Raw genomic sequence first — 57,671 nt, 5'->3', positions numbered from 1 at the left:
TTTTAAGAATGATGCTAACTTTATCTGAGGGTGATTTGGAATTGCTGACAAGATCAGTTCATGAATTGAGAAATATCTGGTTGCTTTCACGAGATAGAGATTTAGATTTAGGTCAAGAGAGCTTAGATTGTTATCTTGAAGAGCAGGTTAATATTATTGACCTTAGAGAGGACTTATCTACTTTGGATTTATCAAAAATTACCATGAAAGTCTTAAATTTATTTACATCTCTTAGTGATGTTAAAGAAGATAATAACTACTATTCTTACTTTAAGGATACTCAAGATGTTTTGTCTTAGTTGTATAAATTACTAAAGAGCGGTCACGGTGTTAATAGCTATACTTAATCACTTGGCGCTTCCCATTCTTATGGTATTTTAGCATTGAACTTAGGATCACAACCATTTTTATACTACAAGCAATGATAGTAAATTTTTAGGTTTGTCAGCAGATATCAAAAGCTGATAAGTTGAATTAAAAGCAGGGTTTTATCGAATGACTGACATAATGCCACTTTCGTTAATAACCAGAAAAGTTGTTCTAACTTGATTTTGTCTATCTTTAAATTATCCAAGAATTTTATATAGTTCACTTTTACGATTTATTGATATGACTCACATTATCAATGTTAAACTCACTGACCCAACTTATCAAACCATAAATTTTACACTTTAATCAAAGCCAATCAGTACATAGGAATAAGATATGTTCTATTGCCAAAAATAGAGTAGACCTTATGTTGTTATGGCATCAAAAAGTACTGTAGTCTCCACTACTACTACCCAAGCAGCGGAAATTGATAAATATTGGCATACACAAAGATAGCGATAAAAATACTCACAACACTAAACCATAGCATATACACCGACCCTTTCGACCACGACACACGCCAATCGATTTTACCTCGGGCGGTCAGCCATTCCATCATACTAATGGCAATCGTCAGCCATAACGTCCCCACCAAAAACCCACCCATCACATCGCTCAGGTAATGCTCATTGAGTACGATTCGGCTTAACCCTATGAACAGGCATAATAAAACCGCGAGCGATAATATCCGCACTTGTCGAATAAAGCTTTGGCTAAAACGAATCGCCATATAAGCAAGAAATCCATACAGCGCAATACTAATAGTCGCATGACCACTTGGGAACGAGTAAGTATGTTCCATCAGCAAAATATCAATCGGTCGCGACCGCTGAAAAGCCATCTTGCTCAAAAACGTAAAAGTAGTACTACCGATGGTTGAGATTAGGAGACCGACCAAAATATAAGGCTGGCGCACGACCGCGCAGAGGATTGCCGTCAACAGAATAATTAAGCAAGTAATCGGTGTAGAGCCCAAACTGGTGATAAAAACAAAGGCAGGCACGATGCTCGAATCTTGTAACACGCTCATATGCTGCGACACAAACAGATCGGTGGTCACAATAGAGTCCGCGTTCACCACATCCTCGACCAAGCCTGCAAACAGCGCCAAAATATATATATTTAAAAGTGTCAAAATGGTGAGAATCAGACCAGAAAAATGACCACGAGCAAAACGCTTGGTAATAAATCCAAACATTGCTGGGTATTTTTGCTGTAGACCTACCATCAGTGGTAGGCGTGCGATATGTCTGCGCAGCCAAAAATCGACACGAGAAATCAATCCCAATATTCGCTTACCATAGCGAATCATGAGGTGCTGTATCAGCCATAACAGCGCTATCGTCAAAATAAGCACCATGCCTAAGCTGATGAGCTGAGGGTGTTGTTCAATGAGCGCAATCATGGATAGCTTATTCCTTTATCGTGGCTGATATGGCATTGAATAATGCGCTTATCATCTTGTCTACTATGTCGGTTGGTTGGATACAGGGATTGAGACTATAGATGACGTGGTTGATAACGCCTAGTCTGAATAATCGGCTGATACTGTAACAGACCACGCGCTCATTGCTGTCTGATTTTCTTTACGGTGTGTCGTTATTTGAGCGTTGTGCGCCATTTATTACTGTTTTTGCGTAAGTGCTAATAAGTACTAACGTAAGTACTAACGTAAGTACTAAGAGGACATTGGCGCTAAAAACATAAAGTGTAAAAAACAACGTGATAAATGACCGTAAAAGCTGCTACCTTTAGTAGCCAACCCTTTCACAATTAAATAGACGGCATTAATAAATTACTTATGAACGTATTTACATCAACACTGACTGCTCAAAAACCATCTATGCAAAAACCGCTCCTTGGCCTAACGCTGAGCGTATTGCTATCGACATTACTGATATCTGAAACGGCGCAAGCCGCCAGTGCTAATGCTCGCTTAGAGAAAGAAGTGGATAAGCAGGCCAAACAGTTGATGAGCCAATATCAGATCCCCGGTATGGCATTTGGAATCATCATCGATGGTAAATCACATTTTTATAACTATGGTTTGTCTGACAAGCAGCGCAACCAGCCTGTGTCAGAGCACACAATTTTTGAGCTGGGTTCTGTGAGCAAGACCTTTGCGGCCACTTTAGCCAGTTATTCAGAATTAAATGGCACCTTGTCACTCGATGATACCGCAGACAAGTACATTCCCTACCTAAAAAACAGTGCTATTGGTAATACAAAGCTCATCAGCTTGGGTACGTATAGCGCAGGCGGATTGCCATTACAGGTGCCTGAAAACATTGAGAATAATAAGGAGCTGCTGCAATATTACAAATCTTGGCAACCTAAGTTTCCTATCGACTCAACCCGTCTGTATTCCAATGCCAGTATCGGACTGTTCGGCCATCTATCTGCCCTTAGTATGAATGATGACTACACCAAACTCATAGAAAACACCGTGTTGCCATCGCTTAAGATGACCAATACCTTTGTCAATGTCCCTGCGGATAAAATGGAGGATTATGCCTTTGGTTATAACAAGGCAGGCGAGCCAATCAGAGTCAACCCCGGTATGCTAGATGCAGAAGCGTACGGTATCAAATCAACCAGTGCCGATATGACACGCTTCATGGCGGCGAATATGGGGCTGGTAACGGTAGATAGTCAAATGCAGCAAGCACTTGAGAACAATAGAAAAGGCTACTATCAAACAAAATACTTTACGCAAGGGCTGGCTTGGGAGATGTATTCGTTACCGACGACGTTGCAGATGTTGTTAGATGGCAATTCAACAGAGGTTATTTTAAACCCTCAAGCTATCCAAGTGAATGAGCCACCAACGCCTGTGCTGAATGATATGTGGGTCAATAAAACAGGGTCGACGAATGGATTTGGGGCTTATATTGCGTATGTACCTGCGAAAAAAACAGGTATTGTCATTTTGGCAAACAAGAACTATCCGAATACAGAACGAGTCAAAGCCGCGTATACGATATTAGACCGTGCGCTGAACGGTGAAGCATTGAATGAGTGATTTATAGTTATTACATTAGGTAGCGTTATAGTAGACAAAGAACCCGATAAGCAGGAGTGCTTATCGGGTTCTTTATGCTTAGGGCGTAATATTTAGTTCTGGGTTTAAAGCCCAGTTTTTAGGAGCAGCCTTCGACCAGATAAATCGCTTCTGGAATGCCGATATCAATACTTTCTACGTCACCTTGTAATGCGCGTTTATTTTCTACCGTCCATTCAGTCTCGCTAATAGTGTTATTACTGAGCTTTTGACCACCTTTGATATGATATTCAACTTGAATCGGTAAGGTGTCATTAGCGTTATTAAGCTTAATATCTTCTTCTTTTAAGAGTGTGCCCGCATCTGCGTCGCCAGTCACAATAAAGTTGACGTTTGCAATCAGATTATAAAAGTCACCATCCACCGCATATTTATCAACCTCATAAGTAAGACTGTCACCATGCGCGCTCATCACCGCTGTTACCGCATCACCGACATGAACGCCCGTATAAAACGGCGTTTCTGAATCTCGAATCGTAATCAGTACTACTTTGCCATCTATCACTTGATATAGGACAGATGCACGTTTGCCATAAGCTTGATCCATGTAATACTGTTTTGGATCGCTCACATAGTAGCATTGCTCATTGTCACTCTCTTGTTTGGTTAGGCCTAACTCCGCCAAAAGCGCGGGAGTAACTACTTGCCCAAAGCTCAGTTTTTGATAGCCTGATGGAATCACCATTTGGTCATCAGGCGGGCTTGTTTCGGCAGTGATAGGCTCTTTATCTATTGCAGTTTCATTATTATTAGCAGTAACGGGCACGGATGTATCCGTCTGTGAGGCTGCTGTATTCTTATCCATTTGCGCTGCATTGTCATCAGTGGTTGAGGATTGTGAGTCACAGCTGGTGAGTAGTGATACGCCACCTACCAGACAGGCAGAAAACAATAGCGATTTCATTTTTGTAGATAACAAGGGCTTATGAGAATCAAACATGGTCATGCTCCTAAAGGTCGCCGATATATATGAGATGGCTTTCATATAACGGCTCTCATATATCGCACGCTGTCATTATTAAGCGGTCACTAATATTGTAGTGGTTAACGCATGACTCAGCACGATATAAAGCATGGTGTTTTTTGTAACAGTTTGAAGCCAAATCAATCACATCAATTTATATTTGTTAGGATGCTTTTATTAGACAATAGCTTACTATTTTTTAGTATGACGCATAAAAAGGAACAACCATGCCAGACATAGGGAACTTGTCACCACAAGAAGTCAGGGCGCTGATCAGAAATAACAAAATAGACAAACCTACCTCTGGCATGTGCAAAGGTCACGTCCAAGCCAACTTGGTCATCGTGCCCAAAGAGTTGGCTTATGACTTTTTATTGTTTGCACAAAGAAATCCCAAGCCTTGCCCTGTGTTAGACGTCACCGATATTGGCAGTGCTGAGCCAAAGCTAATGGCAAAAGGGGCTGATCTCAGATCTGACCTATCGAGATATAGAATATACCAACATGGTGAGTTGGTCGATGAAGTATCAGACTTAACAGACTATTGGCGCGATGATTTGGTCTGCTTTCTTTTAGGCTGTAGTTTCTCTTTTGAGACGGCGATGTTGAGTGCCTCCATCCCCATCAGACACATTGAAGACAACCACAATGTACCGATGTACATCACTAATATAGAAACAGAGCCTGCTGGAAAATTTCACGGAAAAATGGTGGTCAGTATGAGACCGATACCTTATCCGTTAATCACAAAAGCAGTGCAAGCCACTTCACGTTTTCCGCAAGTGCATGGCGCACCCATTCATATCGGCGATCCCAGCCTAATCGGTATTAAAGACATCAGTTCTCCAGACTTTGGCGATCCATCAACCATAAAAGCAGGCGAAGTGCCCGTATTTTGGGCGTGCGGTGTCACGCCGCAGAGCATCGCCATGACCAGTCGTCCTGAGCTGATGATTACTCATGCACCGGGGTATATGTTTATTTGCGATCCTAAGGATGAAGACTTAGCAGTCTTATAAACCATCATATTTGTTTTGATTTTACGCCAGTTGTTTCAAGCCAACTTTTTATAAAAACTAAAGGAATAGTGTCCAATATGAATATCAATTTTGATGATTTAGAGAAGCTGATAAAAATCGCAGAAAACGCCGATATACAATCGTTAGAGGTGACCGACGGTGACGCACGCATCGCTATTGTGTGTCATTCTGCTGAGCAACATACAAGCCAACCGTCTGCCAGCACTACCAGCAACGCACCCAATAAGCAACAGGCCACGCTTGCATCTAGTGATAATGATAATAACAAACACGAAAATGATATAAGTGATGAGGAGCGTGTCGATGCGCCGCAAAAAAATGACATATCAGCGCCGATGTTGGGCACGTTTTATCGGCGTTCTGAGCCTGACGCCGATGAGTTTGTCAGCATAGGCGATCAGGTCGAAGTCGGGCAGACGCTTTGTATCATTGAAGCCATGAAAATGATGCATGAGGTCAAAGCAGAGACGGCGTGCATTATCAAAGATATTCTGATTGAGGAAGGGGATATCGTCGAATACGGTCAGGCTTTGTTCGTCACTGAACCTGCAAGCTAGCCTAGAAACTAACTAGCAGTGGTTTAATAAACATCTGATTTCTCTTTTTTAGGAAAATATATGCTCTCTAAAATCTTAATCGCTAACCGTGGCGAGATTGCATTACGTATCATTCGGGCTTGCAAACAGTTAGGTATTGGGTCAGTCATCGTGTATTCAGAAGCAGATAAAGATTCCTTGCCGGTACGTTTGGCGGATGAAAAGGTCTGTATTGGCCCTGCTAATGCGGCAAAAAGCTATCTGAACCAAAGGGCGATTGTCTCTGCGGCCAAAATGACACAGGCGCAAGCCATTCACCCCGGTTATGGGTTTCTGTCAGAAAATGCAGATTTTGCAGCATTGGTAGAAGCATCAGGCATTCAGTTTATAGGCCCAACCGCTGACAACATACGCACCATGGGCGACAAGGTGGCGGCCAAGGCACAAATGGTTGCGGCTGGCGTGCCTTGTGTGCCTGGTTCTGAGGGCGCGCTGCCAACCGACTCTAATGCTGTCATACAGATTGCCAATGATGTGGGCTATCCTGTCATTATCAAAGCCGCAAGCGGTGGCGGTGGTCGCGGCATGCGTGTCGTTGAAAAACAAGCCGATCTGCTATCTGCCATCTCCTTGACCCAAACCGAAGCCAAAGCCAACTTTGGCAGCGCCGTGGTTTATCTTGAAAAATACCTGCAGCTGCCGCGCCATATCGAAATACAAGTGCTGTCTGATACCCATGGTCATGCCATCTATCTGGGTGAGCGCGATTGCTCGATGCAGCGCCGCCATCAAAAGGTCATTGAAGAAGCACCTGCACCTGGGATTACCGACGAGCAACGGCAGCAGATAGGCGAGGCGTGTGCCACGGCTTGCCAGCAGATGGGTTATAGAGGGGCGGGGACGTTTGAGTTTTTGTACGAAAACGGCGAATTTTTCTTTATTGAGATGAATACGCGGGTGCAAGTGGAGCATACCATCACTGAGATGGTGACAGGCGTTGATATCGTGCGTGAGCAAATACGCATTGCCGCAGGGCTGCCGCTCGCGTACCAGCAGCAAGACATCACCATCAGTGGTCATGCTTTTGAGTGTCGCATCAATGCTGAAAACCCAAAGACCTTTTTACCCAATGCAGGACATATCAGCTATTGCCACCTGCCTGCAGGCTTTGGCGTCAGAGTGGACAGTCATATCGAGTCGAACTACACCGTGCCACCCACTTACGACAGTTTGATTGCCAAAATATGTGTACAAGATGAGTCGAGAGCGCAAGCAATCACCAAGATGCAAGGGACATTGTCAGAAGCGCAGATCACGGGTATTGATACCAATATTGGGTTGCATCAGCGTTTGTTTACCGATAAAGGGTTCTGTGAGGATCAAATGAGCATTCATTATTTAGAGCAATGGATCAAAGAAAATATATAAAACAGCTGTTCATAACACGTTATCAAGATGACGATAACGAGTACATTTAATAAAAATAATGGAGCGTACAAGGATGACCCTACAATGGCAAATCGGCAGTGAAACCAACCTTTTGTTGTTTTTCCCCAAGCCTATCAGCCTAGACAAACAGAAAAAGTGCTGGGCGCTGGCAGATATTATTGAAACCATGCCCGAAGTTATCGAAGTCATTATCGGTATGAACACACTCAGTGTGTTTAGTCATCCGCTGGCATGGGATGAGTTTAAAGCGCTACAAAACAAACTGACCGCGCTGCTTGAGGAGATACCTGAAAAAACTATCGACGGTAAGCATATCGAGATACCCGTGCATTATGGTGGCAAATACGGTCCTGATTTAGCAGCAATGGCAGCGTCGCTTGAGATGCCTATTGACGCTGTGGTCGATCTGCACACCAGCGCTATTTACACCGTTTATTTTATTGGTTTTCAGCCCGGTTTTCCTTACCTTGGCGGTCTCTCTGAGTCGCTACATTTCCCAAGGCATACTACCCCAAGGACGCACGTGCCTGCAGGGTCGGTCGGTATTGGTGGCGAGCAAACAGGCATTTATCCTTTTGCCTCTCCAGGCGGTTGGCAGTTATTGGGTCAGACAGACACCGATTTATTTGACTTGACCAAAGATTCGCCAACGTTGCTGAGTGCAGGTGATACTTTGTGCTTTACCGCAATAGATATTCATGAATAAAACAAGACCCTGTAAAAAATGAGTCAATAGGTGGCAGCAATGAAGATTTTAACGACCAATGGTATGGCCAGTATTCAGGACCTAGGGCGTTTTGGTTATCGCAGTATGGGCGTGGGTAGAAGTGGCGCAATGGATCATTGGGCGCTGCAAGCAGGTAATGCTTTACTAAAAAATGAGCGTGACGAGCCAGCAATTGAGCTGGCGATGGGTGAGTTGGCCATACAGTTTGAAGAAGACGTCAGCTTTTGTCTGACAGGCGCGCTTTATGAGGCATATTTGGATAACAAGCGTATACCCAGTTATTGGCGCATCAACGCAAAAACTGGGCAAACCCTCAAGCTACTACGTCCGATAGAAGGCATGTATGCGTATCTTTGCGTGCATAGTGGATTTGATATTGCGTCTATATTGCAATCGGGTAGTACCAATTTAAAAGCTGGTTTCGGCGGCTTTAACGGTAGGTACTTACAAGCGGATGACAGGTTAAAGGTAAAAGCACCGTCAAGCTTGCCGATCATCGGTGTGGCTCCTCTTGCACCAGCCAATACTATTCGTGTGATTAAAAGTAGCGAGTATGATTGCTTTACACCAGCTGCGCAGGCAGATTTTGTCTCCCAGTCGTGGCAGCTACAGACCAGCAGTAACCGTATGGGTTATCGCTTGGCAGGTGAGTTATCCCTTGAGTTAACAGAGCCCAAAGAGATGAGTTCGCACGGTGTCGATATGGGTATGATTCAAGTGCCGCCGCAAGGTCAGCCAATCGTGTTGATGGCAGATGGGCAAACTACCGGTGGTTATCCTAAAATTGCTACCGTTATCGATGCCGATATCGGATTAATGGCACAAATAAGATTTGGTAAAACTTGTCAATTTACCCTCGTAGATCGCAGGCAGGCGCACCGCGCACGCCAAAATCGACAACATTATATTGATCAGATACAGGAGTATGGTTATGAACATTGATTTGAATGCAGACGTTGCCGAAGGCTGCGGGCAAGACGATAAACTGCTTACCATCGTCAGCTCTGCCAATGTTTGCTGCGGGCTGCATGCAGGCTCTTATGCGGAGATGGTCGCGACCTTGCAATTGGCAAAACAAAACAATGTTAGAGTCGGGGCACACCCAGGGCTTGATGATAGAGAAAACTTTGGTCGCACCAATCAGTCTCTGGGCGAAGAGAAATATCGGGCATTGATGGCCTATCAGCTTGGTGCAACCAAAGCACTGTGTGATCTGGTCGGTGTGTCATTAGATTATGTCAAACCGCATGGTGCTTTATATAATCAAGCGGCTGTTGATGAGTCGCTCGCTGATATTTTGGTCAGTGAGATCAAACGCTTTGATCCCAATTTAAAAGTCATGGGGCTGTCAGGTGGTCATCTGGTTGCTGCCGCCAAACGTCAGGGTCTGGTATCGATATCCGAGGTATTTGCCGATAGAAACTACGAAAAAGATGGCTCGCTGGTCTCGCGCAGCAAAGACAACGCACTGATCACCGATACCCAAGCGGCTATTGACCATGTATTGCAGATGATTACCCAAGGGACGGTGACCAGTGTCTGCGGTGAGGTCGTGCCTGTTGAGGCAGAGAGTATCTGTCTACATGGCGATGGCGCGCACGCCATTTTATTTGCGCGGGAGATCAAAGAACAATTAGAACGAAAGGGTATTACGATATCCGCATAATAATCATTTGACGGATAACTGTTTGAACGTTAATGACTCAAATTTGTTGTCTCGTTTTATACAAGGATGTTTATGAGTACCTTAAAAAAGCACAATACCGCCATTTTGGGCGCGGCATTTTTGATGGCCACTTCAGCGGTTGGGCCGGGTTTTTTAACTCAAACCGCTACCTTTACCGAAAGTTTAATGGCCAGCTTTGGCTTTGTTATTTTAATATCAATCATCATGGATATTGGCGTCCAGCTCAATGTCTGGCGCGTGGTTGCCGTATCCAAAAAACGGGCGCAGGAAATCGCCAATTTGGTGTTTCCCGGTGTAGGCTATTTGCTGGCGTTTTTGATTATTGCAGGCGGGCTTGCCTTTAATATTGGTAATATCGGCGGCGCAGGTCTCGGCATGCAGTCGATGTTTAATATCTCACCCATCACGGGCGCTCTGATCAGTGGTGTGATTGCCGTCGCGATATTTTTGGGTCGAGAGACAGGGCCTTTAATGGATAAGTTTGCTCAGCTCATGGGCTTTATCTTAATTGTCTTAATCATTTATGTGGTGTTCAAATCAGACCCGCCTTTGGCAGAAGCCGCCACGCGCACCATTATGCCAGATAAAATTGACGCCGTGGCCATCGTAACCTTAGTAGGTGGTACGGTTGGTGGATATATCACTTTCTCCGGCGCGCACCGCTTGCTAGAGGCGGGCGTGACAGGTGAGGAAAATCTAAGCTCAGTGACCAAAAGCTCAGTCACGGGCATTTTGGTCGCCTCAGTGATTCGGGTATTTTTATTCCTTGCCGTGTTGGGCGTGGTGTCACAAGGCTTGACGCTGGACCCCTCAAACCCTGCGATGTCACCTTTTGAGCATATCTTAGGTAACGTGGGTAAAGTGATCTTTGGCATCGTCATTTGGGCAGCATCTGTGACCTCGGTGATTGGCGCGGCTTACACCTCAGTGTCTTTTATGACCAATTTTCATCCCTTTATCGAAACCTATAAGCGCTATTTTATTATCGGTTTTATCGTCATCTCAACGCTTGTTTTTGCCACTATTGGTAAGCCCGCTCAGGTGCTCGTACTGGTCGGTACACTTAATGGTTTGGTGTTACCCATCGCAATGGTGATTATTCTGATTGCCGCGTATCGCAAAAACATCGTTGGAGATTATAAACATCCTGTCTGGATTGCGGCCTTTGGTTGGCTGATTGCTATTGCGATGAGTGTGCTGAGCGTCATGACGATTGCCAAATATCTTGGGTTAAGTTAAATATTAGAGCCAAAATAAATAGTAAATAAAAAATATAATATAAGGAGGGTATGATGGATATCGAACAAATCGAACGCGCGGTGCAGCTCATTGAGCGCAGTCAATTGCATGAGGTGACGATCGTAGAGGGTGGTCAGTCAATCAAAGTGGTCAATTCTACCAACAATTCGCAGCGCCATCGTCTACCATTCGAAGCAGACAACGATGGGAACCTCGCTAAAGATGACAGCAATGAGTCTGCGCAGGTATATGCCACGCATGTCGGTATCGTGCATCTAAGCGCAGACGCTGTGACGGACAATCTTGTTAAAAAAGGCGATCGTATTGAAAAAGGTCAAACGGTTTGCTTTATTGAAGAGCTAACGCGCCTGCTCCCTGTCGTGAGCGAGCATGACGGTATTGTTAGCGATATAGTGGTTGAGGATGGTGGAGGTGTGGAATATGGCCAACCTATTTTGGATGTAATAATACATTAATGAGTCATGCGGCAATGGCATTTTGTCTGTGTCTTTTGCACACTTATTAAGGCTTATATCAAATCAATTAACAACAATACGTTGATAATTATTCAATATAACTTGGCTTACTCTTCCGTAACGATGATAGTAAAGTATGTTTATACCAATATCTAAACACTTTATCTTACTACTACGTTATGGAGTACTCATCAATGCAATCCTCATTATTAAATAGAGTTTTAACATCGAAAGCTGGCGTTGCTGCCTTAATCCTTCGTGTGCCTGTGGGCCTGATTTTGATGGCACATGGTGCGCAGAAGTTATTCGGCTGGTTTGGCGGTAATGGGCTGGCAGGTACGGCTGGGTGGATGAGTAGTATGGGTATGGAACCCGGCTACCTGATGGCTCTCTTAGCAGGCGGTGCTGAGTTCTTTGGTGGTATTGCCTTAGTATTAGGATTACTGACTCGACCTGCCGCATTGGTCGCCGCCTTTACAATGCTAGTCGCTATTTTCTCTGTCCATATCAGCAATGGCCTATTTGCTGCTGATGGCGGCTACGAATACGCATTGACCTTGATGGTGGCTTTGCTTGCTTTAGCGGTACAAGGTGGCGGTGCTGTAAGTATGGATAAGGCGCTATCAGAAAAGCTAGGGCGCGCGGCATAGCTCCCTCTAATGGCTGTCAGTAACGCTAAAGAGGCGTCACCCTAATAATATAACGACTCACGTTGATAACGTCATATCAATTAATAACATCATTTCATAGAAGTGACGAGGAGCAAGTGATGAGCGTACATGCATCTAACGAGTCAGTTACTCAGCCCGTACTTTTTATACCGCATGGCGGCGGGCCTTGTTTTTTTATGGATTGGCAACCTGCAGATATGTGGGATGGGATGGCAGTGTTTTTAGCGAGCATTACGACTCGATTGCCTGAGCGACCAAAGGCTATCTTGATCATTAGCGGCCATTGGCAGACGGCTGAGTTTGGTATTACCGCTGGCGCAAAACCTGATCTGATTTACGATTACTATGGGTTTCCCAAGCATACCTATGATTTGACTTATCCAGCATCTGGTGCGCCAGTATTGTCTGAGCGAGTCAGTAAAATGCTAACTGAGGCGGGTATAGCGAATACGCAAGATGCGGCGCGTGGATTTGACCATGGGGTATTTATACCGTTAAAGGTGATGCTCCCTGAGGCAGATATTCCTGTAGTACAGATGTCACTGCGTAATGATCTAGACCCGAAAGCGCATCTAGCAGCGGGCCAAGCCCTGCAGGCATTACGTCAAGAAGGGGTGTTAATCATCGGAAGCGGTATGAGCTTTCATAATATGCGTGGCTATGGTGATACAAACTTTACCGCACCGTCTGAAGTTTTTGACGACTGGCTGACCGATACTGTTGCAACGGATGCGGAGACGCGGTGGTCAGCGCTGGCTAACTGGTCAGAAGCGCCATATGCAACAGCCTCACATCCATTAGGTGCAGAGGAGCATTTGCTACCGCTTATGGTGGCAGTAGGCGCAGCAGGTAATGATAAAGGCTATAAGGTTTACTCTGAGCAAGTGCTAAAAACGCAGTTATCTGCTTTTCAGTTTGGATAAATGCTGATACAGCAGTTCTACTTTTTGTTAGTGATTTATAGTAGTGGTCTCTTAAAAAGTTGCGAGTACGACTCTTATCGTCTTACCAGAACGTGTTAGTAGACGATAAAACCCTTACGTTTGTCTCATAAAAACCTGTACAAGAAAGCAGTATTATTCCAGATGACAGTCGCTGTTTTGACGGTTATTAAGAAGATAGCAGGTAGACAATAGACGCAAAATAAAAAAGGAGTAGGAGTGATGATGATTAACAAGGTAAGTAAAGTGTGTCAAAAGGTGGCCATTGTCTTGTTGAGTGTCAGTATGATTTCTGCATTTGCTGCGAATAATGAAGGGGAAAAGATGACCATTACCGTTTCTCAAGGTAAGTTAAAAGGCAAAGTAGATAATGAGGTTGCTACCTTTTACGGTATTCCTTATGCACATAATCCTTTCACAAAATCGCTTAGATTTAAGGCACCGCAGCCTTACGAGAAGTGGGAAGGCGTATTAGATGCTACCGCCAAAACGGTACCAGTACCGCAGCCAGGACGAGAGAAAAAAGTTCAACTTGTAGGCGCTGCAGGTGACTTGACATTAAATATATGGGCGCCCACAAATGCCCTAAAATCAGATAAGCAATTACCTGTGATGGTTTGGCTACCTGGTGGTGCTTTTATAAGGGCAGATGCAGGCGAGGAAGCCTATAACGGCACTAGCTTTGCAAAAAATGACACGATTGTCGTCACTGTAAACTACCGGGTTGGTGTTGATGGATTTATGCATCTAGATGGCGTCCCAGATAATAGAGGTATTTTAGATCAAATCGCTGCATTAAAATGGGTGCAGCAAAACATTGCTGACTTTGGTGGTGATCCAAACAAAGTTACCTTATTTGGTCAATCAGCTGGTGCTGAAAGCGTCGCGGTACTTTTGGGTACTGATAAAGCAAAAGGTCTGTTTCAACAGGCAATTATGCAAAGTCCCCCTATGCAGTTTGTGACCACAGAGCAGGCAGGTCGAGTCAGTACGCTCTTTGCTGAAGCGCTTGGAGTGGCACCTACGACGACCGATATCTCTCAAGTACCACTTGACGATTTGGTCTCTGAAGTGATTAATATCGGCAATACGGTAAAAGATAGAGACGAGTGGGGCATGATGTCTTGGGGTGGCACAGCATTTTTGCCTGTGACCGATGGCGATATCATCAAAGAATCACCAATGAAAGACCTAATAAAATATGCAGATGCGTCTATTCCAGTGATTGTCGGTAGTACCGATCAAGAGGCAAGGCTTTATTATGTACCAGGAGGTGCTATTAATAAGATTACCTCAACACAAAGATCTCAGTTGCTAAGTGACTTATCGTTGAATGGCAAGCCACTTAGGGTATATTCACCTACTAATAGCGACAAGTCTGTTGGCGATAGCTTTGCTGATATACAATCAGATTATACTTTTCGGATGCCAGCGGTACACATCGCTGAGCATTTAATCAAAAACGGTAATAAAGTATGGCATTATAACTTTTCGTGGTTTTCACCAGCATTCGATGGACAGCTAGGCGCAGCACACTTTGTGGATGTACCTTTTGCCTTTAATGCGCTCGGTAGCGAGCAAGCCAAAAATTTCGTCGGAGATGAGCCACCGCAAAAACTTGCCAATACTATGCACCAACATTGGATTGAGTTTGCGCGTACTGGGCAAGTGAGCTGGGACAACTATAAGCTTACAGATCGAACAACCATGAGATTCGATGTAGACTCTGAAGCGGTTGTTGATCCTGAGCGCGATGTTAGAATGTTATGGTCTGACTATTCTTTCTAAATGGATTCTATATCTGATGACGGCTTTGCTAATGTAAGGCCGTTATTTTATTTTAGGGATACAACTTTTTGATGGCATGAGAAGCAATCTGATTGGGCGATAATGGGTGTAATGCCCTAGTACTATTTAGAAATAAGACGCTAGTAACGTCAGCTTAGTAAGCTAATGACTTGAAAAAGAGTGTGTGATGACCAATAAAGTATAACGCTACCGTGTTAGATTAAAGACTATCTAGAATAAAAAATCTGTCACCTTCCTTTGTATCCCGCACATAGCCGATTAGACCCAATCATAAAAAACCAATCAAGGAGCGATCATGCGTATCACTGCCAATTTTGACGCAGGTAATATTGACGTACTTAACATAGAAGATAAAAATAATATTCAACTGGCTATTCGTCCAGACGTTGGCGAAGAGTTTTTTCAGTGGTTCAACTTCCGTCTCTCTGGCGAGGTTGGAGAGAAGTACGTTCTTAATATTATGAATGCAGGGGAGGCTTCCTATCTAGAAGGGTGGGAGGATTATCAAGCAGTCGCTTCCTACGATCGTCAGCATTGGTTCCGTTTGCCTACTTCTTATCAAGATGGCAAATTAACCATCGTGGCAGAGTTGGCGTGTGAAACCATCCAAATTGCTTATTTTGCCCCTTATAGTTATGAGCGTCATCAGGATTTATTAGCCGCCGTCCAGACGCATCCGCTAGTGAGGCTAGAGCATCTAGGTGACACCCTCGACAAGCGTGATTTGACTCTGGTAAAAATCGGTGACGGTGATGCTAATAAACGCAACATCTGGATAACGGCGCGTCAACATCCGGGTGAAACGATGGCTGAATGGTTGGTTGAGGGATTGCTATATAGCTTGTTAGATAGCGATAATGCAACAGGCAGACAGTTATTGGACAAAGCCAATTTCTATATCGTACCCAATATGAATCCCGATGGTAGTGTACGCGGACATCTGCGCACCAATGCAGCAGGTACGAACCTAAACCGTGAATGGGCAAGTCCAAGTTTGGAAAAAAGCCCTGAAGTGTTCTATGTGATTAAGAAGATGGAAGAGACGGGCGTTGATCTGTTTTATGATGTGCATGGCGATGAAGCATTGCCTTATGCGTTTCTTGCTGGCTCTCAAGGCACGCCGAGTTATAACGAGCGCCTTGCACATCTACGTGATCGGTTCTCAGACGTATTGAAATTAGCCAGTGCTGACTTTCAGACGGAAGTGGGTTATGAGATTGATGCGCCAGGTGAGGCCAACATGACACTGGCAACCCATTGGGTGGCTGAACGTTTTGACTGTCTTGCCAATACGCTAGAGATGCCATTTAAAGATAATAATAATCTGCCTGATGCAGAGATGGGCTGGTCACCAGAGCGTTCTATTCAGTTAGGGGAAGCATCGCTTATCGCCATGCTAGCCGTCGTTGATGATTTACGTTAATTGACGCTAACTGAAGATTTAGATAGACAGTCGTTGTTCAAACGCTAGTAAGTACTCACTTGCTAGCGTTTTTTTATCAATTGTATTTTCATTTAATTTACATAGACAGCCGCAACTATATAGCCGTAATTGGCTACTTTTATACAATAAATAATTATTCAAAAAATCAGCCAGTTTCAGAAACTTTAAGTGTTTCCGTCGATGATGATTGCTGTTTCGAATCACAACACTTTGATAACAATGGATACCATGACGACGGATAAAATGTAGCGTGTACCTAATAATATAACCATAAGTTAAATAATCAAATAATAAGGATGGTTGCAATCATGAGTAAAACTAAAACAATTTTAATTACCGGTAGCACCGACGGTATTGGCAAATTGGCGGCTTTAAAGCTAGCAGAGGCTGGGCATCAAGTGTGCCTGCATGGCCGCGATGCTGACAAACTTGCTAGTGTCATTGCAGAAGTAAAAGCCGTGGCGACAGGCGACGCGGTAGATCATATTGATGGGTTTGTCGCGGATTTCTCTGATTTAACGGCTGTGCTCAAGATGGCCGCAGACGTCAATGAAAAGCTACCAAAGCTGGATGTATTGATAAATAACGCAGGAATTTATACCACGGCATCAGCGATGACTAAAGATGGTTTGGACGTGCGCTTTGTGGTCAATTACCTAGCGCCTTATGAGTTGACTAATGCTTTATTACCTTTACTCAAGCAATCTAGTAAAGCGCGTATTGTGAATCTGAGCTCGGCTGCTCAAGCACCAATATCATATAAGGCGTTTGTAGGACAAGAGCGTCTCGATGATAAAGTCGCCTACGCGCAAAGTAAACTGGCGCTCACGATGTGGAGTATGGATTTAGCTGACACAGTTGCTAGCCATGATATTAACGTGATCGCTGTCAATCCGGGATCATTGCTGAACACTAAGATGGTTGACGAGGCGTATGGTCATCACTGGTCATCAGCAGACAAAGGCGCAAATATCCTAACAGCATTGGCTGTCTCGGATGAGTTCGCTAGTGACACGGGTAAATACTTTGATAACGATATCAAAGATGGTGCACATGGCGATGCTAGGGGCGAATTTGGTCAACCGCATGCCGATGCGTTAGATAAAGAAGCCATTGCAGAGCTAGAACGCCAAACACAGCAGATGTTACAGTCGTTGTATTAAAAATATATTGCCTCCTATTAAGCGCTATGTATTTCGGTACTGTTCGCGTGAGGACTTTACTCAATTTATTTATTATTAGGAATAAAAACAATGCAAAATCAGACAATAAAAGCCATTGGCTATCAAGATAACCTAGCCATTGATAATGAACAAGCACTACAAGATATTACCCTTGATAAACCGACTGCATCAGGCCATGATATTCTGGTAGAGGTCAAAGCCATATCCGTAAATCCCGTAGATTATAAGATCCGTCAATCGCGTCCTGCACCAGAGGGTGAGTACGCAGTGATTGGTTGGGATGCGGCGGGCATCGTGACGGCTGTTGGCGAAGAAGTCAGCCTATTCTCAGTCGGGGATAAGGTCTATTACGCAGGGGATTTGACTCGTTCAGGTAGTAATGCTGAATATCAACTGGTTGATGAGCGCATCGTCGGGCGTATGCCAAAATCGCTGTCATTTGCTGAAGCGGCGGCATTACCGCTGACTACGATCACGGCTTGGGAGATGTTGTTTGAGCGTCTGCAAGTGCCTGTTAATAATAGCTCGGCAGATAGAAATGGTAGTGACGAGCGTGCTAATGACGTTTCAGTATTAGTTATTGGTGCGGCAGGCGGGGTTGGTTCTATCTTAACGCAGTTATTAAAAACACGAACCTCTGCCACAGTCATCGGTACAGCATCACGAGATGAGAGTGTACGGTGGTTAAAGGATTTAGGCGCAGATCATGTGATTAATCATCGTAACCCATTGTTTGATGAGCTACAGAAGACAGGCATCAATGAAGTAGATTATGTCATCAGCCTAAACAACACTGATGAACATTATAAAGAAATCATCAAATGCTTGAAACCACAAGGTAAATTAGGGCTCATCGATGATCCTGAATCATTAGATGCCAATGCGCTTAAAACTAAATGTCTGAGCCTACATTGGGAATTTATGTTTACGCGATCTATGTTCCATACACCAGATATGATTGAACAGCATCGTTTATTGACGGACGTGGCAAACATGATTGATGCAGGCGAGATCAAGACCACCGTTGCCCATAATCTTGGCACTATCACGGCTGAGCATGTACGCCATGCACATCAAATGCTAGAAAACCAGCAAGCACATGGCAAGATTGTGTTAGAAGGTTGGCCTGTTTAAGATTTAAAGCATTAGAAAGGATGACTTTAAAACCAAAATAGAAAACCACCCTAGCTGGATAGCTAGGGTGGTTTTTTGGGGCTTGCGTGGTTATATAATTAGTCGTACTTCAATATCTAATAGTACTTCCGTCACGCAGGGTAACCAAAAGCGCTATTCTACTGATGAAGTTGAAGAAATGGGTGTTGAATATGAGAAAATAGACTCAGGAACAAAAATTGACATGCATAGTAAAAAAATTGAAATGATTAAACAATATGAAAAAGAGAGTGGCAAGCTTATGGAAACAATAGCCATCCAGATAATCGTGATATTTTTGATAAATATGAGAGTCAGTACTGGAAAGATCGTTTAAACCAACTGCAAGGAGATTAATGTGAGTTCATTCAATACAGTGGAAAAGTTGTTATCTGAAAAAAATCATGCTGCATGTCTAATGCAAAAAAAAACTGAAAAGAAAGAAAGTACAGAAAATATTCTTTTAGAATATGGTGTTAAAAAGGACAGTGGTTTTTTTAAATTATATACAAAGTATTTTTTAAGGTCTTTAAACTGCCGTTCTGGTGCTGATGAAATAGTTGATCCTCTACCGACAAGAAGTTTCATTCCTAGAGTAAAATTCGCACATGAAGTTTGGGATATACCTAAGAATTACATTTTATTTAGTACAGGTGAAGGTGAAGGCGGTTATTTATATAATATAGAAGATGACAGTGTATGGGATTTTCAGATGGGTCAGCAACAGCAGCTAGCGGACGGTACATTACCGCATTGGGATAGCTTCTATGAGTTTATGGAGTGGTACTTGACCGATGAAGAAGATACCTAACGCTCGATAATTTTTATCATAAAGCCTAACGTAATCAGTTAGGCTTTATATTTTTAATAGTAAATAGTATGAAAAAGCACCTTGGGAGTCAGGAAAAATTCATACCCGTTATCCAACTCTTGGAGCAATACGCATCGATATAGATATTTTATTTCGCGGTATCCAAAGATATAAACCATCACTGCCATATCTCACCCAACACCTTAAACCAATTCTTTGAAGTAACCTTTTCAATCAGCGCATCAGAGAAGTGGCGCTGTTGCATCCGCTCAATCAGCTTGGAGATTTGACTGATATCAGACAATTCATCAGGCAATAGACAGCCATCAAAATCAGAGCCAAAGCCAACGTGATCTTCGCCCAAATGGTCAATCAGATAAGCAAGATGATCGACGATCACATCAAGGGAGGTCTGCGTATCACGCTGCCCATCCGCACGCAAAAAGGCCACATCGAAGTTCACCCCAACTAGACCACCGCTTTGTTTAATGGCAGCCAACTGTCGATCGGTTAGGTTTCTTGCTTGCGGACATAAAGCGTGTGCATTAGAGTGGGTTGCGACAATCGGCTGATCTGCAATCTCTAACGTATCCCAAAACGCGCGCTCATTCATATGCGACACATCGATGAGCATATGCTTGTCACGGCACGCCAAAATAAGGTCTTTGCCTTCGCGAGTCAAACCAGAGCCTGTGTCTGGCGAGTGCGGAAAGGACGCATTCAAACCATCGCCAAACAGACTTTTTCTGTTCCAAAGTGGGCCAATACTTCTAAGCCCCGCCTCATAAAACACATTCAGCAAGTCAGGCTCAATAGCTAAAAACTCAGCGCCTTCCAAATGCAAAACGATGGCCAGTTGCTGATTCTGCTGACAGGCTTTTATTTGTGCCACAGACGTACAGATCTGAATCTGACCGTTTGATCGTGCCTGCAATTGCTGCGCAAGCGCCAATTGCGCACAGCAAATATCAACGATTTCTTGCGCAGTGAAGTCTGAGTTTGAAGGATTGGCTAATTTGTTAGGATGGTTGTTTTTTACATAAGCGTAGGGCGGTAAAAAAATAGAGAATAATCCGCCCATCCATCCTGCTTGTCGGCAGCGAGCTAGATCTAAATGCCCTGGTAGCGTGCCATAAATAAAATCATGCACAGGATCATCAGCCGAGCTTAGCCATAGGCGAGTTAATAGGTCATTATGACCGTCAAAAATGATAGGCTGATTATTCATCATTAATCCATGACCGTACGCGTGGGAATCAGTTGCTCTTGACTCATACTTAATAATTTAGAATTTTTAGGGTTCCTAAAGCGCAGCTCTTCAAACGGAGTTGGCGTCTCGCTATTGATACGTGCTTCTTCGATCAGGTAGTGATAAGGCGACTTGCCGCACACAGGATCGGCGTTTTTGGCATCGCCCGTCAGCATAAACGCTTGGCAACGGCAGCCGCCATAATCGCGCTCTTTATCTGAGCAGCTTTGGCACATGTCAGGCATCCATTCATCACCGCGATATTGATTGAAGCTGTCTGAGTCATACCAGATGTCTTTTAATGGCGTCTGCCTGATATTAGGAAACTCTATAGGCATCTGTCTTGCAGCATGACAAGGTAAGGCGGTGCCATCAGGTGCTACAGTCAAGAAAATCTTACCCCAGCCATCCATACAAGGTTTTGGGCGTTCTTCGTAGTAATCAGGGACGACAAAAATGAGTTTGCATTTGATACCACGTGCTTCAATCTTTTGGCGATATTCGTTGGTGATGCGCTCGGCTCTGACCACTTGTTCTTTGGTCGGTAGTAGGCCTTCGATATTTTCAAAGGCCCAGCCATAAAACTGGCAAATAGCCAATTCAACCGTGTCGGCCTCTAGCTCTAAGCAGAGATCAATAATCTGGTCGATTTGATCGATGTTCTGTCGATGAATCACAAAGTTAAGTACCATCGGATAATCGTACTGTTTGACCAGACGTGACATCTCATACTTTTGCTCAAAGGCATGTTTTGAGCCTGCCAATGCATTGTTCACCGACGGATCACTGGCTTGGAAGCTAATTTGGATATGCTGCAATCCTGCTTCTTTTAGACTGGCGATGCGTGCTTCAGTGAGTCCCATGCCTGAAGTGATGAGGTTGGTATAAAAACCTTGCTTGTGCGCATAAGCGACCATTTCTTCTAAGTCTTGACGCACCAGTGGCTCACCGCCAGAAAACCCCAGCTGCACCGCGCCCATTTGCCGCGCTTGATCAAACACATCAAACCACTCCTGTGTCGTCAGCTCTTCTTTATACTGAGCATAATCAATCGGGTTTGAGCAATACGGGCATTGTAAGGGGCAGCGATAGGTCAACTCAGCGAGTAACCATAGCGGCAGTCCGACGGGTGCAGTCATACTAGGTCAATCCAATGTTCGCGCTGGGCAACCAGCATATATTCGATGATGTCTTGCTCGATTTCAGGCACATCGCCAAACATGGCTTTTACCTTTTGGATAATATCAGCAACCGATGCGGTGCCATCGATATGCTGTCCAATGATACTGGCACTGTCGTTAAGGGTGATCATCCCCTCAGGGTAGAGCAGGACATACGCGTCTTGCGCTGGCTCAAACTGGAAGCGGTAGCCATGACGCCATGTGGGAACCAGAGATTGATCCAGCTCAGGTAAACTAGCAGGTATACTCATTTGAACAATCCTTTATGCCAGACATTATCCGTGGTGACGCTTTGATAAGGGGCTTGATCATGCACATAGGCGAGACTCAAGGCATCCAAAATCGTCCACAAAATGTCCAGTTTAAATTGTAGAATCTCAAGCATGCGTTCTTGCTGCTCTGCCGTTTTGAATGAGTCAAGCGTGATAGTCAGACCATGCTCAACATCGCGGCGTGCTTGACTCAAGCGCGAGCGAAAATAGGTATAGCCTTCTTCTTTGATCCAAGGATAGTGCTTGGGCCAAGACTCTAAGCGCGACTGATGAATCTGCGGGGCAAACAGCTCGGTCAATGAGCTGCTCGCCGCCTCACGCCATGACGTACGGCGGGCAAAATTCACATAAGCATCAACAGCAAAACGCACACCGGGCAAAACCAATTCTTCCGAAATCACCTGCTCACGCGTCAATCCAACCGCTTCCGCCAGACCAAGCCACGCTTCGCGCCCGCCGCCATCAGGGTAGACGCCATCTTGATCAATCATGCGCTGGATCCACTCTTGACGCACGCGCTGATCAGGGCAGTTTGCCATGATTGCCGCGTCTTTTAGCGGGATATTGATTTGATAATAAAACCGATTGGCGACCCACGCTTGGATTTGCTGCTGGGTCGCGCGTCCTTCGTGCATCATGATATGAAAAGGATGGTGGATATGATAATACTGACCTTTTGCCATAATCGCTTGTTCAAACGCTTCTGGGCTGAGTGCTGCGGTTTCTTCTTGCATCATTTTTACCTTGCGATTGCTGTCTTTATCTTACCGTTTGTCTTAAAGCTCTATCTGCATGCCATCGAACGCCACTTCGACGCCGTGCTGTTTTAGTGTCGCTGCTTGTTCAGATTGCTCGTTTAATATCGGGTTGGTATTGTTGATATGAATGAGTACCTTGCGCGCGTTATCGAGCTGATCTAAATAATGCAGCGAGCCATCGTCACCACTGATATGCAAATGCCCCATGTCTTGGCCCGTTTTAGTGCCAACGCCGCGTTCTTGCATCTCATTGTCTGTCCATAGCGTGCCGTCAATCATCACGCAATCAGACGCTTTCATGATTTGCATGACTTCATCGTCAATTTTGCCCAAGCCTGGCGCATAGAACAGCTGCTTTTGTGTTTTTAAATCTTTCACAATCAGCGCGATGTTGTCGCCATCATGAGGATCATTGCGGTGCGGCGAATACGGTGGCGCTGAGCTTCTAATGACCAAAGGCGTTAGCTCTAAATTGCTATAACCGTCAATTTGAAAGCGCTGTTTTGGATCAATTTGATTATATTGTAGGCCGCCATTCCAATGCTTTAACATCGTAAACAGTGGAAATCCTGTGCTGAGGTCGTCATGCACCATGTCGGTACACCAAACAGATATGGGGCAACCTTCACGTAGTGTCAACAGGCCTGTGGTATGGTCAAGCTGACTGTCCATCAATACCACATCGGTGATGCCTGTGTCTCTTAGATGACGGGCTGGCTGAGCGGCTTTAAAGTCAAATAGCTGCTGGCGGATATCAGGTGAAGCGTTAAACAAAATCCAGTCAACGCCATTTTCTGATATGGCGATCGAAGACTGGGTACGGGTCTTTGCTTCAATGGTGCCTTGGCGTACGCCGTGACAGTTTTCGCAGTTACAGTTCCACTGCGGAAAGCCGCCGCCCGCTGCTGAGCCTAAAACGTGAATATACATAGCGCAATATTTCCAAATGTCAAAAAAAGTAAAAGCCCTAATCATCTAGGGCTTTTAATGTATTCAGGTCTATGAGTTTTTAGCGTGCTTCAAAATACATAGTGATTTCGAAACCGATACGGATGTCTTGAAAAGCTGGTTTAGTCCACTGCATGGGATTACTCCAAAAAGTTATTATAGGATCATCGTTGAGATGAATGAAAGTAATCATCAATGGTATTATAAGCCGACCCTGAATGTCAATTTGTTAGATGTTAACTTTCAAACTCAACACGCCCTAATATTTAGACTAAAAGCGATAAGTCACTCTACCGACTACATTTAAAGGCTCGCCATACGTTAATCCAAAGAAGTTTTCGCCAGCAAGATATTTTTGGTTGAATAAATTGTTGACGTTAAGCTGTGCTTCTAGGTTGTCATTGATGGCATATTTGGCCATGATGCTCGCTAGTGTCACATTGTCTTGACCATATTTTTCAGATTGACCAGTCACAGGATTGGTGACCACACCATAGTAGCCGTTTGACCAATCGATACCGCCACCAACTGTCAAATTAGGAACGATATCGTTCATATCATAGGTGGTAAACAAATTCAGCGTCGTATCGGCATAGCCTGTATTGATGGCTTTACCGCTATTGTCTTCAGCATTAAAATGCGTGTAGCCGATAGTGGCCTTTAGTTTGTCACTAAGCTCACCGGTGACCTCTACTTCAACGCCCTGACTGGTAGCGCCTTTTGCACCAACGTACGCATTTTCAAGCGTGGTTCCTGGGATTATTTGGCCACCATCGAGCTGGGCAAGGTTGTCTTGCTCGATTCTAAAGATGCTGACTTGGCTTTGTAGGGCGCCATTATCAGACTCACTTTTTAGACCGATTTCGTAATTTTTGCCTTCGATAGGATCGAGATAGTTGCCATTAATATCGCGCTCGGTTTGTGGTTGAAAAATGTCACTATAGCTGATGTAGAGGCTGTGGTTTTTGTCAATATCATAAGTGATACCCGCATAAGGCGTCCAAATATGTTTGGATTCAGTGTCTACATTATTGCCATACTGCATACCTGAGCGCTCATAATCAGACACCCGTGACCCCAATATGACTGATAGAGGATCAGACAGCTTTAGCTGAGTGGCGGCAAAGATGGCCTTTTCTTTAACGGTGACATCAGAGCTTTGGGTTTTGGCGCCCCATGCTGGTTCAGCGTAGCTGCCATCCCAGTTATCAAAGTCAGACACTGTTAACAGTCCGTCGGGTGGGGCAGTATAAGTAAAAGTATCAAGCTCGCTTTTATTGTAAGATCCGCCCACGATAAGCTGATGCGTTCTGCCCAAGGCATCAAAATTACCCGTCAGCTTGGTTTTGACGTTGACTTGTTTGCGCTCGGTATCGGCGTGAAATGGGTTTAAGTTATAAATCAGTCCAGTGTCAGGGTCAAAGCTGCTGGCATACATATAAAGGAGTTTTGGGCTACTGTCGCTCTCGTTGTAACTGGCATTAGTGGTTAGGTTCCAGTCTTCATTAAAATCATGATCGATGTCAGCGAAATAGTAAACATTGTCAGAGTCCCAGTTTGACCAGTCAGCACTACCGTTTTTACTGGTATCCCACTCAGCTTTTGAGCCATCACTTAAGTAACTTGGCAAACCGCCCCACATGGTCGATTTTGATTTATTGTGCTGACGGCTTGCACCCACACTGACGGTAGTGTTGTCACTCACATCAGCATCCACTGTGGCATAGATTAGGTTTTGCCCCAGCTCTTGGCGATCGATAAAGGTGTCGCCATCTTGATAACTTGCCACGACTCGGCCACGTACCGCGCCATCTTTGGTCAATGACTGACTGCGATCGACGCTCACACCATAATTGCCATAACGATCAACGTTGGCAGAGAGTTCGGTGGCGGGCACTGTGCTGTCGGCACGTTTGCGAATGAGATTGACGTTGGCAGAAGGGTCGCCTGAGCCACTCATCAAACCTGTCGCACCACGTACGATTTCAACATGATCAAACATAGCAGTATTGGCTGAATATTCACCCATCGCTGCTTGCTGAACAAAATCTGTATTTAAGCCATCGATTTGAAAGCCAGTAATGCCAAACCCTCTCGCTGAGAACCCACTGCGCGCGCCATCGATACTGCCCACTTGAATACCAGGCGCGCGTTTAAGCACCTCTGTTAGATTGGTTGAGTTTTGATCTTTGAGTTGCTGATTGGTCACTACACTGGTGGCCTGCGGGGTTTCTTTTGCAGAGAGTGCCAGTCCAGTGGCGCTACTGGCGGTAGGAATAGTATAGCGGTCGGTATTTTCAGTAGTCTGTGCGTCTATATCTGCCGTGACCACGATAGTCTCTAGCGTAGTACTAGGTTCGGCTTTTTTGTCAGCATTATTGATGGTGATACTATCACCAGTTGTGGATTGGTCGGTGGTTTCAGCATGAATGATAGATGAGCTGACTGCCAATGAAGCAATGGCTGACAGATGCATCGTTTGTTTGATGAACCAACTCAAGGAGCTGGGTTTATGTTGCTTGGTGCCTTCTGTAATGATAAACATCAGATGGTATCTCGATAAAAGTATTGGGTTAGTTGGCTTAACATTCTCTTGATGTAGCATTGAATGCGTAATCAATATACGGTTTTGTCAGTGACAGGCTGTTTAACGGGCTTAACATGTCACGATCAATTGCGTACATGTTAATGATAATGAGAATTATTAGCAATACAATATAGAGGTATTTTTGACACATTTGCTTGTGTGTCTGATCGGTGAGCTTGAGTATTTGATAAAATTGCATGAATGAATAGGGTGCGAGCTGACCTATTCGATGAAAAAGGAATGAGCAAGCAACAGTATCAACGCATAGTATGATAAAGCCATGATGAACCAATGCCTCATCAACACTCACAGAAGTGTGAATGACATTAAACAAGACACCTCTTTATAGAGTAGTATTATAAGTAATGGGTGAATCACGTTTTGATACGGCGCATCAGGTATAAGAAGTACGTACCACCAATAATAGCGGCAATGGTGCCAGCCGGTATCTCGTAAGGAAATATGATATAACGCCCAAGCCAATCCGCCAGCACCATTAATGCGGCACCTAAAATAGCCGCCAGTGGTAATTGGCGCTTGAGCTGAACCGCGCCGAGCGTCGTGGCAAGATGTGGAATCATCAGACCAATAAAACTAAGCGGACCGACTGCCAATGTTGATATGGTACTAAGCGCTGCCACTAAGATTAATATCAAGCTTTGAAACAGCCTTAAAGAGACACCAAGCTCACGCGCTATCCCGCTGCCTAAGCTCAGTATCTCTAGTGGTTTTATCAACATAAAACTCAATAAAAAAAGCAACAGGGCGAATATCACGAGTAGCCATGCAGTCTCAGGGCTGGCCAGATAAGTGGAGCCCGATAACCAACTGAGAACTGCTTGCAAGCGCTGATCTCCAGATATTTTGACCAGACTTAACAAACCACCCATCAAGGCGGCAATCGTCACGCCAACCAACAGCAAATAGGCAGGATTTATTCTACGAGCTAGCCATAATATCAAGCTGAGCACAATCGCTGCGCCCAATAATCCTGACAGCACAATGCCTGTGTAGCCAAAACTGGGTAAGAAAACAAAGGCCAATATCACGCCGATTGCTGAACCTGAGCTGATACCCAGTACCTCAGGACTGGCCATAGGGTTGCGCGTCAAGGTTTGCAGCAGTACGCCCGCAGTCGCTAGCATCACGCCAGTGGCTGCCGCGCTTAGGGTGCGAGGTAGTCTAAAATCAACAATCAAACTCCATACGGCATTCAATTGCCAGCCATTTGCTGTGGCAGTGAAAACAAGTATGCCGACAATTAGTAGAACTAAGGCGACACTCCAGAGAAGTAAATGCGGTTCGCGGCGTTCTGAAATAAGCGTTGGGCTAACCTCATCTTTATGCGGCCGGCTTTGGGTTACGATTAGCCATATAACCAATGGCGCGCCAAGTAAGGCAGTCATCGCATCAGCAGGAATGTTTAGGCTCAGGTAATGCTGTAGTACCGTGGTGACATTGCTGGTCACCCACAGCAGAAGCGCCCCAAATCCATAGCCCAAGAGCAAACGGTAACCGATATGTCTGACAGAAAATACGTTGACGAGGGTAGCGGCACCCAGTCCAATAAAACCAATAGGTCCTACACGGCTCACGACAAGGGCCGTTAATATCGCCACCAATCCCACTACCAGTCCTCGAATAAGATTGATAGGTATGCCCAAACTTTTTGCCTGCCTATCGTCTAGGCTCATGATTTCTAGCGGTTTTAATAAGGGCATTAAACTGATAAAGGCGACCACACTAGCAATGGTTAATACAATAGACACTTGCCAATTGTTTTGCGTAAGGCTGCCAGCCGCCCATACCATGACATTTAGAGATTCTTCGGCATAATAAATCATCAATAAGGCGGCGATAGCACCCAATAAGATATTGGTGACCAAACCTCCTAACACCAGTACCAGAGGATTCATGCGACTTGGTGCGGCAAGGATGAATACAATTGCCATGCTGCTAATGGCCCCAATAAAGGCGACCCAAAAACTGCCTCCTAGATTGAAACTAGGGAAAAATAATGTCACAAGTAGCAGTGACATATTTGCGCCACTGCCCACTGCCAATGTTGTGTCTGACGCCAGCGTGTTTTTTACTAACTGTTGCAGCAAGACACTAACTAAGCCTAGAAGGCCGCCTGCAGTTGATGCCACGACCATGGTCGGTACGATTTGCAGCTGGATACTCATATCCGAAAGCGACAAGTCAAATGATGGAGTGAATAGCTCTATAAATGGTAGATTCCATAACTGGTGTATGACAGCGTAACTACTGACTACTGCCATCACGATCAAAAAAACAACCATCAAATAAAGGCGGTTAATAGACAAAACATTGTTTTTCATCATAAGTCGGTATTGCCTACAAGCGTGGCATTCATTAATCGATCGGCCAAGACATTCATAGAAGCCACGCCACTATTGTTCCAAGTGGCCGGTAGTAGGGTTAGACAGCGACCTTTATCGGCAGATTTTGGGTCATTGTCAAACGAGTATCCCAGGCGTTGCCATACCAAGCTGGATTCTAGCTCCAGCTTAAGTAGATCACCGATAGGTTCTACGACCACCAAGCAAGTATCATCATCGAGCTGTGCCAAATCCCCTAGCATAATAGGCGCAAAGCCCTATTGATTGCCATCTGCAAATGCCACCAGCTCTAACCCCATGGCGTTTAGTGCTGGCTGAAACAAGCTGTTGTATGAAAACATACGTAAATTATTGGTATCAGCAAATTGGACTACCGCCAGTTTTTTGATATGAGGGTAGCGCGTATGAAATGTATGACCTGCTTGTGCTATTTGACGTTTGCTCTGGTCAAGATAGTGTTGTGCCGCTTGAGGCTGATGAATAGAGCGACCCAATTCTAACGTGGGCTCTATAAAGTCTTCCCATTTGGCAACTCTATTTAGACTGCTCAGCTCAATAGAGTGAATGGGCAAGTCGCCATACATAGGACGCAAATGCTCATAAAATCCGGTGTCTATCACCACATCTAGATGGAGCTGAGAGAACATTTCGGGATTGGGCTGATAGCGAGTACCCACGTCGTATGTGGTAGCAGGGATAATAGGTTTGCCAACCCATTCTTTATAAAAAGGCTTATCACCCATTGCCACTGGCGGGTAGCCCATGGCAGTTAAAGTTGCAGCAATGCCCCAATCTGGTGTCATCACTTTAGAAGACGATTGTACCGACAGGGGCTGCGTTAAGGTGTTTTGCATCTCTAGGGCAGGCGCGGGCGAGGTGGCATCAGATGAGTGACAACTACTTAACACTAAGCCTAAGCATGCTGTCCCAAGCAGACGGATGGAGAGAGACATTGCTTTCATATAACGGCTACTTGTTGACTAACATCAGGGTGAGTACGCATCGTCGCGCTTACCCAAAATATGGAATGTAAAATCTGTTTTTGTATGGTGTTTGAGACATTATCTATATGACGAAGATGACCTTGTGTCACGCCCAAATTGTTCATGTGCATCATACTGAGCCGTCTAAAGTAAATGAAGCATTCTAAATAAAAATCACTCGAAAATGCAAATGATTTTCATTTTTATTTGAAGGATCGGCATGAATGGCCAAGAACCTTGAATAGAGGTAGTTGGAAGGGAATGGAAAATGAAGTAAGGGATCAATTAAAAGCAGGTAAATCTGTATCAATGAAGATGGATGTAGACTATGCTAACTCTAGTTCAAGTAGACCAAGCAAATTCATCGTTAATATTAAAGTAGATGGAAAGGCAAAATCACCTTATATTTTTGAGCAGTGAAGGAGTCTTTAAATGATTATATCTAATGAAGATGAGGCATACCATATCTTAGCGAAAGCACTTTTAGAACATGCTGGCGACGACATGTGGGACAAACTAGTGTTAAATACTAAGATTTTTAACAAAATGTCACGTTCTGAAAAAACCATCTATTCTAGCGAAAAGGTTGTTGAAGAATATAGAGAATTGTCAAATGGTATTTTACTATCAGAACACGATGCTGCAATGTATCTAAAAGAATACATCTATAATCTTACGGGTGACAGAATATGGGGATTAACGTTTACCCTCTATCCTAATGGGAAATTTGAAATTGAATATGATTATGATAAACCTGAAGACTATGAAGAAACAGATGATGTCATCACAGGAGAAGAGATTAATCAAAATTTTTTAAAGTGAGGATCTAAAGTTCTGAATAGTAATCAAAAGCTACAATGCGTTATGTATCGTAGCTTTTTTATTATCTCAAACTAAGACACCGCTACCTACGACAGCAAACAGAAGAACATGGGCTTTAATGCTGATATCGACATAGTAGGCGGTGGCGCACGCTCTAGTTTTTCGGTCAATGGTGGTAAAACTGACTTAAATGCAGACTATCAAGCAGTCGGCGAAAAGTCAGGTATCTTCACAGGCTATGATGGCTTTGATCTTACCGCTGGCGGCAAAACCATATTCATAGGCGGAGCAATTACCAAGACTGACTCTGCGTTATAAACAGGACTCAATAACTATGTCAGCAAAGGCAGTATAGAGATGCAAGACATCGATACCAATATCAAATTATATAATCAAACTATCTACAAGAAGTTGAATGCTAGTGTTTAATGCATCATTAGCGAATTTCTTATTTCTTAAACTATGATTACAAATAGCTTCAGTTTGCGTAGAAAAGTCAGAGTAGTGCTGAGTGACTGCCCAAATATGGAAAATTAAATGGATCGCAGAAACGGACTTAATCTTATTGTCCGCAATCCACCCGTCAATCACTGCCACCTTTTCTCGCACCAAATATCTTAAAGGTCCCTTCAGCACCCCCATTAAGTGAGGTGCTCCTTGCATGATCTCTAATGCATACAGTCTCGACGCTGCAGGTGATTTCTTTGAAATCTTGTATTTTTCTTCGATGTAAGTTTTGAGTGCATTTCTTGGATCTTGGTTGATGTCGATATTACTCAAAGGAGACAACCACTCACTCAGCACCGCTTCCAAAGCCGCAATATACAGGACCTCTTTACTGTCGAAGTAATAAAATATATTCGATTTAGAAATATCAGCCTCTTCAGCAATCCTCTCCATTCGTGCCCCATTTAGTCCTTCTTGTGAAAAGACGATCAATGCAGCTTTGATGATATGTGCTTTTTTCTTTAGTACTTTTGAACTCGTTTCTGCCTCTTCTCTTAGCACGCTGTCTTTCACTGTCATGTCCTTCATTATAAAGTCGTGTAAACCTAATTTTAGATGATCGTTGATTCAATTTAAAAAGGGTCAAAGCAATCAATTACAAGCGCCATTTGTTGACCAATATTGCTCGCTCAGCAGCCACCAAAACCTTATTAGTCTATAGATTACTAATCGTAGCGATAATCCTTACCAGCGTCCTTTTTACCACTGATTTCACTCATTCTGTTCAGATTACTACCAAAATTCCTTTTTCAAGTGTTTCTGCACTATTTTATAACAAACCGCACTGTTTTATAACAGTCCGCACTATTGTTATGCATTTTTTTAAACCATATGGTCTAAAAAATTTAGGGTAAAAATTATATAAGTTATTGATAAATATAAATAAAAAAATATGGCATGGGTTTTGCTTCGATAAAAACGTAAAAGAATTTTCATTTCTTTTATAGCTTTCTTCTTCTCTTCTCAAAATCTATAGGTGACCTCATGGAAATAGGAATTTTTTGTCCGATTGGTAACAATGGTTGGTTAATCTCAAAAAACGCGCCGCAGTACAAGCCGACATTTGAGCTCAATAAGCAAATTGTACAACGTGCTGAGCATTACGGTTTTGATTTTGCGCTCTCAATGATCAAGCTGCGCGGTTTTGGCGGTGAGACTGAGTTTTGGGATTATAACCTCGAAAGCTTTACTTTGATGGCAGGACTCGCGGCAGTCACGTCCAAAATAAAAATCTATGCCACGTCAGCAACGTTAGTGATGCCGCCCGCAATCGTAGCGAGAATGGCATCGACGCTTGATAGTATTTCGAACGGACGCTTTGGATTGAATGTCGTGACTGGCTGGCAAGAAGCAGAATACGGACAGATGGGCATGTGGCCAGGCGACGATTATTTTGGTAAGCGCTATGAGTATTTATCTGAATATGTCCAAATCCTAAGAGATCTGTGGGCGACAGGTCAATCTGATTTGAAAGGTGAGTTCTTTCAGATGAATGATTGTCAGGTGAAGCCTATTCCACAAGCGGATATGAAAATTATCTGTGCGGGTCAATCAGATACAGGCTTGGCGTTCTCTGCAAAATACGCTGACTATAACTTTGTCTTTGGTAAAGGGCTAAACACGCCAACTGCCTACGCTGGTATTAATGACCGCTTAAAAGTACATACAGATCAGACGGGCCGCAATGTTCCCACTTATGTCCTCTTTATGGTCATTGCAGATGAGACTGATGAAAAAGCGCAGGAAAAATGGCAATCATACAATGATGGTGCGGACTTTGAAGCCATTGATTGGTTGCAGTCGCAAGGTGGTAAGGACAAAACCTCAGGCAAAGATACTAACATCCGTCATATGGCCTCAAGCGTTTCACCAGTCAATATCAATATGGGTACGCTGGTCGGTTCTTTTGAAAATGTTGCCAGCATGTTAGACGAAATCGCTGAAGTACAAGGTACGGATGGCGTCTTATTGACCTTTGATGATTTCGTGCAAGGCGTAGAAGATTTTGGCAGCAAGATTCAACCTTTGATGAAAAGCCGTATCAATGTTGATACCCCAGTGGCCAGCAAAGCCATGAGCGAAGCCTAATAAAAGGAGCAGATATGAATTCGGTTAATACTATTTGTGCAGATTTTACCAAGGAATCTTCTCCTGTTTTAGAGTCGTTGCCTGAACCTATCAAGTTAGATCCATCCCAGACGGCATTGATCGTCGTGGACATGCAAAACGCGTATGCCAGCCAAGGTGGTTATCTAGATTTGGCTGGGTTCGATGTCACAGCGACCAAACCCGTCATCGATAAGATAAAGCAAGCCGTGGATATTGCGCATCAATCTGGCATACAAGTTATCTATTTTAGAAATGGTTGGGACAACAAATATGTAGAGGCTGGTGGTAGTGGGTCGCCCAATTATCACAAATCAAATGCCTTAAAAACCATGCGTAAGAATCCTGAAATTGAGGGAACGCTATTGGCAAAAGGCGGCTGGGATTATGAGTTGGTCGACGAGCTTAGCCCTGCGCCTCACGACATCGTTATAGATAAGCCTCGTTATAGCGGCTTCGCGAATACCAACTTCGATAGCGTATTGCGGTCACGAGGCATACGTAATCTATTGTTCACTGGTATCGCGACCAACGTCTGTGTTGAATCGACGCTTCGAGATGGGTTTTTTCTTGAGTATTTTGGGGTGTTATTAGATGACGCTTGTTATCAAGCAGGGCCAGTAGAAGCTCATGAGGCCACACTATATAACGTAAAAACCTTTTTTGGTTGGGTGTCTGATGTTGCCAGCATGCAGCAGTGCTTTTTGGATACTTAATCTTTTCGATATCTGGCTTTTTAGGAGCCTAAACCAAGCGCTTCATACTTAACTTAAATAGGAATGTAGATATGTCTAAACAAGTGATTATCCCTGAAGGTACTAGCAAACCGTTAGCTCCCTATGTCCCAGCGACTAAGGCCGACAACATCGTTTATGTCTCGGGCACCTTGCCCTTTGATGAAAACAACGATGTCGTACATGTGGGTGATGCCGCCGCGCAAACTCGCCATGTATTAACAACGATTCAAAACGTTATTCAAACCGCTGGCGGCGATATGGATGATGTGACGTTTAATTCAATCTTTGTAAAAGACTGGGCAGATTATGATGCGGTCAATCAAGTCTATGCAGAGTTCTTCCCCAATGAAAAGCCAGCAAGATTTTGTATCCAATGTGGATTGGTAAAACCAGACGCCCTCGTCGAAATCGCGTCCATAGCGCACATCGGATGAAAACCTACTTAAAAATAACTGCAGTTAGTGAATTTAAAGTTACCTGACATCGAACCCTCTAGCATTGCATTGGACTGTAGTAGGGCGCTTTAGTTGACTACACATGTGGCGGAATATTGTTTAAAAGGAAATGACAGATGAATACAGTAATTAAAGAAAGCCAAGCAACGCAATCCTCATTAATGAAACATAAGTCTAAAGAATCATTCACCTCTACGGCAGGAAACTTAACCGACATGCAGCAGTCTTTTAGAGATGCGATGAGCAAGCTGGCGGCTGCCGTGAACATTATTACCACTGAAGGTCCAGCAGGGCGGGCAGGGTTTACCGCCTCAGCGGTGTGCAGTGTCACTGACGAACCGCCAACCCTATTAGTGTGTCTAAACCGAAGCGCGTCTGTATACAAATTTTTTAAAGAAAATATGGTGCTATGCGTCAACACACTTGGTCTTGAACACCAAGATTTAAGCGGTGTGTTTGGCGGCAAAAAGGCATTAGAAGAAAGATTTGAGCAAGGCAATTGGTCCACGCTGTCAACCGGATCGCCTGTATTAGAAGATGCCAGTATCTCTTTTGATTGCAAGATTAAGCTTATTAGCTCGGTAGGAACCCACGATATTCTTATTTGTGAAGTATTGGATATCAAACACAAGCCTGATTGTGAAAGTCTCATCTATTTCAATCGAGGCTACCATCAATTGAGTAAGTGCACGAATTAAGTGTACTAAGTGTCATCCCTCTACTTTTTAAGGATATTTAAAATGGATAAATGGTTTGTTAAATGGCGTCCCTACACTGGAAATCTAGAAATGACACCGGTAGGTATCAATGAATACTTACCAATGGGTAAAAGCGTGGTGTTAGGCGCACAGCACTCATTCGCCATGTTCGGTGCGACAATCTTAGCCCCGTTATTGATGGGATTCGATCCTAGCTTAACGATGCTTATCACTGGTATAGGCACGATACTTTTCTTTCTTATTACTGGCGGTCACGTACCAAGTTATCTAGGCTCCAGCTTTGCCTTTATCGGGGCGGTCGCAGCAGTGACAGGATATAGCGGCACAGGTATCAATCCAAATATCGGCATTGCGCTTGGCGGTACCGTGGTCTGCGGGATTTTATACGCATTGATGGGTCTACTGGTGATGAAGACAGGTGCAGGGTGGATTGAGAACCTGATGCCACCTGTGGTCACTGGGTCCATCGTCATGATTATTGGGTTGAACTTAGCACCTGTCACCATACAAAGCGTCATCGGTAGTAGCTTTGACTCTTGGATGGCGTTGGTCACCGTATTGTGTATTTGTTCAGTCGCCGTATTTACTAAAGGTATGGTCAGACGCTTGTTATTGTTAATAGGTCTAGTCGCTGCCTATTTTATTTATTTCCTATTAACCAATGTCTTAGGCATGGGTAAGCCTATTGATTTTGCTCCAATTGCAAATGCTGCTTGGTTTGGTATGCCAACCCTTTATTCCCCCGTCTTTGAGACCAGTGCCATATTAGTCATTGCACCTGTCTTTATCATCTTAATCGCTGAAAACCTTGGGCATTTCAAAGCAGTAGAAGCCATGACTGGCAAAAGTATCTCACCTTATATGGGTAGAGCATTCTTCGCTGACGGCCTTTGCACTACGCTTTCGGCTTCGGTAGGCGGCACTGGTATGACGACCTATGCAGAAAATATCGGCGTGATGGCAGCGACCAAAATTTACTCTACCGTCGTCTTTGTCATAGCAGGTGTTTTTGCAATCTTATTGGGTTTGTCCCCTAAGTTTGGAACCTTAGTCAGTACCATTCCTGTGCCTATTTTGACCGGAGCTTCAATCGTTGTCTTTGGTTTGATTACCATCGCTGGTGCGCGTATTTGGATGAATGCAAAAATTGATTTCAGTAAGAATGGCAACATGTTGGTAGCCGCCGTTCCAGTAATCCTAGGCACTGGCAACTATTCACTAAACATTGCCGGCTTTGATTTGGGCGGCATCGGTACTGCTACGTTTTTAGCCATTCTTATGAACCTCGCTTTCAATTTTAAAAACAAACAAAAAGAGGTGAGCGTGACCACTGAGAGAGAAATCGCTACATCAGAGCCGCTCTTAAAACTCAATCCATAAATTTAAATCCCTATTTGATATCACCTTAAGGAATCGTGTCATGAATACAGAACCACGCAGCGTACAACAATTGATCAATGGCGAATTTACCGAATCAACGACCACAGAATGGATTGATATCACCAATCCAGCCACGCAAGAAGTGATCGCTAAGGTACCACAGTCAACACCTGAGGAAATCGAGCAAGCCATCAAAACGGCATCTGAGGCCTTTCAGAGTTGGCGTGTCACACCCATCAGTAAACGAGCGCGTGTTTTTCTAAAGTATCAACAACTGATACGTGAAAACATGGATGAGTTAGCGGCGCTACTGACTGAAGAACAAGGTAAGACACTGGCAGACGCTAGAGGTGATGTATTTAGAGGTCTTGAGGTCGTAGAGCACGCATCAGGTATCGGTAACTTGCAACAAGGTGGCTACATTGAAAACGTCGCCAGTAGTGTTGATATGTATACCGTTCAACAGCCAATAGGTGTCTGTGCAGGTATTACTCCCTTTAACTTTCCTGCCATGATACCGCTATGGATGTTTCCAATGGCCATCGCCACAGGCAACACGTTCATCTTAAAGCCCTCTGAACAAAACCCTATCGTTACCATGAGATTGGTCGAGTTGGCGCTTGAGGCAGGTATACCAAAAGGAGTATTAAATGTGGTTCATGGTGGTAAAGACACAGTGGATGCGCTGTGCGATCACCCTGATATAAAAGCGATATCTTTTGTTGGTTCAACGGCAGTGGGCAAGCATGTTTATGATCGTGCGGGTCAGGCTGGCAAACGTGTGCAATGTATGATGGGTGCGAAAAACCATGCCGTTATCATGCCTGATGCCAATAAAGAACAAAGTCTGAATCAATTAGCAGGCGCAGCATTTGGTGCAGCAGGTCAGCGATGCATGGCACTGTCTGTCGTGGTATTGGTTGGAGAATCTAAACAGTGGGTTGATGAAATTGTAGAAAAATCAGCACAGCTAGTAGTGTCTGCTGGCAAGGATGACAAAGACTTAGGTCCCTTAATATCTAAGCAAGCCAAAGCCCGTGTCGAGCGCTTAATCCAAGCGGGCATAGACGAAGGGGCAACTCTCAGATTAGATGGTCGTGGTTGTCAGGTAGCAGGTTATGAAAATGGCAACTTTGTTGGACCCACTATTTTGGACAATGTAACCACTGATATGAGCTGTTATACCGAAGAGATTTTTGGTCCTGTTTTATGCATTATGTATGCCGACACGCTTGAGGAAGCCATTAAGATTATCAATACCAATCCGAATGGTAATGGTACCGCAATTTTCACCCAGTCTGGCGCCCATGCACATAAGTTCCAACAAGATATCGATGTCGGACAAGTCGGTATCAACCTACCGATTCCAGTACCGCTACCGATGTTTTCGTTTACAGGGTCTAGAGCGAGTAAGCTCGGTGACTTAGGTCCTTATGGTAAGCAAGCGGTACAGTTTTATACGCAGACGAAAACGGTGATATCACGCTGGTTTGATGAGGATGCTAGTGAAGGCGTAAATACCACTATTTCTATGAAGTAGCTATACGGCCGTATCAAAAGTAGGACGTTATGTAGAGCATGTGATTAATTGACAATAGGCTCTACATAACAACATACAAAAGCAAATATAAGTACAAATGGTGGATTTTATGAATATCAATACAATACCAGAAATCATTGAAGATATTAAAGCTGGCAAGATGGTCATAATCATGGATGATGAGGATCGGGAAAATGAGGGTGACCTGATTATGGCAGCCACTTTAGCCAAACCTAATGATATTAACTTTATGATTACACATGCCAGAGGTTTGGTTTGTTTGACCTTAACTGCTGAGCGTTGCGAGAAACTAAACTTATCCCTCATGTGCAAAGACAACCAAGCACCTTATAGTACGAATTTCACTGTTTCCATTGATGCAGCAAAAGGCGTAAGTACCGGAATATCAACGGCAGACAGAGCTCAGACCATCAGAACTGCCGTGTCTCAAGACGTTACCTTTGATGACGTCGTAACCCCAGGTCATATTTTTCCATTAGTGGCTAAAGAGGGCGGTGTTTTAGAACGCGCTGGTCACACGGAGGCAGGTTGCGATTTAACGAGACTGGCTGGCTTGGAGCCTGCTGCGGTTATTGTAGAGATTATCAACAAAGATGGTGAAATGGCTCGTAGAAATGATCTGATGAAATTCGCCGATACTCACAATCTAAAGGTCGGCACCATAGATGCGTTAATTAAATATATTAAGTCTCAAGAGGCCATCGAGAGTAAAGGTGAAAGCGAAGTCGAAAGTTTCGAAGAAACCGTAGCGTACGACTATGATGAAAGCGATGAGCGTACCGTTGAATTGATTTAGTTGATTGAATTCAACTTTACTTTATAAGCTATTAGATACTTTTACCGCAATTTGAATTTTACTGAAATTGGATGAAACCCTATGTTAGTTAAAAAATATCCTTGTAAGAACGACACGTCAGAAACGATCGTATTTAGTTCAGGTTTAGGCGGGCATGCTGATTTTTGGTTACCTCAAATTGAGTATTTTACCGAGAATTACAATGTGATTTGCTATGAACAAGAGGGCGTATCACCTGATAGTGACCTCTTACCCGATGACTATTCTATGCAAGATTTAGCGGATCAATTAATTGAAATTTTAAAACGAGAAGGACTGTCTAATTGTCATTTCGTCGGTCACGCACTTGGCGGATTTATCGGTATGGAAATCGCTCATAAAGCGCCAGAATTGTTAGATAAACTGGTTATCTTGAATGGGTGGGAAAGCCTCGATCCTCACACGATTAAATGTTTTAGCATGCGAACCAGTTTGCTACAAGATACAGGTATAGAAGCATTTGTGCGCGCCCAAGCGATATTTTTATACCCGCCTATATGGATCTCAGACAACATAGAGGCACTCACGCAAAAAGAAGATAAAGCTATTGCTAATTTTGCTCCCGTTGAAAACGTCTCAACGAGATTAAAAGCCTTGCAGTCTTATCAGCCCCTGATAAACGCTAAGCATATTAAAAACAAAACGCTAGTTTTGAGCAATCTTGATGATGTTTTGGTGCCCTGGCAACGCGGTCTGGCTTTGGCCAATAATATGCAAAATGCCCAGTTTGAGTTAATGGTGACGGGTGGCCATGCCAGTACAATCACAGAGACCTGCTCAACCAATAGCAAAATTCTTCAATTCTTATCCAAAATTTAATATTAATAAGGAAATGTTATGACTGATTCCCTATCGTTATCTTCAGCAGATCTTGATCAGCTGTTTGGTAAGGCCAGATCCTTCAACGCTTGGCAAAAAAAAGACGTACCAGATGCATTACTTGAAGAGATCTATCACTTGATTAAAATGGCGCCTACCTCGGCCAATTGCTCACCGGCGCGGTTTGTATTTCTCAAATCTGATGACGCTAAAGCACGCTTAGAGCCAGCATTGTCATCAGGTAATATCGAAAAAACAATGACAGCACCTATCACAGTGATTGTCGCTCATGATAATGAATTTTATGAACAACTTCCCAAATTATTCCCACATACGGATGCCAGATCATGGTTTAACTCTAGCCCTGAACTTATACAAGAGACGGCGTTTAGAAACAGTTCTATGCAAGCAGCCTATCTAATTTTGGCTTGTAGAGCCTTGGGTTTAGACACGGGCCCTATGTCTGGGTTTAATAATGAATTGGTAGATAAAACTTTTCTTAAAGACAGTAATTGGTCCTCAAACCTACTCATCAATATAGGTTATGGTCAAGAGGGTCAATTATACAGCCGTCTGCCAAGATTGGACTTTGATGAGGCTTGTCAGATCTTGTAAAAACAAGTGATTCATCCATTATGTCATCTTATTTTAGGAGTAATGGGCTGAATTGAGGCTATGTGGAGGGGTGGTTGTTTTTGGCTCCTTCACTTAATAATTAAGGGAATCATGAAAGTTATCACTCTTATAAATACTATTATGGAAAATTCCTCTTTAATCCATCGGCAATCTCCCCAAAAAAAACTAAGACTGTGGCACCTGATAAAAGTATGATTATCATCAAACAGCATCATTTCAACGGTTCAATGAGCGGCAAGGACAACCACTACGAGCATAGCCCTCCGTCTTGTACTTTGATAAATGTCTCCCAGACAGTTATTCTTCTTCGCTCATTTGATAATTCACACATAGAAAGCTTCTGGGCTACAACATTACTAAAATCTCCCAAGTTTGACTGTACAGACTTGACGGCAAGAGTCATTTTCAAACAACAATACAAATCCGTAAATTTACCCTTCGTAAGTAAAATATTTATTCGCTTATTTGTATCAGTACCAGTAAAATGCGAGACTGTTTTCTACACGAGTTTATGAGTAACCAATGATACGTTTAACTGAAATTAAATTGCCATTAAATCATGCACCTGAAGATCTAACGACTGCTATAACGACAAAACTTAAAATCTCCGCTGAGCAAATGGCGTCATTTGTGATGTTTAAACGTGGTTATGATGCTCGTAATAAAAGAAATATCCAATTAATTTATACGCTAGACATCATACTGACCGACTCAGATGTGGCCAATGATTTACTGGTTCAATTTGAGTCAGACAACCATGTCAAACCAACGCCAGATACCAGCTACAAATATGTAGGTGAAGCACCAGAGAACTTAACAGAGCGCCCTGTTGTTATTGGTTTTGGACCTTGTGGCTTATTAGCAGGACTGACCCTTGCTCAAATGGGTTTTAAACCTATTATCATCGAACGTGGTAATGAAGTAAGACAACGTACCAAAGATACCTTTGGCTTTTGGCGTCAGCGTAAATTAAACACTGAATCAAACGTACAATTTGGTGAAGGCGGAGCGGGTACCTTCTCCGACGGTAAATTATATAGCCAAGTGAAAGATCCAAATCATTACGGCCGTAAAGTAATGACAGAGTTTGTAAAAGCAGGCGCACCAGAGGAGATTTTATTTGTTAGTAAACCACACATAGGTACTTTTAAATTAGTCAGCATGGTAGAAAAAATGCGTGCCCAGATCATAGCGCTTGGCGGTGAAATCCGTTTTGCTACTCGCGTAGACGACTTGCATATAACTGATTCAAAAGTAACTGGCGTGACGCTTAATAATGGCGAAACCTTGAAAACCAACCATGTTATTCTTGCTATTGGTCATAGCGCCCGTGATACCTTCCAAATGATCTATGATAAAGGCGTGTATGTTGAAGCAAAACCTTTTTCAATTGGTTTTAGAATTGAACATAGGCAGTCAACCATAGATAAAGCACGCTTTGGCGACAATGCTGGAAACGAGATACTTGGTGCTGCGGATTATAAATTGGTTCATCACTGCAAAAACGGTCGTTCTGTTTATAGTTTCTGTATGTGTCCAGGTGGAACCGTTGTTGCTGCCGCATCAGAAGAAGGACGTGTTGTCACTAACGGCATGAGTCAATATTCAAGAAACGAGCGCAACGCCAACAGTGCTATTGTTGTAGGTATCGACCCAGAGCGAGATTACCCAAATCACCCTCTTGCCGGTATCGATTTGCAAAGACAATTAGAAACCTTAGCGTTTGAATTAGGCGGCAAAGACTACAGTGCACCAGCGCAAACCATTGGCGATTTCTTAAAAGGTAAACCAAATTCAGGATTAGGTGATGTAAAACCCTCTTACACACCGGGCATTACTTTAACCGACTTAAGCAAAGCATTACCTGATTTTGCCGTGGATGCCATACGTGAAGCCATTCCAGCGTTTAATAAAAAAATCCAAGGATTTTCATCTGATGACGGTTTACTCACTGGCGTAGAAACCAGAACATCGTCACCGATAAGTATTAAACGCAATAAAGACTTCCAAAGCATTAATACTAAAGGATTATTTCCTGCAGGCGAAGGCGCAGGCTATGCAGGCGGTATATTATCAGCAGGGATTGATGGCATTAAAGTGGCCGAAGCTGTAGCGAAATCAATGTTGAATATAGAGTAAGAGCAGCTGTAGGCAAACCCCGATATTAACTCTCTTACCCAGATAAAAATATGCGATCGAAAAAGCCTTTCAAGCTTTATACTTAATAGCTTGAAAGGCTTTTTGTATTTTGAAGATGGAGAATTATTCTCATGCTTTCAATAAGTTTGGACATCCTAAAAGTATGAGCTGATTGGGTCAATAAGCGATACCAGATATTTTGTGTTTTGATGATATGCTGTATGAAAATACATCGTAGGTTATGCAATGTTATGATGCGATAAGAAGTAAAAAAGCCCCATAACCAAAAGGTTGTGGGGCTTTAAAATAAGCTAAGAATACAATGATTGGTGCGCCCACCAAGACTCGAACTCGGATCGATCGCTTAGGAGGCAACTGCTCTATCCTGTTGAGCTATAGGCGCATTATGGAGTGACATTGTAGGAAAAAGCAGTCATAAAAGCAATCAACAAAAGACAAATAGGGACGATTTATCATTTATCTCCATTGCTAAGAGCATCAGCGACATCTACTGGATTATCACCTGATGCCTTTTTGGCCCGCGATGTTGGTTGAAATAGGTCGTTTACGCTATTCTCATAACCATTAATATTATAATAATCGTATTTCTCTAAAATACCTTGGCCCGTACTAGAGAGTAAGAAGTTGCGAAAACTAACGGCAACAGTACGGTCTGTCAAAACAACGCCTTCGAGTTCCTGCTTATCTTTCAAGGCATAATTAAAAGAGGTTAGTGTACGTGCCTCTTTATTATCGTTCTCGGTAGGTGCTTGCTCACTATCAGCATTTTCGCTATCGGTTTCATCCTCTGTAATAACTGTATTGGCGTTTGCCTTACTCTGGTTATCTTGGTGTTGAGACGCTGTCAGCTCTGCTTGTAGTGGCGCGAGACGTTCTGCCGATAGCCTATCATTTGCGATAATGACGTCTGTATTAAAAGCGGCGTCGCTGTCGTTGTTAGCAGCGATATTATTGTTTGATAAGGTCAAAAGTGTGTTTGGCGGCACATAGTTTGCCAATACTTGAATATGAGGATAACGAGATTCAAAACTGACAATAATATCGTCCAACGGCACTTGCAGATTCTCTGCTGCACGGACATACAGGACACTATCAGGCACAGTTTTGGCAGTCTCATCGCCTTTAGCAGTTACAGACTCATTCTCACTTGCCATGATAGGTAGCGGATCTATATTTTTACGATTGTGGATCCACAACCACGTAATCAGAGCGGTAAAAATTGCTAGCAGCAATAAAATTAGCCCAGCCAGTAGCAGCTTGTAGTCTTTCATATATTACCGCTCTTTTATTAATGAATTCAGTTCAAAATTTACATAAGGCACTATAGGTGATATGTGGCTTGAGTTAAAGCTTTTGATCGAGTACTTCATTGGTTAGCTCTGTCAACATCTCTGCAAACACATCTGTGTTCACAAAAAAAGGCATAGAAGCTGGGGTTTTATTCTCAGTACGGTTATTACTAAGCGAGGCAGGCTGGCTATCAATCGCTTTTGCATAGGCTGTCGCTTGATGTACAGCTAATGGCGACTGGCCGATCATGAGCTTGTCTTTTAGCCATTTGAACCCATGCGCCTCCCACCATGCTTCAAAACGCGATAAGGTGCTACCACGTACTGCAACAGGCAAATCTAATGTACGTAATTTTTGTGCCAATACAGGATCGCTAATGGCTTGGTGAATGCTCAGGTAAAGTGAACCACTGTCGTCAGTATAAGGACGTCTGTTTTGCCATGATTTATCATCGATTTTCATACGCGGTAATTGCCATAGCTCACCACGATAGTAAACAACGTATAAACGTTGTTTAGGATGAACAAAGATGGCATCAATAGGACGCAAAGGCATAATGTTAAATCATCTCGTGATAATGAAGGTTAGGTCGAAATAAGGTATAGAAAATAACTTAAAAGAGCGGCAATGTATATTTTATTATCATAATTATGAGCAGTGCTACAAAGCGACATTAGATGTCGCAAGATAGTATAATGCTGATATCTATACTGGTAAACATCGAATATCAGTGGCACACTGACAGAGCATATACGTTATTTATGAAAGCGTATTGTACATCATATAATGCTAGCAGAAATGTATTACAGTGACGACTGCCAAAGATGTATTGATGAGTATCAATTCGGGTTTCATTGCTACTTTCTGTGGTACTTTTATTACAAGTGTAGTGACTGACAGGTTAACTGTAGCCAACAGTAGCTCTCAGCGCTTACGCTTATTCCAATCAGATTATTGTCTATGTTTACTATCATTCAGTCACATCGTACCGAAAATCTCGTTGACCAGCTATTGGTGCAATATCAATCAAAGAGCCAGAACATTTTTGAACCCTTTATCGTTATTGTACCGTCAATGGTATTGGGCGATTGGTTGGATAAAACCATTGCTAGCCGTGCTGGCATCAGTACATTGGTACGTACCAAATTTTGGGGTCAGTATCAGTGGACACTCATGCAGGATGTGTTAACTCGCCATAATGCCTATTTATTAGAGGTTAATCCTGACGCAGCAACCTTAAACGTGCCCGAAGTTGCCGTGCTGTCGCCAACGGTGATGCAGTGGCGACTGTTCGGATACCTAACTTACTATCAATCGTCGATTGTCAATGATGACACGCATCCTGTGCACCCGTTGTTAGCATCTTTGATTGACGAGCCACAAGAAGGGGTTAAGCAAGATAAAGCGCAACAAGACGCCCGCATTTGGCAGCTGGCAAGCGATTTGGCAAGGGTGTTTAACCGTTATTTGACTCACCGTGAGGATTGGCTAGCGCTATGGTCGGACAACAAGCTGCTTGATGTAGATAAGCTAATCGCAGATAAAGATGCGTTGTCCCTACGTTTTGATCAGTATGCACGCGGTACGCCTGAGTGGTTGGTAGCGCATTATGTAGAGCTAGAGATTGCACAGCGCTTTTTGTGGTCGCAATTATTTGCTGATGTACATCAGCACCGCGTGGCAATTGAAAGTACCTTTTGGTCAGCGCTAGAAAATAATAAGGCAAATGAGCGTGCCAAGCTACCCACGGTGCTGCGTATTTTTACAATCCAGCAATTGCCACAGACCGAGCTCGACTTTTTGCAGCGCTTGTCGAAATATATGAACATCACGTTACTACACTACAATCCCTCAAAACTGTTTTGGGCAGATATTGTCGATAAGTCATGGCTACAGCGTCAGCAGATCATTAATCCCCAAAGCGTGTTTTTACGCGATTACGGGCACAGTTTACTGTCGCGTTTAGGCAAACAGTCTCGTGATACTTTCGCCATGCTAGCTAATTTGTCAGGTAATGAGCAATACCAAGAGGCGCTAGTAGAGTGGCAAGATAACTTTAGTGATAGGTTCGATGGTGAAACTGGTAGCGTTATCGATGGCAGTGCTCGCGAACTTGATGACGATGATAGGTTGCAAGCAGCAGAAAACGGCCCAAGTTTATTGCGCCGTTTGCAAAACGATGTGTTGATGCTTGACGAGCAATCAACCCAACAAGCGACAGCCGCAAAAGTCTCAGAGGCCGTCGGTAACCAAATAGCATTGGATTTTGAGCAAGAAACGTCATGGTATGACGATGAGGTGCTAGAGAATAAGCGTTTTGAAAAAGACCGCTTTTGGGCAATTTCTTCTCAAGACAATAGCCTAAGCATACATTCTTGTCATAACTTGCAACGCCAGCTTGAAGTACTACGTATTATGATTGGTCGCTGGCTAAATGAACCCATCAAATCTGGCGAGAAAAAACGCCATATATCCGATATTGTGGTATTGCTACCTGATGTTGAGCGTCATCATGCGTTGATTAGCTCTATTTTCGTCAATGGCAGGGGACAAGATGGTCTGACCTTGCCTGCTAAGGTGACTGGTGTCGTCGATGCTGATATTCGCCAGTTATGGGAAGCGATTATTGGGTTTTATAAGCTGCTTGGCAGTCATAGCGCTCGTTTTGAAGCGGCTGAGGTGTTGGACTGGCTGATGTTGCCACCCTTATTTGAGAGTTTTGGGTTGACCCATGAGCAAATGAGCCGTGGTTGTGATTTGTTGGTGGAAGCTGGATTTATCCGCGGGTTTGACGAGCTGCATCTAAAGCAGACCCTAGACGTCAATGACTATGACTATCGTTTTAGCTTTGCACAAGCGTTAGACAGATTGACCTTGGGGTTAATCATGCCAGAGGCGAGTCTGAGCGATTGTCTATATCCCTTAGCTCAGGAGGAATGGCCAAGTACGGCTGTGCCTGAGATGAGCCTACCACTCGCGCAAGTGAGTCTAAATGATGCCATGATTGTAGAAGCGCTTTGCCGTATCTATGCTGGTTTGGTGGCAAGGCGTGATGACCACACACAAAAAATGAAAGCGGAAGATTGGCTGGATCAGATTGAGAGCCAAGTGATTCATCGATACTTTGGCGATGTTGATCAAACGCGTACGATGCGCGCTATCTATAATGCGATGAATGGCTTTAAATCAAGCTTACGTGCCAATCGTCACTATAGACAATATTCCAGTGGTGATACTAATAGACTAGAGGTGGAGCAAAGGCTGGCAGGGGTCGAGCAGTTACCGCTAAAGCTGAGCTTTATGCTAGACAGTATCGAAGCTGAGCTTGAAAGCCAGCAAGTCAGTGCGGAACCGACTGGCGTGATCACTTTTGGTCGATTTGGCGCGCTACGGAACGTACCATTTGAGTTGGTGGTTATGCTCAATATGGATCTCTCTGAGTTTCCTGGGCGTGACCGTGACAACCGATATGACTTGATGAAAGCGACCAATGCACGCCGCGGTGACAGAGTCAGCGAGGACGATGATAACGGGGCATTTTTGGATGCATTACTATGTGCGCGTAGTGCGTGTTGGATATTCTACAATGGCCAAAGTCTGACTGACACTCATGAGCATCTACCAGCCAACCCAGTGAGCGAGCTACTACAGTTTTTGCAAGGTGAGGTACAGTGGCAGGTCAACTCGCTTGATACTTTGCCTGAAAGTATTGATCCAACGACAGAAAGCCTTAAGCGTTATTTACCAAAGCTCATCAAGCAGTGGCTGGTTACTGAGCATCCAGCACTACCTTTTCACAAGAGCTTGTTTGAAGCAGATATTGAAAGGGCTTCTGAGAAAAAAGATGATACGTCTGATGATGTTAGTGATAGCAACCCTGATACTACTGTAGCCGATGAGCTGGATAGATTGCTAAATAAAGCCATGTACAAAACCAAGCTGGCTCAGAAAAAACAGTTCCCTCCGGCGCCGCTGTGGCAAGCGGTGTTTGAGACGCTACAGAAAAGAAGATCTAGCAAGCATCCACAACTGATTGGTTTGCCCACAAAAACACAGTACGAAGCCATTGCTCAAATGCTAGGCCATAGTTTGGGTAGGCTAGGGAACATAGATCATCAAATCCTGTTTACATTAGCCAATATGATAGGACTGGATACTTTTGTTGCTGCTAATGATATGAGCGATAGGACTAAGGCGATCACCCGAATGGTGTGTGATACCGTATTCAATATTGGGGAGATAGATGTCGAAGGTATGTTGGTGTATCAAGTGCGCCATCCTGCTAAAGCGTTTTTACGGTCTCAAAAGGTGCATGTGGTACAAGGTGAGGAAGCGATGGCACATCAAGAGCCATTGTTTTTGGATCACCTGACAACTTATCAGATTAAAGATCATTTGATTAAAGAGTTGGCCACCGATAAGCGTATTGATAATACGGCTCAGCAAGATAGCTCAACGTTAATGTATCAAAAAATCATACCAGCAGGGGTGGCGCGCCAAACCACGTTGCCCAACCAACAACAAAAACTACAGCAGCAGTGTCTAGAATTTAAAGAGCAGTTGATCGCTAATGGTTTTGGTGAGCGTGTTGTACCTAATACAGGTAGAACAGAGGGTATGCCAGATTTGCATCTACTGACACCCACTGCAGAGCACCCCGTTCAGATAGAGCTGGCGGCTGTGCTCAATCATGTGAATAACGACTCAAACAGTCAGATAGACATAGACACATGGCTTACATTATTGCCTAAATCTATTAAGATAAAAGGCCTAGTGCCGCTATTAACACCAGTATCGGCACAAACGGATGTTCACACTCAAGAAACAAGTGACTATGCTGAGCAGTCACCTAAGCAGTGGTTAAATATACTGCCCAATTCTGCCAGTCCAAAACATCTACTTAAGTTTTGGTTGTCGCATTTATACTGGCAAGTAGCCAGACGCACCACGGCTGAGCAAGTGGCGTTGGATGATGGCGTGAGTATTTGGCGCTTTAATAAATCCAGCTCAAAAGTAGATGCCTACAAAAATTTCATCGCATTTAAACTAAGCCCAATCGTCTATGAAGATGCAGTGATAGAACTGATAAAATGGGCGATTTTTGGCAACCTATCGGGTCAAACCCCCATCACATTACTGCCTGAGTATGCGCTCAATTATCTGGCTAAGTGCTCAAAATCGCAAGAAGATGATAATGAAAATAGCAATTATTGGCCAAAGCGAGCAGACTTCTCAGATTGGCTAAGACCTAGTTATAACTCAGACACGGTATACGATACTTGCTCGCAGCATGCCATTTGGCAATATGTGCTGCGTGACCAAGATGCCTTTAGAGCCTTATCAGCGGCGTTGACCACCTTGGCGCAACCACTATATGAGCCAATGTTTGCGGCACTAAAAGGATTGGATAGCTAGTCCTTAATAACGCTTTTATCCTTTTGATCTAATAGATAATAATTAAAAGTATACGTCCATATGACAGATTTTACCGACATAACCAATACCGTTGATATCTCTACACAACCAAATTTATTTGATGAGCATTCAGATGCTACAGTTGAGCCCAAGACAAAAGAAGAAGTGCCGCCAGCGGTTGCTGTTGCTTTAACGGGTCGGCACCTTATCGAAGCCTCAGCGGGTACAGGTAAGACTTGGACGCTGACTGGCATTGTGCTGCGTCTACTGATTGAGGCACGGCGTGTGCCAGAGCAAATCATTGCCACCACCTTCACTCGAGCCGCCGCCGCCGAAATGCGTCAGCGCATCCACGACCGTCTGGTAGAGTTTTATCAGCTATTGCAATGGGTTAATAACCTGAGTGCAGATACCAAGAACAAAGATAACTTATATCTCAACCTATTGCAGGTACTGCCTGACAGTAACGATAACAATAACAACAAGGGTAAGTCGGAAAGCAATGATTCAAGCGTCGAATCAAATGCCAAAACAGAGTTTGATGAGTTTAATCAAGATACTAGCCATGATAAGCAGATGGCTAGAGAAAAGCGCGCACAAGTCAAAAAAGAGCGTGAAAAGTGGTTGATAGAGCAAGCCGAACATGTACGCCTAGATGGCATCATGCAAGATCCCGTGAACCTGCATCTGGTCGGTTATTTGCTTGATCATGTGTATAGCTATCCTATGGCAGAGGCGATCCGGCGCACCGCACTGGTATTGACCACATTGGACAAACTCTTTGTGGGTACGCTCGATAGCTTGGCGCAAAAGTGGCTGAAGGAATACAGTAGTGAAACCGGTCATCAGCAAGGCATGGCGATTATCGAAGACAGTAGTATCGAGCAGGTTACGGATAGTATTATTCATGATGAGCTGCGTCAGTTTCAAAGCCGTTTATATCATGAGCAACCTAAATTATATGCGCTTATGGATCAGCAAGGTAAGCTGACAGCAGTAGGTGATCATAAAAAATTAGTTTCGCGCTCGCTTAATTTTATTTCTGCGCCGATTGATGAGATAACACTAGAGCAAGGTTTTGATTTTGATGCGTATGAAAAGCTGATTCATGAGTTTGCCCAGTTAGATTTGGCAGATATTCAGCCCTATCTAAATCCCGATTACAGAAAATCTCAAGGATTTCGTGGGAATTCAAATTTAACCAACCATTTTGATGCTTTGGTCGATGTACATCAAAAGGTAGCGCAATATCAGCTAGCATTTAACAGCCACTTGAATGAGCGTGACAATAAGATTCTGACCGCTTTGCAGGATGCCAGATATCCAAATGAAGACGGCAAAATTAAAAACTTCAATAAAGATAGAGAAAAAGAGCACCAGACCCTTTTTGATTTAGAGACCATTAGTAAATTAATGGCGCTCTTAGATATGACTGACCAATTAAATCAGCATATCCTATTAGTTCTAGCCAACCTTAATCGTCATATCGTGCTTGCCGTACGTGACAGACTGCCCGTTATCTTAGAGGAGCGAGGGGAGACCACCTTTAGTCTGCAGATGGTACGCTTAAACCAAGCACTAACGGGTCGGCAGGGGGATAAGCTGGCGCGTTATATACGTCACCATTACCCAATTGCATTAATTGATGAGTCGCAAGATATTAATGGCGAGCAGGCCATTATGATTGAAAGTATCTATTTTCCAAAGAGCAAACGCAAACAGTCGGATAATGACAAGCAATCTACCACAAATAAATCCAATCATGAGTTTTTGCTACTGGTTGGTGACCCAAAGCAGGCGATTTATGGGTTTCGTGGCGGTGACGTGACCAACTATAATTATATGAAAGCGCAGTTTGACAGAAGTACCATTTGGACGCTCAACACCAACCGGCGCTCCACCCTCAGTTTGATTAATGCACTCAATTGCTGGTTCGGTATACCTACAGCAACGACTGCTGAAAACAAGCTGGCGCAGCTGGGCAGTGGTATTTATTATCAGCATAGCAAAGCCGCAAAAGAGAATAGTAAATTGTCTTGGTTCAAAGACTCAGGCGCAAAAGATAGTAGCTTGGTGACTGACGTGCTCTCTGCTCAGCCAGTGAGTGTATTGCACCTGCCTAATGGTAAAGAGGCAGAGCTTGATTATGATGAGTATGAAATCACCGCTCGTCACATTGCTATTTTGCTCAGTAGTGGTCAGACATTAAACGACCAGCCGATTCAGCCCAGTGATATTGGGGTGTTGGCACGTACCAAAAAAGATTTAAAGCAGGTTGAAGACGAGTTAGTCAAACTGGGCGTGCCCACCTTGACCACCAGCGACGTCAGCATCTTTGAAACGATTATGGCAGAGGATGTGGCAGCGCTACTCAGTGCCATGTTATACCCGTATCGTCATGATATGATTAATCGGGTATTAACCAGTCATCTATATGGGCTGAGTATTAAAGATATCAAAGCCATGATGACGGATCATGAGTCAGGTGTGGTTGATAGTGACGACAGACTTAATACTATCAATCCAAATAGTAGCGATGTTCAAAATGGGGAACATCAAAAGAGCTATCAGGATTTTATTACTTATCTAAAAGAAGGCGCACAGCGTTGGCAGCATTTTGGGATTTTATCGGCGCTACATTACTTACTAGATAAAAGCCCCATACAGTCACAAGGCGTTTGGCAAGCACTAGCCGCTCATCCAGAAGGTGATCGACATATCATGGATTTGCGCCATGTGATGGACATATTGGCGCAGTATGGACTAGGTATGGGTGAGCATGAGCTGTTAGCTTGGTTTAGACAGCACATAGAGGCTGCACCCAACAGCGATTGGGCCAAGCAGTATCCGCTACCCACAGAGTCTGGCGTGCAGCTCATGACTATTCATAAGTCAAAAGGACTTGAGTTTCCCATCGTCTATGTACTGGGTATGGGAGATGCCAGTAGGAAGTCAGGCAACAAAGAAGACTATGGACTGTATCTGTATAACGCTCAGCAAGCGCCTTCAGCGTTAGTACAGCAATCAGCAGAGGGTCAGTCAATAGGTAATCAGCGTCGTTTCTCACCATTGCAGGGCTCTGCTACTGTAGAGGACTATTATACCGATATCGAAACGAAAGAAGGCTTTGATGAGCTGCGCCGTCTTGGGTATGTGGTATTTACGCGGGCTAGCGAGCAACTTTATGTGGTGTTGCGAGACCCTAATGACACAAGAGATATGAAGCGCAAACCAGTATTTTATTGGTTTGACTCTCTAGACGCAAAATTTGAATTACCTGATAGGCTAAAAGGCACGATAGGCATGCTTAGAGGGCATAATATTAATGAATTCTATAATAGTCATTATGCTAAAACCGTAACGTCGACAGATACCAAAGACACCAAGCTTACCATCGAACCCACGACACAATCTATTGAGTATGTTCCTTTTGCTGAGGTCATGAAAACGAGTTATTTTTATGGTTGGGCTAAGACCAGCTTTACGGCTCTGGCGCGTCAGCTAGACGAATCAACGCAAGCAATGGCTGTCGTGGACGAGCGTATTGATGATGCGATAGACATTGATATGGCAGACGCTGCAGTGTCGTTAGAGCCTTACCCTAATAGCAGCCTTGATAGTGATACGTCTCTCGAAAAAGTCGATGAGATAAGTCTGAAATCAGAAGAGGATATTCGCTTTACCTTTATAAAAGGTGCTAATGCAGGTACATTTTTGCATGAGATATTCGAAAAAATTGATTTCACTAATAAATCGCAGTGGTCTGGGGTGATCGATAGAGCAGTGAGTAGTTATCAGTTGCCGCTGGTGTATAGCAGTGCTGAACATCAAAGCCGTAGGTCACAGGTAAAGAGGGAAGGAAAGGTCGACTCATTTGACTCTGAGTCAATAGACACGACAAAGCATGAGGCATTGATTGCTTGGATTGAAGAAGTGCTGAGTACCCCGCTATTGGCCTCCAATCAACCCTTATGTGCTCTGGATGCAGGACAGCGATTTGCCGAATTAGAGTTCAATATGGGATTGTCAGAGCGCTTTAAAGCAGAAGATATCAGTAAACTGTTTCAACAGTATCTGCCTGATGAGACAGACAAACATGTCAATCTTGTACCGCAAAATAGAACGCACTTGTATCGTTACTTACGTGGTGAAATCGACTTGGTTTATGAACATGCTGGTAAGTACTATGTGGTCGATTATAAGAGTAATTTTTTAGGAAATAGCCTAAGCGATTATAATGAAAATACACTTAAGAAAACCATGTCCAAAGCAGGATATTGGCTACAGGCAGCAATTTACCAAGTAGCGTTACATCGATTCCTTTCAATGAGAATCGCTGATTATGTCGGCAATGAAGCTAAGTATTTAGGGGCGGTAGAATATGTCTTTCTAAGAGGGGTATATGACCCCAACTCTCAAGCAGCTGCTACCGTATCGCAAGATGTTAATAAAACTAGCGCATCACCACACAACGACCGTTATGGACTCGTGACTTGGGATATTCCAATCGATTTTATCAAAGGTTTAGATGGGCTGTTTGGTGTACCTGATTAGTAGATCATACATAACGACTATCATTAATCAAAAATTCTAAAAAGATCAAACAGGTCAAAATAGAGACAAATATATCATGAGCAATAATAATAAAAGCAGTGCAGTAATTGGATTACAAGAAAGCTGGGCCAGTAATATCAGTGATTATATCTTGCTACGCCGTGAGCAAACGCGTATAGCGTACGACGCGACGGATTCAAAGGCGAGTAATGAGAGCAAACAGGTAGACAAGACAAAAGACAATTATTTATTTAACGCATTGTTCATGATGTTAGCGACTCATTTAGAAGAGGGCCATACCGTACTGACCATTGAGGCCTCCAAGCAAGAAGAGGTATTGCAAGGTGAAATCAATAATGAGTCGGTTACATTCTACGCGTGGCAGCAACAGTTATTAGAGATGCTAGCAACGCCAATCTTTGCGCTCATAGATACTAAATTGAATACTCAACCGGAGAATCAAGCTACCGCCGAAACGTCGATATTTGCATTGCTAAGCACATTATTTGATAAGCGGGATCAGCTATGGATACAGTTGGCGCTAAGTAATCATGAAAAGGACATGCTAACCAAGCGTTTTGATACGATTGCCAAGGTATTTCAGCTACTGAAAAATACCGATTTTACTTTTTTTATGAATCTAGTTAATAAGCATGATTTGTTTGCTGAGGTTAAGGCTAGTACCAACAGTAATAATGAAGAAAATAGCCTAGGCAATGATAACCAACCTATTATTTACGAGATAACTAATAATCAAAGTTCAAATAACTCCATTACTTTTTGGCTGCATCGTGCATGGCAAGCCGAATTTAATTTAGCAAAAAACATCAGCAATATCTTGAATCAAAAAGTAAGCCCTTTGCCAATAGCCATACCTGAAAGTCTTCACGAAAATCAAATAAAGGCGATTAATGTCGCTAATAACAACGCGTTTAGTATCATTACCGGTGGTCCAGGGACAGGTAAAACATACACCGTTGCTCAGTTAGTTATGGCACTGCAACAAGCGACAGAGAGTAGAGGGGAGGGTTCTGAAAATATTAGATTTAGTACGGATAGTGCGAGTCTAGCACTAGCAGCGCCGACTGGTAAGGCTGCACAGCGTATGCAAGAGTCTTTGCAAGGGGCTTTGGATGCAGCTGACATAGATTTACAGCTGCAAGAAGCCAAAACCATCCACCGTTTGCTAGGTATTGGGCGGACGGGCAGACCTCGTTACAATACCGATAATCCACTTGGCGAAGATATTATCATTGTTGATGAAGCGTCGATGCTAGGAGTTGAATTAGCCAATTACTTGGTGAGTGCAGTAAAACCAGGGGCAAGACTTATATTGTTAGGAGACGCTAATCAGTTGGCAGCAGTCGATGCAGGCGCAGTATTGGCGGATTTATGCCGTATATCATCTCTACAACTCATTCATGCAGAGCTGACTGAAAGTCGCCGATTTGGTGCGGATTCAGGTATTGGTAAACTGGCTACTCAAATCAATAGAGCAGAGACAAACCTTCAAGCTATTTGGCAGTTATTAAGGCAAGACGATGCCTTGAGTTTTCAATACGTTAATACGTTGCAAGCAGAATTTATATCAAACAATCAGAAAAAAAATAGCCTAAGCAAAGAAAAAGATATTTCAAAAGTATCCCAAAATTACCAATCATATATAGGCAAAATTGAAAATTTACTGGAAAATCCAATAGAAAAATCTGTGCCAGAATCAATAAAAAGCACTATTGCATCATTGATGGAAATATTTAGTGAATTCAGAATATTAACTGCTGGCCATAATGGAGAGTGGGGCGATCATTACATTAACAATTATATCACCCAATGGCATCTCACTGAACTAAAGCTCCCACTGGGTCAAAACACATGGTTCCATGGTCGCCCTATTATGATTTTGCAGAACAACTATGAATTAGGATTATTTAACGGCGATATTGGTTTTTGCTTACAGACATCAGATGACAGAAGTCGATTGGAAGTGTTTTTTGAAAATAAGACACAAGGAATTGCGGTCAATCTACTCAACGAGGAAGTAGTCGCTACTGCATACGCTATGACGATTCATAAATCGCAGGGGTCTGAATTTGATCATGTCGCTATTACGTTTGATGATAGTCATACAAGGTTATTAAGCAAGGAGCTTATTTACACAGCGGTGACTCGCGCCAAAAAACAGGTAACGATATACAGTACAAAACACGCTTTTGAAAAGGCACTTCAAACACCGACTGAAAGACATACCGGTCTGTCCCTACAGTTTGAGTACTTATGATTATCATTCTGAGCATAAAAAAAGCATCCGATTTGGATGCTTTTCTTGACCTTAAATACTGTTAGTCACTTAGAGGTAAGACTTAAACCTTATCTTCTTTGATAGCATAGATACCTGGCAGGTGACGCAAGTAACCATGGAAATCCATACCACAGCCGTAGACATAACGATCTGCGACATTAATACCGACGAAATCAACATCAAAATCGGCAACTTTGCGGTCATGCTGCTTGTTTAGCAGCACACAAGATTCGAGAGATAATGGTTTTTCTTTATTTAGCTCTTCGACAACAGCCTTTAAAGTGATGCCTTCGTCAAAAATATCATCAATCAACAAGACGTGCTCGCCTTCGATACTCACATCAGGCTTGAATTTCCAATCAAGATCGCTAGTACCTTCGTTATCACGATAGCGTGTCGCATGGATATAATGCATACGATGGTAGAAAGTAAGATGCGTCAATAGTTGACCAGCTGGAATTAATCCACCGTTCATAACAACCATCACAATTGGGTTCAGACCAGCGTAATGTAGGTTAAGCTGAGCAGCCAAACGCTCATAAGCAGCTGCTACTTCTATACTGCTGATCAGGCACTCTGAGTTACGTAATGTTCTTTCGATTTCTTGATTGCTGATTTGGGTCATCGGGCGCACCTTTGGTGAAAAATGCCAAGTATTTTAACAAGTTTTGGTAAATTTTCCCAATGTTATATGACCATCTGGTCAAAATTTAGCAATTACTCTGGTTTTTCAATGATAAATGGACGGTAATAATTCGCCAAACGATTGAGCGAGTCGTTTGGTAGATCAGGTAGTAGCTTGTTAAGCGCCATATTCATCCCTTTATCAATCGCAGATTTGGCAACTGGCACTGACTTACGTTTGATCATACCTAATTTTAACGTTTCAGCGTAGCGGCTGACGAAGTGGGTCAATGTCGCTTCATTCATGGTTTCTAGTGCTGTTTTAAACTTAGCTCTATCTACGTGCTCTGGTGTGATAGCAGCAAAGCCTTCGACGATAGTTCTAGCATCTGTTTCTGACAATTTAAAGCCAATACGTTTTACGCCTTCATTATCAATAAAAGTTGCCTGGTCTTTTAGAAAGTGAAAGCTTGGAAGCACTTCTTCGTTACTTTCTTTACCAAGTAAAATATTAAGTAGGGTATCGGTTGAGCGCTCTATCATAGTGACGATTTTACGCATCGCGGCTTGGCGTTCAGGGTTTGGAATAATCTCTACCAAACCAACCAATAAATTGTCCGTTAGATCACGAGCTGTCTGGTGAGTGAGCGCGTCTCGATAAGGGTAATAATCTACTTGCTCATTTGAAGCAACGACTTGTTCGGCCTCGCTGATTAATACTTTTAATTTATCTGAAGGTACGAATCCAAAATAATGTGCCATTGTGCTTCCTTTATTTGTTGTTTTTCATGTCTTACTTGCGTTACATTTGTCGTGAAATCGGTTACCATTTAACCAGAATTTTAAACAAA

Annotated in this window: 50 protein-coding genes, 1 tRNA gene and 1 pseudogene (1 of these 52 running past the window's edge); 34 read left to right on the top strand and 18 right to left on the bottom strand. The window is 43.5% G+C overall.

Annotated features, from left to right (window positions below; all coding sequences use genetic code 11):
• On the top strand, nucleotides 1–299 hold the 3' portion of the coding sequence (locus tag I3255_RS08120; protein ID WP_238038372.1) for a hypothetical protein. 1,408 nt of this gene lie to the left of the window's left edge; only the last 299 of its 1,707 coding nucleotides appear in the window; its start codon lies off the left edge, out of view; the stop codon is at nucleotides 297–299.
• A gap of 479 nt (nucleotides 300–778) precedes the next feature.
• Here I3255_RS08120 and I3255_RS08115 read toward each other — a convergent pair whose 3' ends face one another.
• Nucleotides 779–1,774 (bottom strand): phosphatase PAP2 family protein, encoded by a 996-nt coding sequence (locus tag I3255_RS08115; protein WP_238038371.1) that lies wholly within the window; start codon nucleotides 1,772–1,774, stop codon nucleotides 779–781.
• Between the two features lie 396 nt (nucleotides 1,775–2,170).
• Here I3255_RS08115 and ampC point away from each other — a divergent pair, with 396 nt between their 5' ends.
• Nucleotides 2,171–3,391: a class C beta-lactamase gene (gene ampC, locus I3255_RS08110; protein ID WP_238038370.1), complete on the top strand. Its 1,221-nt coding sequence runs from the start codon at nucleotides 2,171–2,173 to the stop codon at nucleotides 3,389–3,391.
• Nucleotides 3,392–3,509: 118 nt separating this feature from the next.
• On the opposite strand, the gene I3255_RS08105 is transcribed toward ampC, so the two are convergent.
• Nucleotides 3,510–4,370, bottom strand: coding sequence for a hypothetical protein (locus I3255_RS08105; protein WP_238038369.1), 861 nt, complete (start codon nucleotides 4,368–4,370; stop codon nucleotides 3,510–3,512).
• 251 nt (nucleotides 4,371–4,621) lie between these two features.
• On the opposite strand from I3255_RS08105, the gene I3255_RS08100 reads away from it, so the two are divergent.
• From I3255_RS08100 to I3255_RS08025, 16 genes are all read left to right on the top strand, one after another.
• On the top strand, nucleotides 4,622–5,413 hold the full coding sequence (locus I3255_RS08100; RefSeq protein ID WP_238038368.1) for a putative hydro-lyase: 792 nt from the start codon (nucleotides 4,622–4,624) through the stop codon (nucleotides 5,411–5,413).
• A gap of 77 nt (nucleotides 5,414–5,490) precedes the next feature.
• Entirely contained in the window at nucleotides 5,491–5,991 is a 501-nt protein-coding gene (gene accB / locus I3255_RS08095; protein WP_238038367.1) for an acetyl-CoA carboxylase biotin carboxyl carrier protein, read from the top strand.
• 60 nt (nucleotides 5,992–6,051) lie between these two features.
• Nucleotides 6,052–7,398 (top strand): acetyl-CoA carboxylase biotin carboxylase subunit, encoded by a 1,347-nt coding sequence (gene accC / locus I3255_RS08090; RefSeq protein ID WP_238038366.1) that lies wholly within the window; start codon nucleotides 6,052–6,054, stop codon nucleotides 7,396–7,398.
• A 73-nt stretch (nucleotides 7,399–7,471) separates the two neighbouring features.
• On the top strand, nucleotides 7,472–8,125 hold the full coding sequence (gene pxpB, locus I3255_RS08085; RefSeq protein ID WP_238038365.1) for a 5-oxoprolinase subunit PxpB: 654 nt from the start codon (nucleotides 7,472–7,474) through the stop codon (nucleotides 8,123–8,125).
• A gap of 39 nt (nucleotides 8,126–8,164) precedes the next feature.
• Nucleotides 8,165–9,088, top strand: a complete 924-nt coding sequence (locus I3255_RS08080) for a biotin-dependent carboxyltransferase family protein (protein WP_238038364.1) — start codon at nucleotides 8,165–8,167, stop codon at nucleotides 9,086–9,088.
• Nucleotides 9,078–9,812 (top strand): 5-oxoprolinase subunit PxpA, encoded by a 735-nt coding sequence (gene pxpA / locus I3255_RS08075; protein ID WP_238038363.1) that lies wholly within the window; start codon nucleotides 9,078–9,080, stop codon nucleotides 9,810–9,812. The genes I3255_RS08080 and pxpA overlap by 11 nt, the downstream gene beginning before the upstream one ends.
• Before the next feature lie 72 nt (nucleotides 9,813–9,884).
• A complete protein-coding gene (locus I3255_RS08070; RefSeq protein ID WP_238038362.1) occupies nucleotides 9,885–11,072 on the top strand; it encodes an NRAMP family divalent metal transporter in 1,188 nt (395 codons plus the stop codon).
• Between the two features lie 53 nt (nucleotides 11,073–11,125).
• Nucleotides 11,126–11,548, top strand: coding sequence for a biotin/lipoyl-containing protein (locus I3255_RS08065; protein WP_238038361.1), 423 nt, complete (start codon nucleotides 11,126–11,128; stop codon nucleotides 11,546–11,548).
• Nucleotides 11,549–11,742: 194 nt separating this feature from the next.
• Nucleotides 11,743–12,198, top strand: a complete 456-nt coding sequence (locus tag I3255_RS08060) for a DoxX family protein (protein WP_238038360.1) — start codon at nucleotides 11,743–11,745, stop codon at nucleotides 12,196–12,198.
• A 119-nt stretch (nucleotides 12,199–12,317) separates the two neighbouring features.
• Nucleotides 12,318–13,142: a class III extradiol ring-cleavage dioxygenase gene (locus I3255_RS08055; protein ID WP_238038359.1), complete on the top strand. Its 825-nt coding sequence runs from the start codon at nucleotides 12,318–12,320 to the stop codon at nucleotides 13,140–13,142.
• 240 nt (nucleotides 13,143–13,382) lie between these two features.
• Complete coding sequence (locus I3255_RS08050) at nucleotides 13,383–14,948, top strand: carboxylesterase family protein (protein WP_238038358.1); 1,566 nt, start codon at nucleotides 13,383–13,385, stop codon at nucleotides 14,946–14,948.
• A 316-nt stretch (nucleotides 14,949–15,264) separates the two neighbouring features.
• Nucleotides 15,265–16,392, top strand: coding sequence for a M14-type cytosolic carboxypeptidase (locus tag I3255_RS08045; RefSeq protein ID WP_238038357.1), 1,128 nt, complete (start codon nucleotides 15,265–15,267; stop codon nucleotides 16,390–16,392).
• 329 nt (nucleotides 16,393–16,721) lie between these two features.
• Nucleotides 16,722–17,576 carry an SDR family NAD(P)-dependent oxidoreductase gene (locus I3255_RS08040; protein WP_238038356.1) on the top strand — a complete coding sequence of 285 codons (855 nt, stop codon included), beginning with the start codon at nucleotides 16,722–16,724 and terminating at the stop codon, nucleotides 17,574–17,576.
• A 105-nt stretch (nucleotides 17,577–17,681) separates the two neighbouring features.
• Nucleotides 17,682–18,731 (top strand): zinc-binding alcohol dehydrogenase family protein, encoded by a 1,050-nt coding sequence (locus I3255_RS08035; protein ID WP_238038424.1) that lies wholly within the window; start codon nucleotides 17,682–17,684, stop codon nucleotides 18,729–18,731.
• 67 nt (nucleotides 18,732–18,798) lie between these two features.
• Nucleotides 18,799–19,086, top strand: a complete 288-nt coding sequence (locus I3255_RS08030; protein WP_238038355.1) for a hypothetical protein — start codon at nucleotides 18,799–18,801, stop codon at nucleotides 19,084–19,086.
• 21 nt (nucleotides 19,087–19,107) lie between these two features.
• A complete protein-coding gene (locus I3255_RS08025) occupies nucleotides 19,108–19,560 on the top strand; it encodes a hypothetical protein (protein ID WP_238038354.1) in 453 nt (150 codons plus the stop codon).
• Nucleotides 19,561–19,738: 178 nt separating this feature from the next.
• Here I3255_RS08025 and I3255_RS08020 read toward each other — a convergent pair whose 3' ends face one another.
• From I3255_RS08020 to I3255_RS07975, 10 genes are all read right to left on the bottom strand, one after another.
• Nucleotides 19,739–20,788, bottom strand: a complete 1,050-nt coding sequence (locus I3255_RS08020; protein ID WP_238038353.1) for a dipeptidase — start codon at nucleotides 20,786–20,788, stop codon at nucleotides 19,739–19,741.
• A gap of 2 nt (nucleotides 20,789–20,790) precedes the next feature.
• Nucleotides 20,791–21,948, bottom strand: coding sequence for a pyrroloquinoline quinone biosynthesis protein PqqE (gene pqqE / locus I3255_RS08015; RefSeq protein ID WP_238038352.1), 1,158 nt, complete (start codon nucleotides 21,946–21,948; stop codon nucleotides 20,791–20,793).
• Nucleotides 21,945–22,241, bottom strand: coding sequence for a pyrroloquinoline quinone biosynthesis peptide chaperone PqqD (pqqD, locus tag I3255_RS08010; RefSeq protein ID WP_238038351.1), 297 nt, complete (start codon nucleotides 22,239–22,241; stop codon nucleotides 21,945–21,947). The genes pqqE and pqqD overlap by 4 nt, the downstream gene beginning before the upstream one ends.
• Nucleotides 22,238–22,996 carry a pyrroloquinoline-quinone synthase PqqC gene (pqqC, locus tag I3255_RS08005; RefSeq protein ID WP_238038350.1) on the bottom strand — a complete coding sequence of 253 codons (759 nt, stop codon included), beginning with the start codon at nucleotides 22,994–22,996 and terminating at the stop codon, nucleotides 22,238–22,240. The genes pqqD and pqqC overlap by 4 nt, the downstream gene beginning before the upstream one ends.
• Nucleotides 22,997–23,038: 42 nt before the next feature.
• Nucleotides 23,039–23,950, bottom strand: a complete 912-nt coding sequence (gene pqqB / locus I3255_RS08000) for a pyrroloquinoline quinone biosynthesis protein PqqB (RefSeq protein WP_238038349.1) — start codon at nucleotides 23,948–23,950, stop codon at nucleotides 23,039–23,041.
• Between the two features lie 79 nt (nucleotides 23,951–24,029).
• Nucleotides 24,030–24,104: a pyrroloquinoline quinone precursor peptide PqqA gene (gene pqqA, locus I3255_RS07995; RefSeq protein WP_075107140.1), complete on the bottom strand. Its 75-nt coding sequence runs from the start codon at nucleotides 24,102–24,104 to the stop codon at nucleotides 24,030–24,032.
• Between the two features lie 135 nt (nucleotides 24,105–24,239).
• Nucleotides 24,240–26,513, bottom strand: a complete 2,274-nt coding sequence (locus I3255_RS07990) for a TonB-dependent siderophore receptor (RefSeq protein ID WP_238038348.1) — start codon at nucleotides 26,511–26,513, stop codon at nucleotides 24,240–24,242.
• Nucleotides 26,514–26,929: 416 nt separating this feature from the next.
• On the bottom strand, nucleotides 26,930–28,900 hold the full coding sequence (gene fhuB / locus I3255_RS07985) for a Fe(3+)-hydroxamate ABC transporter permease FhuB (RefSeq protein ID WP_238038347.1): 1,971 nt from the start codon (nucleotides 28,898–28,900) through the stop codon (nucleotides 26,930–26,932).
• Nucleotides 28,897–29,160 (bottom strand): hypothetical protein, encoded by a 264-nt coding sequence (locus tag I3255_RS07980; RefSeq protein ID WP_238038346.1) that lies wholly within the window; start codon nucleotides 29,158–29,160, stop codon nucleotides 28,897–28,899. Before I3255_RS07980 ends, fhuB begins: the two co-directional genes overlap by 4 nt.
• A gap of 15 nt (nucleotides 29,161–29,175) precedes the next feature.
• On the bottom strand, nucleotides 29,176–29,880 hold the full coding sequence (locus tag I3255_RS07975; RefSeq protein WP_238038345.1) for an ABC transporter substrate-binding protein: 705 nt from the start codon (nucleotides 29,878–29,880) through the stop codon (nucleotides 29,176–29,178).
• Nucleotides 29,881–30,108: 228 nt separating this feature from the next.
• Here I3255_RS07975 and I3255_RS07970 point away from each other — a divergent pair, with 228 nt between their 5' ends.
• The 3 genes from I3255_RS07970 to I3255_RS07960 all read left to right on the top strand — a co-directional run bounded on the left by I3255_RS07970 (nucleotide 30,109) and on the right by I3255_RS07960 (nucleotide 31,041).
• Nucleotides 30,109–30,321: a DNA/RNA non-specific endonuclease gene (locus I3255_RS07970; protein ID WP_346268622.1), complete on the top strand. Its 213-nt coding sequence runs from the start codon at nucleotides 30,109–30,111 to the stop codon at nucleotides 30,319–30,321.
• Nucleotides 30,322–30,333: 12 nt separating this feature from the next.
• Complete coding sequence (locus tag I3255_RS07965) at nucleotides 30,334–30,723, top strand: hypothetical protein (protein WP_238038343.1); 390 nt, start codon at nucleotides 30,334–30,336, stop codon at nucleotides 30,721–30,723.
• A 108-nt stretch (nucleotides 30,724–30,831) separates the two neighbouring features.
• Nucleotides 30,832–31,041 carry a hypothetical protein gene (locus tag I3255_RS07960; protein ID WP_238038342.1) on the top strand — a complete coding sequence of 70 codons (210 nt, stop codon included), beginning with the start codon at nucleotides 30,832–30,834 and terminating at the stop codon, nucleotides 31,039–31,041.
• Nucleotides 31,042–31,107: 66 nt separating this feature from the next.
• Here I3255_RS07960 and I3255_RS07955 read toward each other — a convergent pair whose 3' ends face one another.
• Nucleotides 31,108–31,743: a TetR family transcriptional regulator C-terminal domain-containing protein gene (locus tag I3255_RS07955; RefSeq protein WP_238038341.1), complete on the bottom strand. Its 636-nt coding sequence runs from the start codon at nucleotides 31,741–31,743 to the stop codon at nucleotides 31,108–31,110.
• A gap of 471 nt (nucleotides 31,744–32,214) precedes the next feature.
• Here I3255_RS07955 and rutA point away from each other — a divergent pair, with 471 nt between their 5' ends.
• The 10 genes and pseudogenes from rutA (at nucleotide 32,215) to I3255_RS07905 (ending at nucleotide 42,617) form a co-directional block, all read left to right on the top strand.
• Nucleotides 32,215–33,318, top strand: a complete 1,104-nt coding sequence (gene rutA, locus I3255_RS07950) for a pyrimidine utilization protein A (protein ID WP_238038340.1) — start codon at nucleotides 32,215–32,217, stop codon at nucleotides 33,316–33,318.
• A 14-nt stretch (nucleotides 33,319–33,332) separates the two neighbouring features.
• A complete protein-coding gene (rutB, locus tag I3255_RS07945) occupies nucleotides 33,333–34,052 on the top strand; it encodes a pyrimidine utilization protein B (RefSeq protein WP_238038339.1) in 720 nt (239 codons plus the stop codon).
• Nucleotides 34,053–34,123: 71 nt separating this feature from the next.
• Nucleotides 34,124–34,507, top strand: a complete 384-nt coding sequence (gene rutC / locus I3255_RS07940) for a pyrimidine utilization protein C (RefSeq protein WP_057761062.1) — start codon at nucleotides 34,124–34,126, stop codon at nucleotides 34,505–34,507.
• 182 nt (nucleotides 34,508–34,689) lie between these two features.
• Entirely contained in the window at nucleotides 34,690–35,226 is a 537-nt protein-coding gene (gene rutF / locus I3255_RS07935; RefSeq protein ID WP_227675735.1) for an NADH-dependent FMN reductase RutF, read from the top strand.
• Between the two features lie 42 nt (nucleotides 35,227–35,268).
• A complete protein-coding gene (locus tag I3255_RS07930) occupies nucleotides 35,269–36,627 on the top strand; it encodes a solute carrier family 23 protein (RefSeq protein WP_238038338.1) in 1,359 nt (452 codons plus the stop codon).
• A 40-nt stretch (nucleotides 36,628–36,667) separates the two neighbouring features.
• Complete coding sequence (locus tag I3255_RS07925; protein WP_238038337.1) at nucleotides 36,668–38,167, top strand: CoA-acylating methylmalonate-semialdehyde dehydrogenase; 1,500 nt, start codon at nucleotides 36,668–36,670, stop codon at nucleotides 38,165–38,167.
• Nucleotides 38,168–38,276: 109 nt separating this feature from the next.
• A pseudogene (gene ribB, locus I3255_RS07920) lies at nucleotides 38,277–38,894 on the top strand (3,4-dihydroxy-2-butanone-4-phosphate synthase); the annotation flags it as partial.
• Between the two features lie 171 nt (nucleotides 38,895–39,065).
• Nucleotides 39,066–39,842: a pyrimidine utilization protein D gene (gene rutD / locus I3255_RS07915; RefSeq protein ID WP_238038336.1), complete on the top strand. Its 777-nt coding sequence runs from the start codon at nucleotides 39,066–39,068 to the stop codon at nucleotides 39,840–39,842.
• 18 nt (nucleotides 39,843–39,860) lie between these two features.
• Nucleotides 39,861–40,457, top strand: coding sequence for a malonic semialdehyde reductase (locus tag I3255_RS07910; protein ID WP_238038335.1), 597 nt, complete (start codon nucleotides 39,861–39,863; stop codon nucleotides 40,455–40,457).
• 543 nt (nucleotides 40,458–41,000) lie between these two features.
• Nucleotides 41,001–42,617 carry an NAD(P)/FAD-dependent oxidoreductase gene (locus I3255_RS07905; RefSeq protein ID WP_238038334.1) on the top strand — a complete coding sequence of 539 codons (1,617 nt, stop codon included), beginning with the start codon at nucleotides 41,001–41,003 and terminating at the stop codon, nucleotides 42,615–42,617.
• 327 nt (nucleotides 42,618–42,944) lie between these two features.
• On the opposite strand, the gene I3255_RS07900 is transcribed toward I3255_RS07905, so the two are convergent.
• From I3255_RS07900 to I3255_RS07890, 3 genes are all read right to left on the bottom strand, one after another.
• Nucleotides 42,945–43,020: transfer RNA gene (locus I3255_RS07900), tRNA-Arg, on the bottom strand.
• Between the two features lie 70 nt (nucleotides 43,021–43,090).
• Nucleotides 43,091–43,909 (bottom strand): hypothetical protein, encoded by an 819-nt coding sequence (locus I3255_RS07895; protein ID WP_238038333.1) that lies wholly within the window; start codon nucleotides 43,907–43,909, stop codon nucleotides 43,091–43,093.
• A 73-nt stretch (nucleotides 43,910–43,982) separates the two neighbouring features.
• Nucleotides 43,983–44,483, bottom strand: coding sequence for a hypothetical protein (locus I3255_RS07890; protein ID WP_238038332.1), 501 nt, complete (start codon nucleotides 44,481–44,483; stop codon nucleotides 43,983–43,985).
• Between the two features lie 405 nt (nucleotides 44,484–44,888).
• Here I3255_RS07890 and I3255_RS07885 point away from each other — a divergent pair, with 405 nt between their 5' ends.
• The 3 genes from I3255_RS07885 (at nucleotide 44,889) to recD (ending at nucleotide 56,175) form a co-directional block, all read left to right on the top strand.
• The gene (locus I3255_RS07885; protein ID WP_238038331.1) at nucleotides 44,889–49,343 is read left to right on the top strand and encodes an exodeoxyribonuclease V subunit gamma; all 4,455 of its coding nucleotides are present in this window, start codon (nucleotides 44,889–44,891) and stop codon (nucleotides 49,341–49,343) included.
• A 60-nt stretch (nucleotides 49,344–49,403) separates the two neighbouring features.
• Nucleotides 49,404–53,897 (top strand): UvrD-helicase domain-containing protein, encoded by a 4,494-nt coding sequence (locus tag I3255_RS07880; RefSeq protein ID WP_238038330.1) that lies wholly within the window; start codon nucleotides 49,404–49,406, stop codon nucleotides 53,895–53,897.
• A 73-nt stretch (nucleotides 53,898–53,970) separates the two neighbouring features.
• Nucleotides 53,971–56,175, top strand: a complete 2,205-nt coding sequence (recD, locus tag I3255_RS07875) for an exodeoxyribonuclease V subunit alpha (RefSeq protein WP_238038423.1) — start codon at nucleotides 53,971–53,973, stop codon at nucleotides 56,173–56,175.
• Nucleotides 56,176–56,257: 82 nt separating this feature from the next.
• Here the strand turns inward: recD and I3255_RS07870 are convergent, their stop codons facing one another.
• Both I3255_RS07870 and I3255_RS07865 read right to left on the bottom strand, forming a co-directional pair.
• The gene (locus tag I3255_RS07870; protein ID WP_238038329.1) at nucleotides 56,258–56,821 is read right to left on the bottom strand and encodes a hypoxanthine-guanine phosphoribosyltransferase; all 564 of its coding nucleotides are present in this window, start codon (nucleotides 56,819–56,821) and stop codon (nucleotides 56,258–56,260) included.
• 92 nt (nucleotides 56,822–56,913) lie between these two features.
• Nucleotides 56,914–57,582, bottom strand: a complete 669-nt coding sequence (locus tag I3255_RS07865; RefSeq protein WP_238038328.1) for a hypothetical protein — start codon at nucleotides 57,580–57,582, stop codon at nucleotides 56,914–56,916.
• Nucleotides 57,583–57,671 lie beyond the last annotated feature (89 nt).

The sequence above is a fragment of the Psychrobacter sp. Ps6 genome, from assembly GCF_022129235.1.
Classification (GTDB): Bacteria; Pseudomonadota; Gammaproteobacteria; order Pseudomonadales; family Moraxellaceae; genus Psychrobacter.
Note: the sequence above shows the minus strand (reverse complement) of the source record. Positions and strands in the feature narration are given on the sequence as shown.

What these genes read in the sequence shown, in the direction of transcription:
- I3255_RS07890 (WP_238038332.1), bottom strand. Translation starts at nt 44,483, where the DNA reads ATGCCTTTGCGTCCTATTGATGCCATCTTTGTTCATCCTAAACAACGT.
- I3255_RS08050 (WP_238038358.1), top strand. Translation starts at nt 13,383, where the DNA reads ATGATGATTAACAAGGTAAGTAAAGTGTGTCAAAAGGTGGCCATTGTC.
- I3255_RS07930 (WP_238038338.1), top strand. Translation starts at nt 35,269, where the DNA reads ATGGATAAATGGTTTGTTAAATGGCGTCCCTACACTGGAAATCTAGAA.
- pqqB (WP_238038349.1), bottom strand. Translation starts at nt 23,950, where the DNA reads ATGTATATTCACGTTTTAGGCTCAGCAGCGGGCGGCGGCTTTCCGCAG.
- I3255_RS07895 (WP_238038333.1), bottom strand. Translation starts at nt 43,909, where the DNA reads ATGAAAGACTACAAGCTGCTACTGGCTGGGCTAATTTTATTGCTGCTA.
- I3255_RS07870 (WP_238038329.1), bottom strand. Translation starts at nt 56,821, where the DNA reads ATGACCCAAATCAGCAATCAAGAAATCGAAAGAACATTACGTAACTCA.
- I3255_RS07880 (WP_238038330.1), top strand. Translation starts at nt 49,404, where the DNA reads ATGACAGATTTTACCGACATAACCAATACCGTTGATATCTCTACACAA.
- I3255_RS07885 (WP_238038331.1), top strand. Translation starts at nt 44,889, where the DNA reads ATGTTTACTATCATTCAGTCACATCGTACCGAAAATCTCGTTGACCAG.
- pqqE (WP_238038352.1), bottom strand. Translation starts at nt 21,948, where the DNA reads ATGACTGCACCCGTCGGACTGCCGCTATGGTTACTCGCTGAGTTGACC.
- I3255_RS07925 (WP_238038337.1), top strand. Translation starts at nt 36,668, where the DNA reads ATGAATACAGAACCACGCAGCGTACAACAATTGATCAATGGCGAATTT.
- I3255_RS08100 (WP_238038368.1), top strand. Translation starts at nt 4,622, where the DNA reads ATGCCAGACATAGGGAACTTGTCACCACAAGAAGTCAGGGCGCTGATC.
- pqqD (WP_238038351.1), bottom strand. Translation starts at nt 22,241, where the DNA reads ATGAGTATACCTGCTAGTTTACCTGAGCTGGATCAATCTCTGGTTCCC.
- pxpA (WP_238038363.1), top strand. Translation starts at nt 9,078, where the DNA reads ATGAACATTGATTTGAATGCAGACGTTGCCGAAGGCTGCGGGCAAGAC.
- I3255_RS08040 (WP_238038356.1), top strand. Translation starts at nt 16,722, where the DNA reads ATGAGTAAAACTAAAACAATTTTAATTACCGGTAGCACCGACGGTATT.
- I3255_RS08065 (WP_238038361.1), top strand. Translation starts at nt 11,126, where the DNA reads ATGGATATCGAACAAATCGAACGCGCGGTGCAGCTCATTGAGCGCAGT.
- rutC (WP_057761062.1), top strand. Translation starts at nt 34,124, where the DNA reads ATGTCTAAACAAGTGATTATCCCTGAAGGTACTAGCAAACCGTTAGCT.
- I3255_RS08105 (WP_238038369.1), bottom strand. Translation starts at nt 4,370, where the DNA reads ATGTTTGATTCTCATAAGCCCTTGTTATCTACAAAAATGAAATCGCTA.
- I3255_RS07980 (WP_238038346.1), bottom strand. Translation starts at nt 29,160, where the DNA reads ATGCTAGGGGATTTGGCACAGCTCGATGATGATACTTGCTTGGTGGTC.
- I3255_RS08080 (WP_238038364.1), top strand. Translation starts at nt 8,165, where the DNA reads ATGAAGATTTTAACGACCAATGGTATGGCCAGTATTCAGGACCTAGGG.
- fhuB (WP_238038347.1), bottom strand. Translation starts at nt 28,900, where the DNA reads ATGATGAAAAACAATGTTTTGTCTATTAACCGCCTTTATTTGATGGTT.
- accB (WP_238038367.1), top strand. Translation starts at nt 5,491, where the DNA reads ATGAATATCAATTTTGATGATTTAGAGAAGCTGATAAAAATCGCAGAA.
- rutF (WP_227675735.1), top strand. Translation starts at nt 34,690, where the DNA reads ATGAAACATAAGTCTAAAGAATCATTCACCTCTACGGCAGGAAACTTA.
- accC (WP_238038366.1), top strand. Translation starts at nt 6,052, where the DNA reads ATGCTCTCTAAAATCTTAATCGCTAACCGTGGCGAGATTGCATTACGT.
- I3255_RS07905 (WP_238038334.1), top strand. Translation starts at nt 41,001, where the DNA reads ATGATACGTTTAACTGAAATTAAATTGCCATTAAATCATGCACCTGAA.
- I3255_RS08115 (WP_238038371.1), bottom strand. Translation starts at nt 1,774, where the DNA reads ATGATTGCGCTCATTGAACAACACCCTCAGCTCATCAGCTTAGGCATG.
- pqqC (WP_238038350.1), bottom strand. Translation starts at nt 22,996, where the DNA reads ATGCAAGAAGAAACCGCAGCACTCAGCCCAGAAGCGTTTGAACAAGCG.
- rutA (WP_238038340.1), top strand. Translation starts at nt 32,215, where the DNA reads ATGGAAATAGGAATTTTTTGTCCGATTGGTAACAATGGTTGGTTAATC.
- rutB (WP_238038339.1), top strand. Translation starts at nt 33,333, where the DNA reads ATGAATTCGGTTAATACTATTTGTGCAGATTTTACCAAGGAATCTTCT.
- I3255_RS07975 (WP_238038345.1), bottom strand. Translation starts at nt 29,880, where the DNA reads ATGAAAGCAATGTCTCTCTCCATCCGTCTGCTTGGGACAGCATGCTTA.
- I3255_RS08070 (WP_238038362.1), top strand. Translation starts at nt 9,885, where the DNA reads ATGAGTACCTTAAAAAAGCACAATACCGCCATTTTGGGCGCGGCATTT.
- I3255_RS07965 (WP_238038343.1), top strand. Translation starts at nt 30,334, where the DNA reads ATGATTATATCTAATGAAGATGAGGCATACCATATCTTAGCGAAAGCA.
- I3255_RS07865 (WP_238038328.1), bottom strand. Translation starts at nt 57,582, where the DNA reads ATGGCACATTATTTTGGATTCGTACCTTCAGATAAATTAAAAGTATTA.
- ampC (WP_238038370.1), top strand. Translation starts at nt 2,171, where the DNA reads ATGAACGTATTTACATCAACACTGACTGCTCAAAAACCATCTATGCAA.
- I3255_RS08060 (WP_238038360.1), top strand. Translation starts at nt 11,743, where the DNA reads ATGCAATCCTCATTATTAAATAGAGTTTTAACATCGAAAGCTGGCGTT.
- I3255_RS08055 (WP_238038359.1), top strand. Translation starts at nt 12,318, where the DNA reads ATGAGCGTACATGCATCTAACGAGTCAGTTACTCAGCCCGTACTTTTT.
- I3255_RS07990 (WP_238038348.1), bottom strand. Translation starts at nt 26,513, where the DNA reads ATGTTTATCATTACAGAAGGCACCAAGCAACATAAACCCAGCTCCTTG.
- pxpB (WP_238038365.1), top strand. Translation starts at nt 7,472, where the DNA reads ATGACCCTACAATGGCAAATCGGCAGTGAAACCAACCTTTTGTTGTTT.
- rutD (WP_238038336.1), top strand. Translation starts at nt 39,066, where the DNA reads ATGTTAGTTAAAAAATATCCTTGTAAGAACGACACGTCAGAAACGATC.
- I3255_RS07910 (WP_238038335.1), top strand. Translation starts at nt 39,861, where the DNA reads ATGACTGATTCCCTATCGTTATCTTCAGCAGATCTTGATCAGCTGTTT.
- I3255_RS08045 (WP_238038357.1), top strand. Translation starts at nt 15,265, where the DNA reads ATGCGTATCACTGCCAATTTTGACGCAGGTAATATTGACGTACTTAAC.
- I3255_RS07960 (WP_238038342.1), top strand. Translation starts at nt 30,832, where the DNA reads ATGGGCTTTAATGCTGATATCGACATAGTAGGCGGTGGCGCACGCTCT.
- I3255_RS08020 (WP_238038353.1), bottom strand. Translation starts at nt 20,788, where the DNA reads ATGAATAATCAGCCTATCATTTTTGACGGTCATAATGACCTATTAACT.